Below are 47690 nucleotides of genomic sequence, written 5' to 3'. Positions count from 1 at the left end.
GACCAGGCCATCCGCACCATGCGCGACACCGGCGCCGACATGCACGACAAGTACAAGGAAACCTCCCGCGGCGGCCTGGCCGTCAGCATCATCGAGTGCTGACCCCGGTTCGCCCATCCGGGGAGCGGCGACGCCACCTTTTGGCGCACCGCGGCCCCATCCGGGAGCACGGCAGGCAAGCGTTACTTTCGGAAAATGATGGCACCCGGCGGCGACCGCCGCAGTGCTACCAAAGTCCCCAGGCCCCGCGCCCCATAGGCATTTGCGACATGCCGGAGGTCGCATCCGGGCTCCCAAAAGCGCCGTTCCCAGGCGCTTTTCTTTTTTTATTGAACGCCCAATCAACATAGGCACGGCATTTGCCTTGCTCTTGGCAAGCGTTGGTGACCTGTGGGTCACCCAGGCAGAAAAACAAGCATAAGAAAGCCCCTCAGGGCGACCGTGACTAGCGTGAGGAGATCGAGCATCATGAATGCTTTCAACACCGGAGTTCCCCCGCAAAACCGAGCTCCGCAGTCCATCGGCTTCCTGCTGCTGGACAACTTCACCCTGATCTCCCTGGCCTCCGCGGTGGAACCGCTGCGCATGGCCAACCAGCTTTCCGGCAGGGAGCTGTACCGCTGGCACACCCTCACCCTCGACGGCCGCCAGGTATGGGCCAGCGACGGCCTGCAGATCACCCCCGACGCCAGCACCGACGCCGCCCCGCCGATGGACAGCCTGATCGTGGTCGGCGGCGTGGGCATCCAGCGCAGCGTCACCCGCGAGCACGTCGTCTTCCTGCAGACCCAGGCGCGCCTGGGTCGTCGCCTCGGCGCGGTGTGCACCGGCAGCTGGGCCCTGGCCCGCGCCGGCCTGCTCGACGGCTACGACTGCAGCGTGCACTGGGAATGCCTGGCGGCGATGCAGGAGGCCTTCCCGCGGGTGGCCATGAGCACCCGCCTGTTCTCCATCGACCGCAACCGCTACACCTCCTCCGGCGGCACCGCGCCGATGGACATGATGCTGCACCTGATCGGCCGCGAGCACGGCCGCGAGCTGTCGGCGGCGATCTCGGAGATGTTCATCTACGAGCGCATCCGCAACGAGCAGGACCACCAGCGCGTGCCGCTCAAGCACATGCTCGGCACCAACCAGCCGAAGCTGCAGGAAATAGTCGCGCTGATGGAAGCCAACCTGGAAGAGCCCATCGACCTCGACGAGCTGGCGGTCTACGTCAACGTCTCGCGGCGCCAGCTGGAGCGGCTGTTCCAGAAGTACCTGCACTGCTCGCCGTCGCGCTACTACCTGAAGCTGCGCCTGATCCGCGCGCGCCAGCTGCTCAAGCAGACCTCCATGTCGATCATCGAGGTGGCCTCGGTGTGCGGCTTCGTCTCCACCCCGCACTTCTCCAAGTGCTACCGCGAATACTTCGGCATCCCGCCGCGCGACGAACGCCAGGGCCAGCCGATCGGCCAGCCGGTGATGGTCATGCCGATTCCCCAGGACCTGGCGCTGATGCCGCACTCCTCGGCGATCTCGGCGCTGAGCCAGGCGCAGGGGGAATCGACCTTCGCCAGCGTGAGGGTTTGAGGGGGCTTTTTGCGGTGGGGTGATTGCGATGGGGGTTCACCTGTCACTTCGGTGCCTGGGATTGGCTCCGCCCCTCTCCCTAACCCTCTCCCTGAAGGGAGAGGGGACCGTTCAGTGTGCTTGGGTGTTTCGGTGTTAGCCGGCTACTCCGCGGGTATCAGGACGAAACCATCCCTTCTCTCGGCACGGACTAGCCCCCTCTCCCTTCAGGGAGAGGGCTGGGGAGAGGGTACGGAGGTGACCTGAGACACCCAGGCAACCGGCAAGCACCGTTCGCGAGCAAGCTCGCTCCTACGAACAGCCGTCAGGCCACAGGACGTAGCTCAACCACTCGCGACAGCGCTGGACACGCACTTGTCCCGCCCGCTGCGCTTGGCCTCCAGCAGGGCGGCGTCGGCGCGGCTGAGGGTTTGCGAGTAGCTCTCGCCCAGGCGGTATTCGGCCACGCCGAAGCTGGCCGTCACCGACAGCGCCTCGGTGCCCACGCGCACGGCCAGCGAGCGGATGTCCTGGCGCACCCGGTCGATCACCTGGCCGGCGTCGGCCAGGGCGGTTTCCGGCAGCAGCAGGAGGAACTCCTCGCCGCCCCAGCGCCCGCACAGGTCGTACTGGCGCAGTGCGGCCTGCATGGTGCAGCCGATCTCCACCAGCACGCGGTCGCCCACCTCGTGGCCCCAGGTGTCGTTGACCTGCTTGAAGTGGTCGATGTCGAGGATCACCAGCACGTAGGGCTTGCCGTGGCGCTGGGCACGCTCGCTTTCCTCGCGCAGGCGCTCCATCAGCAGGCGGCGGTTGCCGATGCCGGTCAGCGGGTCGTGGGTGGAGGCCTCGCGCAGCGCCACGTTGAGGTCGCGCATCATGTCCTGGTAGCGGTCGGAGATCCGCGCCACCTTCTCCAACTGGCGCAACTGCTTGTGGTAGCGCTCCGACAGCGTCGAGTTCTGCGCCCGCGCCATCGACTGGAAGCCGTCGGAAATCCGCGCGATGCGCTCCAGGCGCGCGAGCTGGTCGAGGGACTGCTGGTGCTTGAGGAACAGCGCCTCGCGCAGCGGATGGTCGAGGTACTGCGGGTCGGCCAGCAGTGCTTCGATCAACAGGTCCAGCTCGCGTTCGCTGTTCATGGCATCACTCGTCGTAGGGCTGTATGACGAACGGGAAGCTACAGTCTTCGCGGAATTCCTCGGCCAGCTCGGCGACGCGCTCGTTGCGGCGGTCGTAGTGCCAGCTCACCTGGGTCTGGCGGCCGCCGGCATGGGCCTCCTCGAGCAGGTCGAAGATGTCCATCATCGCCTTGATCGAGCTGGTATTGAGGTATAGCAGACGCAGGTCCAGGGACAACGGGCGCTGCGCTTCGGCGAGGAAGCGTTGCACCCACTCGATCACCTGGCCGAAGAGTTCGTAGGAGTTCTCGGGATAGGAGTCGCCCTGCATGGCCAGGACGCCGGCGTCCCAGTCACCGTGGATCGACGGGGTGGACTGGGTGCCACTGATGTGAAGGTCACTCATACCTTTGTATTCCTGAAACGCGTGGTCAGATCACGGCGCGCAGACTGAAGAAGGCGCGCCCGTCGGGTTGTTCGGTAAGGGAAGTCTGCAGGGGCGCGCTGGACTTGCGGGCAATGTCCAGCAGGCCCAGGCCCGCGCCGCTGCTGGCCCCGGCATCGCGCGGGCGGCGCAGCTGCTCCTTGTAGGCCGCCTTGAGCTGGGCCTTGTCGAAGCCGGCGATGTCCTCGATGCTGCGCACCAGTTCGCGGCCGTCCGCCAGCTCCACCAGGTTGCCGGCGGAAACCACGTAGTGGCCGTCCTCGTTGCGGGCGATGGCCACGGTGGCCGAGGCGTCCAGGTCGCCATAGCCGCGCTGGGTGGCGTAGTGGCGGATGTTCTGGGTCATCTCGATGTAGACCGCGAAGACGTCCATGGCTTCACTCGGGTGTGCCTGCTCGGCCTGCATGTAGTTGCGCAGGGCGTGGCCGATCTCCTCGATCAGGCTGCGCGAGATCGGGCCGTTGAAGCACAGCAGGATGCGTTGTCGGGTGTAGCTTTCACGCATGGCCAACAGGTCAAGTGTCTCCATGGCGTACTCCTACTCGAATCGGAAGGACAGGATGGTGATGTCGTCGCGTTGCGGCCGCTCCCCCTGATAGTCCGCCAGGGTAGCGGCAAAAACCCGCGCCTGCTCGGCCAATGGCAGGCGTGAATGACGGCGCAACAGTTCGGCGAAGCGGCTGTTGCCGAAGCCGAAGCCGTGCTCGCCGCCGGCCTGGTCGAGGAAGCCGTCGGTGCACAGGTAGAAGGTCCAGCCCGGCTCCAGCGGCAGCTGGATATTCTCGTACTCTCCCTGGCGCTTGTCGCCGATGGCGCGGCGGCCGCCCTTGTATTCGCGAACCTCGTCACCATTGCTGGCGAACAGCGAGATCTTCGCCCCGGAGAAATGCAGCAGCCGGCGGCCGTGGTCGATGCGCACGAAGCCGGCGTCCATGTTGGTGGCCAGGGCCTGGGTCACCCGCTCCTGGCTGATCATGCCGCGCATCACCTGGTCGGTCTCGCGCAGGATTGCCGCAGGGTCGTGGCTTTGCACGCTGTCGATGGCATGGTCGATGGCGGCCAGCGCCAGCATGGTCATGAGCGCGCCGGGCACGCCGTGGCCGGCGCAGTCGACCACGCCGATCAGGCTGTCCTCGCTGCCTTCGCGGTAGATGTAGAAGTCGCCGCCGACCACGTCGCGCGGTTTCCACAGCACGAAATGGTGCCGGCCCAGGGACGCCTGCAACTGGCGGTCGGGCAGGATGGCGCGCTGGATCAGGCTGGCGTAGTCGATGGAGTCGCCGATCTTCTTCTGCGCCGCGGCCATCTCGCGGTTGGCCTGCTCCAGGGCCTGGGTGCGCTGGCGCACCTTGTCCTCCAGGTCCTCGGTGTGCCGGCGGACCTGCTCGGCCATGCTGGCGAAGGCCTCGGACAGCTCGCCGATCTCGTCGCCGCGGGACTTGGGCAACGGGTTGTCGTACTGCCCGGCGGCGATCGCCTTGGCCGACTGGCGCAGGCCGCGCAGCGGCTTGAGCAGCAGCAGCTCGACGGTATAGGCGAAGCCCAGCAGGAGCAGCGCCAGCAGCCCCGCCAGGGTGCCCGCCAGCGGCCAGATCCAGCGGCTGTCGAGCACCTGCGCGGCATGCAGGTCGACGGCGCTGAGCACGTGCCAGCGCAGCTCGGGAATGTAGGCGGTGGCCAGCAGCTGGCGCTTGCCGTCGAGGGTGGCCCAGAAGGTGCGCACCTCGCCCGGGTGTGCCTGGGCGTCGTCCAGCACCTGGCGCAGGCCCTTGCGTTCCTCGTCGCTGGCCAGCAGGTCGAAGACCCGGTGGCCGCCGTTGTCGGCGGTGCCGGCGCCGGAACTCAGGGCGATCAACTTGCGGTCGGGGTGCGCCTGGATGGCGCCGTCGGCGTCGACGATCATCGGCGTCACCCCGGCCTCGCGGCGCGAGATGAACTGGTCGAGGAAGGCGGTCAGGTCCAGCCCGCCGCCGGCCAGGCCGACCTTGTGGTTGCCGGCGATGACCTGGACGTTGAACCAGACCTTGGTGGCGCGCAGCTTGGCGTCGTAGTTGACGTTGATGTTGTAGGGGCTGTCGCTGGCCATGGTCGCGAAGTACCAGGCGTCCTGCGGGTCGTCGCGGCTCAGGGTATAGCGCGGGGCATTGGACAGCGGCGAGGTGGAGTCGTTGAAGTAATAGTGCAGCGAGGAGTCGACGATGACGAAGTAGGAGTATTCGCCCTGGTCGCCGCGGTAGCCGTCGGCCTCACGGAAGAAGCGCGTGCGCCGTTCGGAGTTGCCCTCTTCCAGCAGCCAGTCCTGGGTCACCACCGACTCGGCCAGGCGCCGCGACAGCGACAGCTCGCGGATCACCGGGGCGAGGATCTTCTGCTGGTTGAGCAGGGTGAAGTTCTTCGCATAGGCCAGGCCGAAGTGCGTACGGATGTCCTCCATCGCCTTCCAGCCGAGCAGCACCGCGGGAACCAACGCCAGAACGCAGGCCAGTAACAGCGCTACCACCGATTTGCCGCGCAATCCCCATCGTGCCGCCATGGCCGTCCCCAGAAATCCTGTTCGCCGAGTCAGTGTCGTTCTTTTGGCGAAAGCGCAATTGTGCAGGCGAGCCTTGCCCCAGGCAATGCAAATTAATGGCTAATTGCCATATTTTTGACGTCACCCGGTTGACTCATTCTAGACGCGATTTCCCCCACCGCCACGGCGCCACCGGCGGCCGGGGCCTCAACTGGCGGCGAAGGCCGCGCGCAGCTCGTCCAGGCTGGCGAAATAGTGCGCCGGGCCCTCGGCCAGCAGCTCCTCGCGGCTGCCGAAGCCATAGCCGACTCCAGCGGCGCTCAGACCGTTGCGGTGTGCGCCGATCAGGTCGTGCTTGCGGTCGCCGATCATCAGCGTCTGCGCCGGGTCCAGGCCTTCGAGGCGCAGCAGGTGCTCGATCAGCTCGACCTTGTTGGTGCGGGTGCCGTCCAGCTCGCTGCCGTAGATCACCCTGAAGTGCCGGGCGAAATCGAAATGCCGGGCGATCTCGGCGGCGAACACCGTCGGCTTGCTGGTAGCGATATAAAGAGTGCGCCCCTGGCCACCCAGCAGTTCGAGCAACTCACCGACACCCGCGAACACCCGGTTCTCGTACAGCCCGGTGTCCTTGAAGCGCACCCGGTAATGCTTCACCGCCTCCCAGGCGCGGCCCTCGTCGAAGCCATAGGTGCTCATGAAGCACTGCAGCAGCGGCGGCCCGATGAAATGCTCCAGCCGGCGCAGGTCCGGCTCGTCGATGCCGAGCTGGGCCAGGGCGTACTGGATCGAACGGGTAATGCCCTCGCGCGGGTCGGTGAGGGTGCCGTCGAGGTCGAAGAGGATGTTCTGGTAGTGCATGGGCGAGGCTGCGGCTGTACAGGTCGGGGCGACAAGGATACTGCGGAGTCCATGATCGACACAGTCGGCTGCCGTTTCCGCCTGTCGGTGAGCGGACCCGCTGTCTCTACAGAAAATCACACAAACCGACACTTTCCGTTGAGCTTTCCGTGTATTGCTCTACACTAAGTTTCACTTAATGACACTTTATGCAGAGTTACGCCATGCGTAGCAGCCCTCAACCCTCCCTACGGCCACTCAACCGGCTGTATGACGGCCTTTACTCGCTGGCCACGCCCGAACGCTACCTGTTCACCCCCGCCGACATGCGCGCCCTGGTCCCGGATATCTCCGACCAGGCCTACCGCTCGCTGCTCAGCCGTGCCGCCCGGGACAACAAGCTGGTACGCCTGTGTCGGGGACTTTACCTCTACAAGCTCGCCAAGGCCGACCTGGGCAACCTGCTCTATCACGCCGCCGCGCGCCTGCGGGCCAACGATTTCAACTACATCAGCCTGGAAACCGCGCTGAGCGATGCCGGGGTGATCTCGCAGGTTCCCATCCACTGGATCACGCTGATGTCTTCGGGACGCACCAGCCAGATTTCCTGCGGCCAGTACGGCACTATCGAGTTCATCCATACCGCCCAGAAACCGGCGGAACTGGTCGACCAACTCGACTACGACAGCCGTTGCCGCCTGTGGCGCGCCAAGCCTGCCCAGGCCCTCCGGGACATGAAGGCGGCGAAAAGGAACCTCGACCTGATCGATTGGAGCATTGCCGATGAGCTTGTTCGACAAACTGGTGGACCAGGCGCTCAGCAACACCCCTGAACTCTCGCCATTGCGCGTGGTGGTGGAAAAGGAGCTGCTGCACCACGACATCATGCGCATCCTGAGCGAAGGCGGCCTGCTCGAAAAACTGTGCTTCATCGGCGGCACCTGCCTGCGTGCCTGCCATGGTTCGAGGCGCTTGAGCGAAGACCTGGATTTCACCGGCGGCGCCGACTTCGAACGGGAAGATTTCGCCCACCTGAAAGCGGCATTGGTCGCCAGCCTGGAAAGCAAGTACGGCCTGGCAGTGGAGGTCAGCGAGCCCGTCCGGGAACAAGGCAATGTCGATACCTGGAAGCTGAAGGTGCAGACACGCCCGCAAGCTCCCCATTTGCCCGCCCAACGCATTCATATCGATATCTGCGCGATTCCGACCTACCAGAAGAAGCCCATGACGCTGCTCAACCCCTACGGGGTGGACATGGGCACCGAAGGCCTGATCCTGAACACAGAAAGCCTCGAGGAAATCTACGTCGACAAGATCCTGGCCTTCGCGCTGCGCAGGAACCGCATCAAGAACCGCGACCTGTGGGACCTGGCCTGGCTGAAACAGCGCGGCATCGAGCCCGCCTACGAGCTGATTCCGGCCAAGCTCGCGGACCACCACGTGGAAGTCGCTATGTTCCTGCGCCTGGCAGAGGAACGCGTGAACGCCCTGCTCGGCGAGCCGCAGGTCAAGGTCGATTTCCGCCAGGAGATGCGTCGGTTCCTGCCCGCCGAGATCGTCGCCCAGACCGTCGACAACGAGCGCTTCTGGGAGTACCTGGCCAGCGCGGTCGATGCCTTGATGAAGCAGGTGAAGAGCAGCCTGGACAAGACCGGCCAGGCCGGCGAGCCGGACCGGTTCATCATGTGAGCTTCACGCGCCCGCTTCACTTACTCGGCATAACCCTCGGTGAGGTGCTGGTCCTTCAGCTTCACATAGTTGCCCGCGGTATAGGCGAAGAATGCCCGCTCCTTGTCGGTCAGCGGGCGGGCCTTCTTCGCCGGGCTGCCGACGTAGAGGAAGCCACTTTCCAGGACCTTGCCCGGCGGCACCAGGCTGCCGGCGCCGAGGATCACTTCGTCCTCGATCACCGCGCCGTCCATGACGATGCAGCCCATGCCCACCAGCACGCGGTTGCCCACCGTGCAGCCGTGCAGCAGCACCTTGTGGCCGACGGTCACTTCGTCGCCGATGGTCAGCGGGAAGCCGTCGGGGTTGTAGGGGCCGGCGTGGGTGATGTGCAGCACGCTGCCGTCCTGGACGCTGGTACGGCTGCCGATGCGGATGCGGTGCATGTCGCCGCGCACGGTGACCAGCGGCCACACCGAGCTGTCGGCGCCGATTTCGATGTCGCCGATGAGCACGGCGCTGGGGTCGACGAAGACGCGCTCGCCGAGTTGCGGCGTTTTACCCTGATACGAACGTATGGCCACGATAGCTTTCCTTCAGGCTGCGGATGACGCCGATTGTATTTAAGATGGCCGGGTGTTTCCTCAGCCAAGGTTGCCACCGTGAGCGCGAATCCCCTTCTGCAGAACTACGACCTGCCGCCCTTCTCCGCCATCCGCCCCGAGCACGTGAAGCCGGCCATCGAGCAGATCCTCGCCGACAACCGCGCGGCCATCGCGCGCATTCTCGCCGAACAGGGCGCGAACCCAAGCTGGGACGGCCTGGTCCTGGCCATGGACGAACTGCACGCGCGCCTGGGCGCCGCCTGGAGCCCGGTCAGCCACCTCAACGCCGTCTGCAACAGCGCCGAGCTGCGCGAGGCCTACGAAGGCTGCCTGCCGATGCTCTCGGCCTACTGGACCGAGCTGGGCCAGAACCGCGAGCTGTTCAAGGCCTACGAGGCCCTGGCCGGCAGCCCCGCCGCGGCGAGCTTCGACCTGGCCCAGAAGACCATCCTCGAACACGCCCTGCGCGACTTCCGCCTGTCGGGCATCGACCTGCCGGCCGAACAGCAGAAGCGCTACGCCGAGATCCAGGCGCGCCTGTCCGAGCTGGGCAGCCGCTTCTCCAACCAGCTGCTCGACGCCACCCAGGCCTGGACCAAGCACGTCACCGACGAGGCAGCCCTGGCCGGGCTGACCGACTCGGCCAAGGCGCAGATGCAACAGGCCGCGCAGGCCAAGGGCCTGGACGGCTGGCTGATCAGCCTGGAATTCCCCAGCTACTTCGCGGTGATGACCTACGCCCAGGACCGCGCCCTGCGCGAAGAGGTCTACGCCGCCTACTGCACCCGCGCCTCCGACCAGGGGCCCAACGCTGGGCAGAACGACAACGGCCCGGTGATGCAGGAAATCCTCGACCTGCGCCAGGAACTGGCGCGCCTGCTGGGCTACGCCAACTTCTCGGCGCTGTCGCTGGCGACCAAGATGGCCGAGTCGCCCGAGCAGGTGCTGCACTTCCTGCGCGACCTGGCGGTGCGCAGCAAGCCCTACGCCCAGCAGGACCTCGACCAGCTCAAGGCCTACGCCGCCGAACAGGGCTGCGCGCAGCTGCAGAGCTGGGACTCCGGCTACTACGGCGAGAAGCTGCGCGAGGCGCGCTACAGCGTGTCGCAGGAAGCGCTGCGCGCGTACTTCCCAGTGGATAAGGTGCTGTCCGGCCTGTTCACCATCGTGCAGAAGCTGTACGGCATCCAGATCCGCGAGCTGCATGACTTCGAGCGCTGGCACCCGGACGTGCGCCTGTTCGAGATCGAGGAGAATGGCCAGCACGTCGGGCGCTTCTACTTCGACCTCTACGCCCGCGCCAACAAGCGCGGCGGCGCCTGGATGGACGGCGCCCGCGACCGCCGCCGCGACGCCGCCGGCCAGCTGATCGCCCCGGTGGCCTACCTGGTGTGCAACTTCACCCCGGCGGTGAACGGCAAGCCGGCGCTGCTGACCCACGACGAAGTCACCACCCTGTTCCACGAATTCGGCCACGGCCTGCACCACCTGCTGACCCGCGTCGAGCACGCCGGCGCCTCGGGCATCAACGGCGTGGCCTGGGACGCGGTGGAGCTGCCCAGCCAGTTCATGGAGAACTGGTGCTGGGAACCCGAGGGCCTGGCGCTGATCTCCGGCCACTACGAGACCGGCGCCCCGCTGCCCCAGGACATCCTGGAGAAGATGCTGGCGGCGAAGAACTTCCAGTCCGGCCTGATGATGGTGCGCCAGCTGGAGTTCTCGCTGTTCGACTTCGAGCTGCACACCAGCCACGGCGACGGCCGCAGCGTGCTCGACGTGCTCAACGGCGTGCGCGACGAGGTGGCGGTGATGCGCCCGCCGGCGTACAACCGCTTCGCCAACAGCTTCGCGCACATCTTCGCCGGCGGCTACGCGGCCGGTTACTACAGCTACAAGTGGGCCGAGGTGCTGTCGGCGGATGCCTTCTCGCGCTTCGAGGAGGAAGGCGTGTTCAACCCGCAGACCGGCGCCGCCTTCCGCGAAGCCATCCTGGCCAAGGGCGGCTCCCAGGAGCCGATGGCGCTGTTCGTCGCCTTCCGCGGCCGCGAGCCGTCGATCGACGCGCTGCTGCGCCACTCCGGCCTGACCGGGGAGGCTGCGTGATGGCCGAGGTGAAGAAGCGCTTCATCGCCGGCGCCGTGTGCCCGGCCTGCAGCGAGCAGGACAAGATCGTGATGTGGGACGAGGACGGCGTGCCGCACCGCGAGTGCGTGGCCTGCGGCTACGCCGATACCCTCAATGCCCAGGGCCAGTCGGTGCCGAAGGAGCTGGCCACGCGGGTCAACGTCACCGGCCTGAAGAAGCCGGCCGATCCGAAGGTGCAGGGGGTGCAGTTCTTTCCCAATCCGAAGTTGAAGAAGAAGGATTGAGGTAGGGGCGGGCTTGCTTGCGAAGGGGGCTCACCTGTGGTTTCGGTGTATTGGGCCGGCCCCGCTCCCTCTCCCTAACCCTCTCCCTGAAGGGAGAGGGGACCGTTCGGTATCAAGCGCATTTTCAGCTCTCGCCGGAGACTCCAGGGTTGCCGGCTTGCACGAAAGCGGGCGTCGGCACGGATCCCCTCTCCCTTCAGGGAGAGGGCTGGGGAGAGGGGACGGAGTCAATCCGCAAGCCAAGCCCCACCGGCTAGCCCCCTTCGCGAGCAAGCTCGCTCCTACAACCCCCTCCCCCTCCTCACCAACCACTCCTCCAGTGCCGCCGCCGGCAGCGGCCGCGAGAACAGGTAGCCCTGGGCCACCGGGTAGCCCTGCTGGCGCAGCAGTTCCAGTTGCGCCTCGTCCTCCACCCCTTCGGCGATCACCATCAGCTCCAGGCTGCGGCCGATGTTCATCACCGCGTCGGTCAGCGCCTGGGCCGCCGTGCCTTCGCGCAGGTCGGCGACGAAGCTGCGGTCGAGCTTCAGCTCGCGGATCGGCAGGCGGTGCAGGTAGCCGAGGCTGGAGTAGCCGGTGCCGAAGTCGTCCATCGACAGGCGCACGCCCAGGCCGTGCACCGCGCGGAGGATGTCGAGGGTCGCCGGGTGGTTGTCCAGCAGCATGCCTTCGGTGATTTCCACCACCAGGTCGCTGCCGGCCAAGCCGTTGCGGCGCAGCAGGTCCTGCAGGCGGGCCGGCAGGTCGGGGTCGCGGAAGTCGGCGGGGGACAGGTTGACCGCCACCGCCGGGATGTGGATGCCGCGCCGGCGCCAGTCGGCCAGTTGCCGGCAGGCCTCGCGCAGCACCCACTGGCTGAGTTCGCCGATGATGCCGCACTCCTCGGCCAGGGCGATGAAGCGGTTCGGCGCCACCGCGCCGAGTTGCGGGTGGCGCCAGCGGGCCAGGGCTTCCACGGCGTGCACGCCGCCGTCGTCCAGGCGCACCTGGGGCTGGTAGTGCAGGCTCAGGGTCTGGCGCTGCACGGCCTCGCGCAGCGCGCTCTCCAGGGCCAGGCGCTCCTGGGCGCGCTGGTTCATTTCGTCGCTGAAGAAGCGGTAGCTGCCACGGCCACCGTTCTTCGCCTGGTACATGGCGATGTCGGCGCGGTGCAGCAGCGTCTCCATGTCCCGGCCGTTGCTGGGGAACAGGCTGATGCCGATGCTCGCCAGGGTGATCAGGCTGACGCCGGCCACCCGGTGCGCCAGGGCCAGGCGGGCGAGGATGCGCTCGGCAACCTGCGAGGCGAGCAGGCCGCCGCAGTATGGCAGCACTACCACGAACTCGTCGCCCGACAGGCGCCCCACCAGGCCCTGCTCGCGCACCACCTCCTGCAGGCGCGCCGCCACCAGGCGCAGCAGCTCGTCACCAGCCGGGTGGCCGAGGGAGTCGTTGATCTGCTTGAAGCGGTCCAGGTCGATGAACAGCACCGCCATTTCCGCCTCGTCGTCCTCGATGCGCGTCATCGCCTGCTCGGCCTCGGCCAGCAGCAGGCTGCGGTTGGGCAGGCCGGTGAGGGTGTCGTAGAAGGCCAGTTGGCGGATGTGCGCGCGGGCCTCCTCGCGCTCCAGGGCCAGGGCGACGAGGGGCAGGCTGACGTCCACCAGGCGCAGGTGCAGCTCGTCCGGGCCGCGGCACTGCTCGTAGTAGAAGGCGAAGGTACCGATGACGCGGCCCTCGCTGTTCTTGATCGGGCTCGACCAGCAGGCCTTCAGCCCCGGGGGCACCAGGTGGCGGTAGTCGTCCCACAGTGGGTCGCTGGCGATGTCGCTGACCATCACCGCCTTGCCACGGTAGGCCGCGGTGCCGCAGCTGCCGGCGCGGGGGCCCATGCGGGCGCCCTCGATGGACTGCGAGAAGTCCTCCGGCAGGCTCGGCGCGGCCAGCGGGTGCATGCGCCCCTGGGCATCCACGCGCAGGATCGAGGCCTTGACCTCCGGGGCGATGCGCTCCACCTCGCGGCACACCAGGTCCATCACGTCCACCAGCGGGCGCTCGCGCACCAGGGCGTCGAGCACCTTGTTCTGCAGCACCTCGTGCAGCTTGGTGTGGGTGATGTCGGTGAGCAGCATCACCGAGTTCACCGGCTGGCCACGGGCATCGAGGATGGGGTTGGCCACCACCGAGCACCACAGCGGCCGGCCGATCAGGTCGCGCACCAGTTCCTCGCTGCGGAACAGCCCGGCGCCGGCCTGGCGCCAGCGCCGCACGCTGGCCTGGGGCACCTGCAGCAGCTCGGAGGGGTAACGCCCCAGGGCCTGCTCGGCGTTCCAGCCGAACATGCGGCTGAAGCCGGCGTTGACGTAGAGGATGCGCCCCTCGCGGCCGGTGACGATGACCGCGTTGTCGGTCTCGTTGGCGGCCAGCGAGAGCACGTCCATCTGCTCACGCTGGCGGCGCTGCAGGGTGCAATCCTTGACGAAGGCGGTGAGCAGGCGCTTGCCGTCGAACTCGATGTGCGAGATCGACATCGAGCCCCACAGCCGGCTGCCATCGCGGCAGCGCATCGGCACCTCGCTACGGCTGCCGGCTATGCCCTCGGTGTCCAGGCTGGCGTCCAGGCGCGAGCGCACCTCGTCGGGCAGCAGCAGGCCGACGTCCTGCCCCAGCACCGCCTCGCGGGAATAGCCCCAGAGGCGCTCGGCGGCGGCGTTGAACAGCAGCACGCGGTTGTTCTCGTCGAGCACCACCACACCGTCGATGGCCTGTTCGAGAATCTGCGCGAAGACGTCCGGGAGCTGGTCGTAGGGCATTGCTGGCATCCATCTCGGAAACGCACTTGGGCTCTCTTCCTGCATGACAGTGCCCTCGGGTGGCCCACCAGGAAAGCGTAGTGGCTGAAATACTGGCACGACTAATAGCCATTTGACATATCGCCTTGGTCGACTATCTCGGAAACATTGGAAGGCCACAGCGCCGCCCGGCGGACTAGGCTATTAGGCATTTCCCGGAAGGAGCCCGCAGTGCCCCCTCGACCCCTCTTCGACAGAAGTCCCCCGGGCCCCACCGCCGACAGGGAGCACAGCGGACGTGCTTGACCGCTACCAGTTGCTCCAGTCCCTGCGCGCCACGCGCATCTCGCGCATGCCGGTGAGCCCGGTGCTGCAGGAGGTGGCCTCGCCCACCGGGCAATTGCTGTTCTTCCTCCTGCTCGGCGGTGGCCTGGTCTACACCTTCGGCAACCTGGCCCTGGACATCCTCGCCCAGGGCGGCCAGCTGCGCCTGAACGGCACCCTGCTGGTGCTGGCCCTGGCGCTGCTGATCGCCCTGGGCTTCGAATTCATCAACGGCTTCCACGACACCGCCAACGCGGTGGCCACGGTGATCTACACCAACGCCCTGCCGCCGCAGGTGGCCGTGGGCTGGTCGGGGCTGTGGAACCTGCTCGGCGTGCTCTTTTCCAGCGGTGCGGTGGCCTTTGGCATCGTCACCCTGCTGCCGCTGGACCTGCTGTTGCGGGTGGACAGCGACGCCGGCCTGGCGATGATCTTCGCCCTGCTCGGCGCCTCCATCCTGTGGAACCTCGGCACCTGGTGGCTGGGCCTGCCGGTGTCGTCGTCGCACACCCTGATCGGTTCCATCGTCGGCGTGAGCCTGGCCCACGGCGCGCTGAGCGGCGAGCTGGGCATCGACGGCAGCGCCTGGGAGCAATTGCAGAAGGTCGGATACACCCTGCTGCTGTCGCCGCTGCTGGGCTTTATCGGCGCCGGCCTGCTGCTCCTGGGCATGCGCGCGGTGGCACGGAGCAAGGTGTTGTTCAGCGCCCCGCAGGGCCGCCGGCCGCCGCCGCTGGGTATCCGCGCGCTGCTGGTGCTGACCTGCACCGGGGTGTCCTTCGCCCATGGTTCCAACGACGGGCAGAAGGGCATCGGCCTGATCATGTTGATCCTGGCCGCGCTGATGCCGCTGAGTTTCGCCGTCGACCGCAGCCAGGCGCCGACCCAGGTGCAGCAGCTGCGCGAGCTGGCGCACCGGGCCGAACTGCAGCTGCGCCGGCTGGCCCCGCAGGACATCCCCATGGCGCCGCGCCAGGTGCTGCTGGACTACCAGAACGAGCAGCACCTGACCCCCGAGGTACTGCCGGCGCTGGCCGCGCAGCTGCACAACATAGGCGCCCGCCTGCGCGGCCACGACGACCTGACCGGGCTGCCCGACGACGAGGTGCTGGCGCTGCACAACGAGCTGTACCTGAGCGTGGAGACCATCCGCCAGCTCGACCGCACCGAGCAGCTCTTCGACGTGGACACCTGGAGCACCCTGCAGGCCCTGCGCGACCGCAGCCTGGACACCGTCCAGTTCATCCCGCCGTGGGTCAAGGTGGCGGTGGCCCTGGCCCTCGGCCTGGGCACCCTGGTGGGCTGGCGGCGCATCGTCACCACCGTCGGCGAGGGCATCGGCAAGCAGCCGCTGACCTACGCCCAGGGCGCCAGCGCGCAGCTCACCGCGATGCTCACCATCGGCGCGGCGGATATCTACGGCCTGCCGGTATCCACCACCCAGGTGCTCTCCTCCGGCGTCGCCGGGACCATGACCGCCAACGGCAGCGGCCTGCAATGGCAGACCATCCGCAACATGGCGCTGGCCTGGGTACTGACGCTGCCGGCGGCGATCTGCCTGGCGGCGTTGCTGTACTGGTCGTTGCGGGTGCTGCTCTGAACGGGCGCTGCCGGGGCTACGAACGGCCATTCACCCCAACGTAGGGCGCATAACGCCTACGGCGTTATCCGCCGTTTGACCTTGGCGCCAGGCACGCCTCGGGTTCGGCCTCGGAGCACCTGTTTCCGGGCGCTCCGGACTCGGCCGAGACGCCGGACATGAGGCCGGTGTAGCGGCGGATAACCGCGAACGGTTATTCGCCCTACGCCCAGCCCGCCATCCATCGGTGGGGGCTGTCATTCGAAAAATAATACTGTATTTATATACAGTATTTCTCCGGAGCCAGCTCATGTCCAGCATCCTGCCACCGCGTGGTCGCGGCACCGCCAGCAATCCGCACAACCGCTTCGCCCCGACCCGCAGCGAGGCCGAGGACGATGGCTGGTACCAGGACGAGGCGCCGCCCTGCCGCGCCACCGAGGTGCGCAGTGAACAGGCGAAGACGGTGATCAGCCGCAACCAGTCGCCGGACGTCGGCTTCGACCGCTCGGTCAACCCCTACCGCGGTTGCGAGCATGGCTGCATCTACTGCTTCGCGCGGCCCAGCCATGCCTACTGGGACCTGTCGCCGGGCATCGACTTCGAGACGCGGCTGATCGCCAAGACCAACCTCGCCGAGCGCCTGGAGGCCGAGCTGAGCAAGCCCGGCTACGTGCCGCGGCCCATCGCCCTGGGCATCAACACCGACGCCTACCAGCCGCTGGAGCGCGAGCAGCGCCTGACGCGCCAGGCGCTGGAGATACTGCTGCGCTTCCGCCACCCGCTGCACATCATCACCAAGGGCTCGCTGATCCTGCGCGACCTCGACCTGCTGGGCGAGCTGGCCAGCCTCAACCTGGTCAGCGTGGCCTTCAGCCTCACCACCCTGGACAACGAGCTCAAGCGCATCATGGAACCGCGCACCGCCAGCCCCGGCGCGCGCCTGCGCGCCATGCGCACCCTGCACGAGCACGGCGTGCCGGTCAGCGCGGTGCTGGCGCCGATGATCCCGATGGTCAACGACATGGAGCTGGAGCGCCTGCTGGAAGCCGCCTGCGACAACGGCGCGCGTTCGGCCGGCTACATCCTGCTGCGCCTGCCGCTGGAGATTTCCGAGCTGTTCCAGCAATGGCTGCAGGCGCACTTCCCCGACCGCGCCGAGCATGTGATGAGCCTGATCCGCCAGAGCCGCGGCGGCAAGGACTACGACAGCCGCTTCGGCACGCGCATGCGCGGCGAGGGCGTGTTCGCCGACCTGCTGGCCAGGCGCTTCCAGGTGGCCGCGCGACGCCTGGGGCTGGACCGCCGCGACTATGCCGGGCTGGACTGCTCGCTGTTCCAGGTCCCGCGGGCGCAGATGAGCCTGTTCTGAGGAAAATTCGCAACATGCCCCAGCCATGATGGCTCGTCGACATCAGCCACGATCATGCCGGCAAAATCCAGCCAAAATCCGATATAGGGCGGCTGTTGAATTTTCTATTAAGCTGGCCGGACCAGGCTCGTGCAACCGGTGACTGGATAGTCACGAAAGACTTTTCCGATGGCTTGTGCCTTTTCCCCCAGGGCGGAACGTCGGCAAGCATGGGAAAATTCATCGTCACTCTTCGAGGCTCATACATGAACGACAAAACGCACGGTGAGGAGCACATCGCGGAGAACGCCGACGAGGCCCTGCGGCACATCGTCGAAGGTTTCCGCCAGTTCCGCGAGGAAGTCTTTCCGCAGCAGGAGGCGCTGTTCAAGAAGCTCGCCCATGCGCAGAACCCGCGCGCCATGTTCATCACCTGCGCGGATTCGCGCATCGTCCCCGAGCTGATCACCCAGAGCTTGCCGGGCGACCTCTTCGTCACCCGCAACGTCGGCAACGTGGTACCGCCCTACGGGCAGATGAACGGCGGCGTGTCCACCGCCATCGAGTTCGCCGTGATGGCCCTGGGCGTGCACCACATCATCGTCTGCGGCCACTCCGACTGCGGCGCCATGAAGGCCGTGCTCGACCCGCAGACGCTGGAGCGCATGCCCACGGTCAAGGCCTGGCTGCGCCACGCCGAGGTGGCCAAGACGGTGGTCGAGCAGAACTGCGGCTGCGCCAGCCACGAGACCCTGGGCATCCTCACCGAGGAAAACGTGGTGGCACAGCTCGACCACCTGAAGACCCACCCCTCGGTGGCCGCGCGCCTGGCCAGCGGCCAGCTGTTCATCCACGGCTGGGTCTATGACATCGAGACCAGCCAGATCAAGGCCTACGACGCCGAGGCCGGCCGCTTCCGCCCGCTGGACGGCGAAGGCCCGATCCCCATGGCGACGCCGCGCCCGCGTTATAGGCAATAAGGGCGGCTGCAAGCTGCAAGCTGCAAGCTGCAAGCTGCAAGCTGCAAGCTAGGAGCGTAGTCCCCCTGCTCCCTGGGCCTATGCGTTTCGTAGGAGCGAGCTTGCTCGCGAATGGGCCCCGCTGCGGAGTGTGTTCGCGAGCAAGCTCGCTCCTACGAAGAGCATCCCGGCACGGCCTGCAAGACAGTTGCTCCTACCAGGCTCTTCGCTCTTGCCTGCAGCTTGCCGCCTGCCGCCTGCAGCCGCTCCTGATCAATTCAAATGCAATTCGACGCCGAAGCGCCGCGACAGGCACGGCCACTGCTTCCAGGCGGTGACCGTCTGCGGGTCGCTCAGGCGGGCGCGGTAGGCCTGCGCCGCGGGGCTGGAGAAGACACTGTCGTCGAGCATGGATTCCACCGCGTGGTGCACGGCCTCGTCCAGTTGGTTGGCGAAGGGCTCGCCGATCAGCTGGTGCGCCACCAGGTTGGCCACGGTGGTGTCCAGCGGGATCAACGGCTGGCCGAAGTGGGCGATGTAGCGGTCGTTCACTTCCTCCACCAGGCGGTGCGCCAGGTAGGCCTCGTCGAGCAGCGCGTCCAGGCCGTCATGGCCGGCCAGCAGGTCCGGCGGGGTCAGGAAGAAGTGCTCGGCGACCTTCAGTACCGGCTTGATCCGCTCCTCGATGCCGGCATTGCGCGCCACGCTGGTGGCGGCTTCGAGGAACTCGGGGACCTGCTCGATATAGGCATGGACGAAGCGGGTGAGTACCTGGGTGGCGTCGTCGCCGCTGAGGTTGATGCTCGGGTGCAGGCTTGCCATCTGGCTGTGGATGAGCCGCGCCAGGTGCCCGTTGCGCGTCTCGAGCTGGTGGGCCTGCTGAATCAGTTCGCGCAGTGCTGCGATATTCATGACAACTCCAAGACAACTCGATTTGGAAAGTGAAGAAAGACCTTAGCCGGGTGGGCCGGCGAGCTAAGACGCGATCGTCATAATCACGCAACCTTTATGAGGTTCGGGCATATCAAGCCGCCACCATGGTAGCGCAAAGCCGCAGGCGGCGTGGCTTTGAGAGCACCTTTCGCAATTGCGGAGGAGTTTTTTGCGCTGCGTTGTTATGTCGCAACCCCTGGCTATACTCCGATTCGACACACCTGAACCTGATGAACCCGGCCTGCCTTGAACGTGCCGAGGCTCGGCGGTCAAAGTTTGCTGTCTTGGCGGTCGCTCCCTTGGCCGCTGGCATTTGCCGGCGGGATAAGAACAACGATAAGGGGAACCCGAATGCTGCGACATCCGCGTACCTGGATGGGCTTGCTGTCGCTCCTCGTGTTTGCTCCGGCGCACGCCGCCTGGACGGTGAACATGACCCCGGGGGCGACCGAGGTCAGTCGTAACGTGTTCGACCTGCACATGACCATTTTCTGGATCTGTGTGGTCATCGGCATCATCGTCTTCGGTGCCATGTTCTGGTCGATGATCGTCCACCGCCGCTCCACCGGCCAGCAGCCGGCGCATTTCCACGAGAGTACCGTGGTGGAAATCCTCTGGACCGTGGTGCCGTTCCTGATTCTGGTGGTGATGGCGATTCCCGCCACGCGCACCCTCATCCACATGTACGACACCACCGAGCCGGAACTGGACGTGCAGGTCACCGGCTACCAGTGGAAGTGGCAGTACAAGTACCTGGGCCAGGACGTGGAGTTCTTCAGCAACCTGGCCACCAGCCAGGAGCAGATCCACAACAAGGACCCCAAGGACGAGCACTACCTGCTTGAGGTGGACAACCCGCTGGTGCTGCCGGCCGGGGTCAAGGTGCGCTTCCTGGTGACCTCCAGCGACGTCATCCACTCCTGGTGGGTGCCGGCCTTCGCGGTCAAGCGCGACGCCATCCCCGGCTTCGTCAACGAGGCCTGGACCAAGGTCGACGAGCCCGGCATCTACCGCGGCCAGTGCGCCGAGCTGTGCGGCAAGGACCACGGCTTCATGCCCATCGTCGTCGACGTGAAGTCCAAACCGGACTTCGACAAGTGGCTGGCCGAGCGCAAGGAAGAGGCGATCAAGCTCAAGGAGCTGACCAGCAAGGAATGGACCAAGGAAGAACTGGTCGCCCGTGGCGACAAGGTCTACCACACCATCTGCGCCGCCTGTCACCAGCCCGAGGGCCAGGGCATGCCGCCGATGTTCCCGGCGCTCAAGGGCTCGAAGATCGTCACCGGGCCCAAGGAGCACCACCTGGAAACCGTGTTCAACGGCGTCCCGGGCACGGCCATGGCGGCCTTCGGCAAGCAGCTCTCGGAAGTGGACATCGCCGCGGTGATCACCTTCGAGCGCAACAGCTGGGGCAACAACGACGGCGACATGGTCACTCCGCAAGACGTGGTGGCCTACAAGCAGAAGCAAAAATAACGAGGAGCCTGCGATGAGCGCTGTGATCGACCATCCCGAGCATTCGCACGCCGGCGAGCACCACCACGGCCCGGCCAAGGGCCTGATGCGCTGGGTCCTGACCACCAACCACAAGGACATCGGCACCCTGTACCTGTGGTTCAGCTTCTGCGCCTTCCTCCTCGGCGGCTCCTTCGCCATGGTGATCCGCGCCGAGCTGTTCCAGCCGGGGCTGCAGATCGTCGAGCCGGCCTTCTTCAACCAGATGACCACCATGCACGGCCTGGTGATGGTCTTCGGCGCGGTGATGCCGGCCTTCGTCGGCCTGGCCAACTGGATGGTGCCGCTGATGATCGGCGCGCCGGACATGGCCCTGCCGCGCATGAACAACTTCAGCTTCTGGCTGCTGCCGGCGGCCTTCGGCCTGCTGGTCAGCACCCTGTTCATGCCCGGCGGCGGCCCCAACTTCGGCTGGACCTTCTACGCCCCGCTGTCCACCACCTTCGCCCCGCACAGCGTGACCTTCTTCATCTTCGCCCTGCACATGATGGGCATGAGTTCGATCATGGGCGCGATCAACGTGATCGCCACCATCCTCAACCTGCGCGCCCCGGGCATGACGCTGATGAAGATGCCGCTGTTCGTCTGGACCTGGCTGATCACCGCCTTCCTGCTGATCGCGGTGATGCCGGTGCTGGCCGGTTGCGTGACCATGATGCTGATGGACATCCACTTCGGCACCAGCTTCTTCAGCGCGGCCGGCGGCGGCGACCCGGTGCTGTTCCAGCACGTGTTCTGGTTCTTCGGCCACCCCGAGGTGTACATCATGATCCTGCCGGCCTTCGGCGCGGTCAGCGCGATCATCCCGGCGTTCAGCCGCAAGCCGCTGTTCGGCTACACCTCGATGGTCTACGCCACCGCCTCGATCGCCTTCCTCTCGTTCATCGTCTGGGCGCACCACATGTTCGTGGTCGGCATCCCGCTGGTGGGCGAACTGTTCTTCATGTACGCCACCATGCTGATCGCCGTGCCCACCGGGGTGAAGGTGTTCAACTGGGCCTCGACCATGTGGCAGGGCTCGCTGACCTTCGAGGCGCCGATGCTGTTCGCCGTGGCCTTCGTCATCCTCTTCACCATCGGCGGCTTCTCCGGGCTGATGCTGGCCATCGCCCCGGCGGACTTCCAGTACCAGGACACCTACTTCGTGGTGGCGCACTTCCACTACGTGCTGGTGCCCGGGGCGATCTTCGGCATCTTCGCCTCGGTGTACTACTGGATACCCAAGTGGACCGGGCACATGTACGACGAGACCCTGGCCAAGCTGCACTTCTGGCTCTCGTTCATCGGCATGAACATGGCCTTCTTCCCCATGCACTTCCTGGGGCTGGCCGGCATGCCGCGGCGGATTCCGGACTACAACCTTCAGTTCGCCAACTTCAACATGGTCTCGTCGATCGGTGCCTTCCTGTTCGGCACCACCCAGCTGCTGTTCCTGTTCATCGTCATCAAGACCATCCGCGGCGGCAAGCCGGCCCCGGCCAAGCCCTGGGACGGCGCCGAAGGCCTGGAGTGGACGGTGCCTTCGCCGGCGCCCTACCACACCTTCAGCACCCCGCCGGAAGTGAAGTGAACCGCCCTTCGTAGGAGCGAGCTTGCTCGCGAACGACTCCGCAGCGGGGCTGGTTCGCGAGCAAGCTCGCTCCTACGGGAGAGATAACCATGAGCGACGGCAACATCGAGACGCGCAAGCTGGTCACCCGCCTGCTGGTGGTGGTGGTGGCCATGTTCGCCTTCGGCTTCGCCCTGGTGCCGATCTACAACGTCATGTGCAAGGCCCTGGGCATCAACGGCAAGACTTCCGGCAGCGCCTACCAGGGCAGCCTCCAGCAGGTGGACATGGCGCGCCAGGTGAAGGTGGACTTCGTGGCGAACAACAACATCGACATGGTCTGGGAGTTCCGCCCCGAGAGCGAAATGATCGTGGTGCACCCCGGGGCGGTGAACCAGATGCTGTTCGTCGCGCAGAACCCCACCAATAAGCCGATGACCGCCCAGGCCATCCCCAGCATCGCGCCCTCCACGGCCGCGCGCTATTTCCACAAGACCGAGTGCTTCTGCTTCACCCAGCAGGTCCTGCAGCCCGGCGAGCGCATCGAGATGCCGGTGCGCTTCATCGTCGACCGCGACCTGCCGGCGGACGTCCACCGCATCACCCTCGCCTACACGCTGTTCGACATCACCGCACGCAAGCCACCGGTGGCCAGCAACGACCGCTGACCGGCCCAGGAGAACAAGAATGGCAACCCACGATCCCTACTATGTCCCCGCGCAGAGCAAATGGCCGATCATCGCCACCATCGGCCTGCTCACCACGCTGTTCGGCGTCGGCACCTGGATGAACGACTACAGCGCCGGCAACCAGGCCTCCCACGGGCCCTGGATCCTCTTCGCCGGCGGGCTGATCGTCGCCTACATGCTGTTCGGCTGGTTCGGCAACGTCATCAAGGAAAGCCGCTCCGGCCTCTACAGCCCGCAGATGGACCGCTCGTTCCGCTGGGGCATGAGCTGGTTCATCTTCTCCGAGGTGATGTTCTTCGCCGCCTTCTTCGGCGCGCTCTTCTACATCCGCCACTTCGCCGGGCCCTGGCTCGGCGGCGAGGGCCACAAGGGCATCGCCCACATGCTCTGGCCGGAGTTCCAGTACACCTGGCCGCTGCTGAGCAACCCGGACAACAAACTGTTCCCGCCGCCCAAGGAAGTCATCGAGCCGTGGAAGCTGCCGCTGATCAACACCATCCTGCTGGTCACCTCCAGCTTCACCGTGACCTTCGCCCACCACGCACTGAAGAAGAACCACCGCGGCCCGCTGAAGCTGTGGCTGGCGATCACCGTGGCGCTGGGCGTGGCCTTCCTGTTCCTGCAGGCCCACGAATACCACGAGGCCTACAGCGAACTGGGCCTGACCCTCGGCTCGGGCATCTACGGCACCACCTTCTTCATGCTCACCGGCTTCCACGGCGCCCACGTGACCATAGGCGCGCTGATGCTGAGCATCATGCTGATCCGCATCCTGCGCGGGCACTTCGACGCCGAGCACCACTTCGGCTTCGAGGCGGCCAGCTGGTACTGGCACTTCGTGGATGTGGTTTGGATCGGGCTGTTCATCTTCGTGTACGTGCTTTGAGGCGGCACGGCCTGTAGGAGCGAGCTTGCTCGCGAACCAGCCCCGCTGCGGAGTCGTTCGCGAGCAAGCTCGCTCCTACGAAAAGCTCAGAAGGTGGCGGAAGTGACCAGTTGCCCGGAGTAGAAGCCCCAGGCGACCAGGGCCAGGGTGAGCGCGGCGAGGATGACGCGCACGGTGAGGGCGTTGACCACGCGGGAACCGTGGCCCTCGTCCTTGACCAGGAAGAACAGTCCGCTGAACAGGCTGGCCACGGTGGCCAGCAGCAGAACGACGATCGCGGCCTTGAGCATGACGTGGCTCCGATTGCTGAGGGGGTAACTTGCAGTATAGCCAGCACGCCATCGACTCCCGCCCGCGCCATGGCGTGGCGGCGGTCTTCCGGCCGGGCCTGGCGCCGACCCTGGTGGTCCTGGCGCTACTCCCGCTGCTGGTGGCCCTGGGCTGCTGGCAGCTTTCCCGCGCCGCCGAGAAGCGCGTGCTGCTGGCCGCCGCCGAAGCGCGCCGCGAGGCCGCGCCGATTCCCGTCACGCAGCTCGAGGCCCTGGCCGAGCCGGCCTACGTGCGGGTGCGCCTGCAAGGCCGCCTGGACGCCGAGCACACCCTGCTGCTGGACAACCGCACCCGCGACGGCGCCGCCGGCGTCGAGGTGCTGCAGCCCTTCCACGACAAGGCCAGCGGCCTGTGGGTGCTGGTCAACCGCGGCTGGCTGCCCTGGCCCAACCGCCGCGTGGCGCCGGCCGTCGATACGCCCGGCGGCGAGCTGCTGCTCGATGCCTGGGCCTACGTCCCGCCACCCGGCGGCCTGCAGCTGGCCGATGCCCGGCAGCAGGCCTGGCCGCAGCTGGTCACCCGCGTCGACCCGGACGCCACCTGGCAGGCCCTGGACCGCAACGGCCTGCCCCTGGAACTACGCCTGGAACCGGGCGACGCCGCCTTCGAGACCAACTGGCCGGTGGTCGCCATGGCCCCCGAACGCCACACCGGATACGCCGTGCAGTGGTTCGCCATGGCCACCGCCCTGTCCGCCCTCTACCTCTACCTCGGCATCCGCCGCGCACGGGAGAAGCCCGCCCATGACCAGCCTGACCCTCGATGAAACCCAGCTGCGCCGCCGCAACCGCGGGCGCATGCAGTTGCTGCTGATCCTCGCCGTGGTATTCGGCCCCATGCTGCTGGCCACCGGCATGTACAAGTTCCGCTTCTGGGTGCCGGAAAGCCGCAGCTACCACGGCGAGCTGATCGCCAACGGCAGCACGCCCGCCGACCTGGGCGTGCAGGCCGACGCCGCCAGCGACCGCTGGCAACTGCTGGTCACCGCCCCCGCCGCCTGCGCCGCCGACTGCCAGCAGCTGGTGTACCTGGCGCGGCAGATCAACATCGGCCTGAACCGCGACGCCAACCGCGCCGAGCACGCCCTGGCCGCCGCCCAGGCGCTGCCGGCGGAGTTCCAGGCGCAGCTGGACAAGGACTACCCGCGCCTGAAGCGCTACGCCATGCAGCCCGCCGCCGGCGAGCAGGCGCCGCAGCTGTGGATAGTCGACCCCCACGGCAACCTGGTGCTGCGCTACGCCGCCGGCGCCAACGGCAAGCAGATCCTCGGCGACCTGCAACTGCTGCTGAAGCTCTCCCACATCGGCTGAGCGCAGGCCACGACAACGACAAGAACGGGGGCTGTGCATGACGAACACACCGCGTAAACCCGGCTTCCACGTCGCCGCCTTCGCCACCGCCCTGGCGCTGGTGGTGGTGCTGCTCGGCGCCTACACCCGGCTCACCCACGCGGGCCTGGGCTGTCCGGACTGGCCCGGCTGCTACGGCTTCATCCACGTGCCCAGCAGCGAGGCGCAGCTGGCCCATGCCGAGCAGCACTTCCCCGAGGCCCCGGTGGAGGCGCAGAAGGGCTGGAACGAGATGATCCACCGCTACTTCGCCGGCACCCTCGGCCTGCTCATCGCCGGCCTGGCCGTGCACGCGCTGCTGCGCCGCGGCCGCGACGGCCAGCCGCTGCGCCTGCCGTTGCTGCTGCTGGGCGTGGTGATCGCCCAGGCCGCCTTCGGCATGTGGACGGTGACCCTCAAGCTGTGGCCGCAGGTGGTCACCGCGCACCTGCTCGGCGGCTTCACCACCCTGTCGCTGCTGTTCCTCCTCGCCCTGCGCCTGTCCGGCGCCGTGCAACCGCTGCAGCGCGCCGGCGCACCACGCCGCCTGGCGGCCTTCGCCCTGGCCCTGGTGGCGCTGCAGATCGCCCTGGGCGGCTGGGTGAGCAGCAACTACGCGGCGGTGGCCTGCATCGACCTGCCCATGTGCCACGGCCAGTGGTGGCCGCAGATGGACTTCGCCAACGGCTTCCACCTGACCCAGCACATCGGCCCCAACTACCTGGGCGGGCAGCTCGACAGCGACGCCCGCACGGCCATCCACATGACCCACCGCATGGGCGCCTTCTGCGTGGTGGCGGTGCTGCTGGTGCTGGCCTGGCGCATGCAGCGCGTCGGCCTGATCTACCCCACCGCGCTGATGCTGCTGGCGTTGTCGCTGCAGGTCGGCCTGGGCATCAGCAACGTGCTGCTGCACCTGCCGCTGCCGGTGGCGGTGGCGCACAACGGCGGCGGCGCCTGCCTGCTGCTGAGCCTGGTGCTGGTCAACTACCGGCTGCGCTCGCCGGTCACCGCGGCCAGCGTCGCCAAAGCCGGCCGGGCCCGCGCCCTGCCGGCGCTGGAACGGCCGGTGGCCTATCCCTCGCAGGGCTGAACCCACTTCGACCAACGGAGAACCGAACATGGCCAGCGTACTGAGCGGCACCCGCAGCCAACCCGGCTGGCGCGATTACCTGGAGCTGACCAAACCCAAGGTGGTCCTGCTGATGCTGATCACCTCGCTGATCGGCATGCTGCTCGCCACCCGCAGCGGCGTACCCTGGACGGTGCTGCTGTTCGGCAACCTGGGCATCGGCCTGTGCGCCGGCGCGGCGGCGGCGGTGAACCACGTGGTGGACCGGCGCATCGACTCGATCATGGCCCGCACCCATCGCCGCCCGCTGGTGGAAGGGCGGTTGTCGCCCAGCGTGGCCCTGGGCTTCGCCCTGCTCCTGGCGCTGGCCGGGATGAGCCTGCTGCTGACCTTCACCAACGCCCTCACCGCCTGGCTGACCCTCGCCTCGCTGCTGGGCTACGCGGCGCTGTACACCGGCTTCCTCAAGCGCGCCACGCCGCAAAACATCGTGATCGGCGGCCTGGCCGGCGCCGCCCCGCCGATGCTCGGCTGGGTGGCGGTGACCGGGCACCTGTCGGCCGAGCCGCTGCTGCTGGTGCTGATCATCTTCGCCTGGACGCCGCCGCACTTCTGGGCCCTGTGCCTGCACCGCAAGGACGAGTACGCCAAGGCCGAGATCCCGATGCTGCCGGTGACCCACGGCGAGCGCTACACCAAGCTGCACATCCTGCTCTACAGCCTGGTGCTGTTCGCCGTCAGCCTGATGCCCTTCGCCATCCACATGAGCGGGCTGGTCTACCTGCTGGCCGCGCTGGCCCTGGGCGCGCGCTTCCTCGACTGGGCCTGGGCGCTGTACAGCGACAGCAGGCCCCATGCGGCCATCGGCACCTTCAAGTACTCTATCGCCTACCTGTTCCTGCTGTTCATCGCCCTGCTGGTGGACCATTACCTGCCCATCCACATCGCGCTGTAACAGGAGTCGTAGGGCGAATAACGCTCCGCGTTATCCGCCGTTTGGCCTTGGCCCCAGACGGCTCCGAGGTTGACCTGGGAGTTGGCTGCAGGCTTGGGTGTAGCGGCGTATAACCGCGAACGGTTATACGCCCTACGTCCATGAACGCCCCTCGACCGCTCCCGACCACGAGAACCCCATGTCCCGAGTCAACAAGACCGTCCTCATCCTGGTAGCCATAGTCGCCGTCATCCTCGGCCTCACCGTGCAGAAGGTGCTCACCGAGAAACACCGCCTCGACCCCGCCGCCCTGCTCGAAGCCGGCATCGTGCTGCTGCCGCAGAGCCGCGAGGTGCCGGCCCTGACCTTCCAGGACCAGGACGGCAAGCCGTTCGACACCGCCAGCCTCAAGGGCCGCTGGAGCCTGCTGTTCTTCGGCTACACCTTCTGCCCGGACGTCTGCCCCACCACCCTGGCGCAACTGCGCGAGCTGCAGGGCAAGCTGGCCCCCGAGGTGCGCGAGAAGCTGCAGGTGGTGTTCGTCAGCGTCGACCCGCACCGCGACACCCCGGCGCGCCTGAAGGAATACCTGGGCTTCTTCAACGCCGGCTTCCAGGGCCTGGTGGGCAGCGACGAGGCCATCCAGAAGCTGGCCAACGCCATGAGCATCCCCTACATCCCGGCCGACACCAGCAAGCCCAACTACACCGTCGACCACAGCGGCAACCTGGTGGTCATCGGCCCGGACGGCACCCAGCACGGCTTCATCCGCGCCCCGCTGAACAACGCCAAGCTCGCCGAACAGCTGCCCAAGGTGCTCGCCGACCAGGGCTGAGCCATTCGCCGGCACGCAGCCGGCCCATTCACCGCGCTGCTTTGTCGCAGCCAGGCAACGGCCACCCTCGGGTGGCCGTTCTTTTTTTTCATCACCCGCCTGCATAGCCTTGGACCAGGCCGTTTTTCCAGGCCGGCCCCGTCGCCTGCCCGAAAGCCAGGAAACATGCGCCGTGAGGCGCTTGTTGAGAATTTCCTGACTCTGTAGTCAATGTAAAAAATCTGCTACGGAATTCCAGGCATCAGGGATCACTCATATTTCAGATTAAAAACATTAATTAACACCTATAGATGCGCCTGAGGCAGGATTGACGGGCCTCTCACCGGGTTGCCGGGGGTTCTGATGAGCGGACATTCACGCCAGGGATAGCATTCTCCCCCGGTCACAATAGGCAATTAGGCTAAAAGCCAGGGCGGTAGCGCCCCTTGCCGGAACGGGGGAACTGCGGGTCCGAACGTGACTTGTAGTTCTTTTTTAGTACTACTTCAGAACTTCTTGCCGACCCAGTGGCTCGATTGCACAATGCCGCCGCCCAGCGGGTTCTGGACCCGCCCTTATCGCGGCATGCGTTGCCAGTTCGACAACCCGGCCGCCTTCCGGCGCCGGACTACTCAAGGATCACGCAGGAGATTTGTGAGTGCAGATCGGTGTCCCTCTCGAGACCCATGCCGGTGAAACACGGGTCGCCGCCACCGCTGAAACCGTCAAGAAACTGGTTGGCCAAGGCCACCAGGTGATCGTTCAGAGTGGCGCCGGCGTCAACGCCAGCCAGCCGGACAGCGCCTACGAGGCCGCCGGGGCGAAGATCGGCTCCGCCGCCGAAGCCCTGGGCGCCGAGCTGGTGCTCAAGGTGGTCGCGCCCAGCGCCGAGGAACTGGCGCAGATGAAGCCGGGCGCCGTGCTGATCGGCATGCTCAACCCCTTCGACAACGACAACATCGCGCGCATGGCCGAACGCGGCATCACCGCCTTCGCCCTGGAAGCGGCGCCGCGCACCTCGCGGGCGCAGAGCCTCGACGTGCTGTCGTCCCAGGCCAACATCGCCGGCTACAAGGCGGTGATGCTGGCGGCCAACCACTACCCGCGCTTCATGCCCATGCTGATGACCGCCGCCGGCACCGTGAAGGCCGCCCGCGTGCTGATCCTCGGCGCCGGCGTCGCCGGCCTGCAGGCCATCGCCACGGCCAAGCGCCTGGGCGCGGTGATCGAGGCCTCGGACGTGCGCCCGGCGGTGAAGGAGCAGATCGAGTCGCTCGGCGCCAAGTTCGTCGACGTGCCCTACGAGACCGACGAGGAGCGCGAGTGCGCCGAAGGCGTCGGCGGCTACGCCCGCCCGATGCCGGCCTCGTGGATGGAGCGCCAGGCCAAGGCGGTGCACGAGCGCGCCAAGCAGGCCGACATCGTCATCACCACCGCGCTGATCCCGGGCCGCAAGGCGCCGACCCTGCTCCACGAAGCCACGGTGCAGGAAATGAAGCCCGGCTCGGTGGTCATCGACCTGGCCGCGGCCCAGGGCGGCAACTGCCCGCTGACCGAAGCCGGGCAGGTAGTGGTCAAGCACGGCGTGACCCTGGTCGGCCACACCAACCTGGCCGCCATGGTCCCGGCGGACGCCTCGGCCCTGTACGCGCGCAACCTGCTCGACTTCCTCAAGCTGACCCTGTCCGCCGAAGGCTTCAAGGTCAACCTGGAAGACGACATCGTCGCCGCCTGCCTGATGTGCCGCGACGGCCAGGCCGTGCGCAAGAACGGCTGAGCCCTCCTTAATAAAGAAGAACCCGCCGGGCTTCAGCCCGGCCTAGAGACCGGTGAAAGACGATGGAAGAAATGCTGATCTCCCACGGGATCTACAACCTGATCATCTTCGTGCTGGCCGTGTACGTCGGCTACCACGTGGTATGGAACGTCACCCCCGCCCTGCACACCCCGCTGATGGCGGTGACCAACGCCATCTCGGCGATCGTCATCGTCGGCGCCATGCTGGCCGCCGCCCTGACAGTCACCCCGCTGGGCAAGATCATGGGCACCCTGGCCGTGGCCCTGGCCGCGGTCAACGTGTTCGGTGGCTTCCTGGTCACCCGCCGCATGCTGGAAATGTTCAAGAAGAAAGCGCCGAAAGCGCCGGCGGAGAAGCACTGACCATGAGCATGAACCTCGTCACTCTCCTTTACCTGATCGCCTCGGTCTGCTTCATCCAAGCCCTGAAGGGCCTGTCGCACCCGACCAGCTCGCGGCGCGGCAACCTGTTCGGCATGGTCGGCATGGCCATCGCCGTGCTCACCACCGTGGGCCTGGTGTTCAAGCTCGGCGCGCAACTGGCCGAGGGCGACAACGCCGCCGCCGGCATCGGCTACATCCTGGTCGGCCTGCTGATCGGCGGCAGCGCCGGTTCGATCATGGCCAAGCGCGTCGAGATGACCAAGATGCCCGAGCTGGTCGCCTTCATGCACAGCATGATCGGCCTGGCCGCGGTGTTCATCGCCATCGCCGCCGTGGTCGAGCCGCAGTCGCTGGGCATCGTCCAGCACCTGGGCGACACCATCCCCACCGGCAACCGCCTGGAACTGTTCCTCGGCGCGGCCATCGGCGCCATCACCTTCTCCGGTTCGGTGATCGCCTTCGGCAAGCTGTCCGGCAAGTACAAGTTCCGCCTGTTCCAGGGCGCACCGGTACAGTTCGCCGGCCAGCACCTGCTGAACCTGGTGCTGGGCCTGGCCACCCTCGGCCTGGGCCTGGTGTTCATGTTCACCGGCAACCTCGCCGCCTTCGCCCTGATGCTGGCCCTGGCCTTCATCCTCGGCGTGCTGATCATCATCCCCATCGGCGGCGCCGACATGCCGGTGGTGGTGTCGATGCTCAACTCCTACTCCGGCTGGGCCGCGGCGGGCATCGGCTTCTCGCTGAACAACTCGATGCTGATCATCGCCGGCTCCCTGGTGGGCTCCTCGGGCGCGATCCTCTCGTACATCATGTGCAAGGCGATGAACCGCTCGTTCTTCAACGTCATCCTCGGCGGCTTCGGCGCCAGCACCGACGACGCCGGCCCCGCCGGTGCGAAGGAAGCCCGCCCGGTGAAATCCGGCTCGGCCGACGACGCCTCCTTCCTGCTGACCAACGCCGACAGCGTGATCATCGTCCCCGGCTACGGCCTGGCGGTGGCCCGCGCCCAGCATGCGCTGATGGAACTGGCAGAGAAGCTGACCCACCGCGGCGTCACCGTGAAGTTCGCCATCCACCCGGTCGCCGGCCGTATGCCGGGCCACATGAACGTGCTGCTGGCCGAGGCCGAAGTGCCCTACGAGCAGGTGTTCGAGATGGAGGACATCAACTCCGAGTTCGGCCAGACCGACGTGGTGCTGGTGCTGGGCGCCAACGACGTGGTCAACCCGGCGGCGAAGAACGATCCGAAGTCGCCGATCGCCGGCATGCCGATCCTCGAGGCCTACAAGGCCAAGACCGTGATCGTCAACAAGCGCTCGATGGCCAGCGGCTACGCCGGCCTGGACAACGAACTGTTCTACCTGGACAAGACCATGATGGTCTTCGGCGACGCCAAGAAGGTCATCGAAGACATGGTCAAGGCCGTCGAATAACGACAGCCGTCGATCCGCAAGACACCGGCCGCGCGCCGGTGTCTTGCTTTGCCGCAAAGGAAAACCCTCTGGACTTTGGTAGTAAGGAAGGCAGTGGCGGGGCGATTTTTCGACCTTGGTATAAGGGCGAAAAATCGCCGAATCCCTAGACTGGCCGCCTTGCACTCCCCATAAAGCCTGAGGTTTTTCCATGTACCGTGATCGCGTGCGCCTGCCTTCCCTGCTCGAGAAGGTGATGACTGCTGACCAGGCCGCAGCCCTGATCCAGGACGGCATGACCGTCGGCATGAGCGGCTTCACCCGCGCCGGCGAAGCCAAGGCCGTGCCGGAAGCCCTGGCGCAGCGCGCCAAGCAGCAGCCGCTGAAGATCAGCCTGATGACCGGCGCGAGCCTGGGCAACGACCTCGACAAGCACCTGACCGAGGCCGGCGTGCTGGCCCGGCGCATGCCCTTCCAGGTCGACAGCACCCTGCGCAAGGCGATCAACGACGGCTCGGTGATGTTCATCGACCAGCACCTGTCGGAAACCGTCGAACAGCTGCGCAACCACCAGCTCAAGCTGCCGGACATCGCGGTCATCGAAGCCGTGGCCATCACCGAGGAAGGCCACATCGTACCGACCACCTCCGTGGGCAACTCGGCCAGCTTCGCGATCTTCGCCAAGCAGGTGATAGTCGAGATCAACCTGGCGCACAACACCAACCTGGAAGGCCTGCACGACATCTACATCCCGACCTACCGGCCGACCCGCACGCCGATCCCGCTGACCAAGGTCGACGATCGCATCGGCAGCACCGCCATCCCGATCCCGCCGGAAAAGATCGTCGCCATCGTCATCAACAACCAGCCGGACTCGCCCTCCACCGTGCTGCCGCCGGACAGCGAGACCCAGGCCATCGCCAACCACCTGATCGACTTCTTCAAGCGCGAAGTGGATGCCGGCCGCCTGGCGAAGAACCTCGCGCCGCTGCAGGCGGGCATCGGCAGCATCGCCAACGCGGTGATGTGCGGCCTGATGGAATCGCCCTTCGAAGACCTGACCATGTACTCCGAAGTGCTGCAGGACTCCACCTTCGACCTGATGGACTCGGGCAAGCTGCGCTTCGCCTCGGGCAGTTCCATCACCCTGTCGAGCCGCCGCAACGCCGACGTCTTCGGCAACCTGGAGCGCTACAAGGACAAGCTGGTGCTGCGCCCGCAGGAAATCTCCAACCACCCCGAGGTGGTGCGTCGCCTGGGGATCATCGGCATCAACACCGCGCTGGAGTTCGACATCTACGGCAACGTCAACTCCACCCACGTCGGCGGCACCAGGATGATGAACGGCATCGGCGGCTCGGGCGACTTCGCCCGCAACGCCCACCTGGCGATCTTCGTCACCAAGTCCATCGCCAAGGGCGGCAACATCTCCAGCGTGGTGCCCATGGTCAGCCACGTCGACCATACCGAGCACGACGTCGACATCCTGGTCACCGAGCAGGGCCTGGCCGACCTGCGCGGCCTGGCGCCGCGCGAGCGCGCCCGGGTGGTCATCGAGAACTGCGTGCACCCCTCCTACCGCGACGCCCTGGCCGCCTACTTCGAGGCCGCCTGCCAGCGCGGCGGGCACACCCCGCACATCCTGCGCGAAGCCATGAACTGGCATATCAACCTGGAAGAACGCGGCCACATGCTCGCCGCCAGCTGATCCGGCACGCCAGCGGGCCATTCCACAAAGAATGGCCCGCCAGGCTGGACAGTCGGAAAAAAACCACGTAAAAACACTCTCGAACAGTTTTTTATCCCACAGCGACTGTTCCACTTCTCCTACTGCCAACCCCGGCAGACCCTCTGAAAACCCCGCATTCCCCACCACCTGTGCACCACAACGGAGCGCAGCGGTACAGTTCGCACCAAAAACGCCATTACAGTTCGCTGAAACAATTCGCTGACGCTATTTAATTCAAAGCAACTGTACCTATCGCGGCTGACCAAAAAGTCAGAAGATACTCCTCAACAACTTCCGCAACCCCACTACCCGCCAAAAGCGGGAAGGACGAAAATCATGGAACGTACCCTCGGTTCCGCCAACGTCAGCAGCATCCGTTCTTCCTCCACCGCCCACCGCAGCCTGGTCGGCACCGTCCGCCTGTGGCAGCGCCGCATCGAGAGCCGCCGCCAACTGGCCCGCCTCGACTCGCGCCTGCTGGCCGACGCCGGCATCAGCGAAGCCCAGCGCTACGCCGAGCTGAACAAGCCGTTCTGGAAGTAAGCGATACAGCTTCAAACTGTTACGGCCCACAATAGCTTTCACGGACTGTATCGGTCACACCGTAACGGGCCGCTCCCCTCCAGGAAGCGGCCCGTACTGTTTTCGGCCTCCACGAAAGGCGCCCCGACAGGGTGCGGCCAAGCCGTACAGCCAGGCCCGACCACAGCCGTACAGTTGCCTCCTGCCGCAGCACTGTTCTCCCGGAATTTCTCCTGCCTGCCTCTGCCTCCCCCGGGCGCCCGGTGCGAAGCTGAATCGCCCAGCACAACCGCGGAGGCCGCCAGCATGGAACGGGTTCTCGAAGGCAACAGCACGGACAGCAGTACAGTTCAAAACATCAGGGCAATGGTTCCGCGCCTGTTCGCCCTCCTTTGCCAGTGGCGCCGCAACACCCACACCCGCCAGCAACTGGCCCTGCTCGGCGAACGCGAGCTGGCCGACGCCGGCATCGACCGCTGCCAGCGCGAGCGGGAACTTTCGAAACCTTTCTGGCGCTGACCGGCTGGTCGCCGCGGGCTGGCTCCGCTAGTCTGCATCGGTAACGCGCGGCAGCGTTGGCCGCGCGGTTTCATCTCGACTGGGAGTGTCCATCCATGAATCGTCTGCGCCTGCTCACCGCCGCCGCCCTGCTCACCTGCGCCAGCGGCGCCTTCGCCTCCAGCTTCATCGTCACCACCGATGCGCTGGTCGGCGCCACCAAGGCCACCTCCGACGGTACCACCGACATCACCAACTCCTTCCGCGACGACAAGATCGTCCTGGACGCCCGCGACGACGCCGCCACCTTCGTCGCCACCCAGGGGCAGGTGCGGGGCGCGCACCTGGAAGCGGCGCTGCGGCACATCCGCGGCAAGCTGCCGAGCCTGGCCGCCAACGACCTGCAACTGGCCCAGGCGATCCTGGTCATCTGATTCCCCGCCCCACCTGGCCCGGAGGCGCCTTTTCAGAGGGCCCGCCGGGCCTGCGAGGCTGGCTCTTGCCGGCGCATTCCGTTAGCCTTGTCGGCTGTGCTTTTCCGATCGCCTCAGCCCATGCGCAGCCTGCCATTCCTGCTCACCGGCCTCTGCCTGGCCACCCCCGTGCTGGCCTTCGAACAGACCACCATGTTCGTCGCCGGCAGCAGCTACGTGACCAGCAAAGTCACCAGTACGCCTTTCGAGAACAAACTGCTCGGTGCCGCCCGCGATGATGCCGCCAGCTACATCGCCACCGACGGCCAGGTGCGCGGAGCGCGCCTGGAACAGGCGTTGCGCTGGCTGCGCAAACAGCATCCGGAGCTCGCGGCGAACGATCGGGAACTGGCCGAAGCCATTCTTGCCCAATAAACCGTGAGCAGCCCTCGCTGCCGTTTCGGAGACACCCATGCGCCTCAGCTCGATCCCCAAGAGCCCCCTGATCCTCGGCCTGCTGCTGGCCGCCTGCGCCTCCAGCGTCCAGGCCCACTCGGTCGTCCGCCTGTTCAACATCAGCACCAACGCCACCGGCCGCAGCCTGGACTTCACCTCCGACACCACCACCTCGATCCGCGACATGAAGATCGTCCGCGAAGCCCGTGACGACGCCGCCAGCTTCGTCGCAAGCCAGGGCGCCATCCGCGGTGCGCAGCTGGAAGCGGCACTGAAGGTGGTGCGCGAGCAGCTCCCGGAAGCGCGCGATGCCTCCGACCAGCAGCTGGCCGAAGCCATTCTCGCTCTGTGATCCCCCGCGGCCGCCGCTGGCTGGCGGCACTGAGCCTGCTCGCCGCCGCCAGCGCCCAGGCCGACCTGCGCCTGGCGCTGCAGCCCGACGGCCTCGCCCCGGCACAGCGCCAGGCCAGCCAGCAGCTGCTGGATGACGTCCGCCAGGCGCTGCCGCCGGCCTTCGTCCAGGCCCTGGACCGCCGCGTCGACGTGGAGTGGCGCGACGACCTGCCGGGCAACGGCATGGGCCAGGCCCTGCGCCCCGGAGCCATCGCGCTGAACCGCAAGTACCTCGCCGCCCTCGCCGACGGCAGCGCCGCCACCCTCAGGACCGGCCGCAGCCATGGCACCCTGCGCCGCGAGCTGCAGGCCACGGTGGTCCACGAGCTGACCCACCTGTACGACCGCGGGCGCCTCTGGCTGCCCGCCGAGGCCCGGCTGATCCAGCGTTGCACGCGCCAGCAGGACAGCATCGGGCGCATCGGCGAGGGCGCCGAGTGCCGCGGCCAGGCCAACCGCCGCTTCACCCTCTCCGACGACCCGCGCCTGCTCGACCTCGCCGGCTGGCCACAACTGGCCGGCAAGCGCGGCCAGCGCGAGCACGACAACCGCTTCGTCCTGCGCAGCCCGGACCGCTACGAGCTGAGCAATCCGCGCGAGTTCGTCGCGGTGAACATGGAGTACTTCGTCCTCGACCCCAGCTACGCCTGCCGCCGCCCGGCCCTGTACCGCTACTACGCCGAGCGCTTCGGCGAGCGCCCGCAACGCCAGGCCTGCGAGCCATCCTTCGCCTACCTCAACGCCGGCCGCGACTTCGGCCGCCAGCCGCTGGGCAGGCTGGACCCGGAGCGGGTCTACGAGGTCGACTACCTGCTGGCCGAGGCCAACGACCAGTGGGTCAGCCGCTGGGGCCACGCCATGCTGCGCCTGGTGGTCTGCGCCCCGGGCCGGCCGCGCGGGCCGGACTGCCGTCTGGACCTGGACCAGCACCTGGTGCTGTCCTACCGCGCCTTCGTCGGCGACCTGCAGCTGTCCAGCTGGGACGGCCTGACCGGCTCCTACCCGTCGCGGCTGTTCGTGCTGCCGCTGTCCCAGGTGATCGAGGAATACACCAAGATCGAGCTGCGTAGCCTGGCCTCGATCCCGCTCAGGCTCAGCCGCCAGCAGATCGACGAGCTGGTGGAGCGCGCCATGCAGGTGCACTGGGGCTACGACGGCAACTACTACTTCATCTCCAACAACTGCGCGGTGGAGACCCTCAAGCTGCTGCGCAGCGGCATCCCCGACGCACGCCTGCAGGACCTCGACAGCATCACCCCCTACGGCGTGGTGGAGATCATGGAGAACCGCGGCCTGGCCGACGCCAGCGTGCTCGACGAGCCCAAGCGCGCGCTGCGCCTGGGCTACCGCTTCGACTCCTTCCGCGACCGCTACCAGGCGATGTTCGAGGTGCTGCGCCAGCGCCTGGACATTCCCCAGGCCAAGGTCGAGGACTGGCTGGCCCTGCCCGCCAGCGAACGCCGCGCCTGGTTCGACAAGGCCGACCTGCGCGCCAGCGCCGCCATGCTGCTATTGGAGCAGGCCTCGCTGCGGCGCCAGCTGCAGCTGGCCCAGGACGAGTTGAAGCGCCTGTACCTGGGCCACCGCGACGACGCCCGCGCCGACCCCAAGCTGGTGGCGGCGGGCAAGACGCTGCAGCAGATCCTCGACGACAGCGGCTTCCTCAGCCAGCCGGCGGAGCTGCTGGACAGCGGCTACGGCCTGCCGCAGCCGGGCGAGTCGACGCGCCTGGAGCAGCAGACCCAGGCCCGCCAGGCGCGCCTGCGCCAGCTCAGCGACAACCTCGACCAGGAGGTCCGCGCGCTGCTGGAGCCGGAGCGCCGCGAGGAACTGCAGGCCCTGGAGGCCAACCTCAAGCAGCTCGGCGCGCACCTGCGGGCGCTGCACAAGGCGGCGGGCGGGTTCGAGTTGCCCTGAGGTCCCGTGCTGGCGAATGGTGCTCACCTGCAGCTTCGGTGCGTTGGTTTGACTTCGGCCCCTCTCCCTAACCCTCTCCCTGAAGGGAGAGGGGACCGTTCGGTGTGCCTGGATGCTCTGGAGTCAGCCGGCAACACCGAAGGCATTCATTTGAAACCTTGCCTTATCTCGGCACGGACAAGCCCCCTCTCCCTTCAGGGAGAGGGTTGGGGAGAGGGAAAGAAGCCGGACCGATACACCGAAGCTGCAGGTGAGCACCATTCGCCAGCAAGCCCGCTCCCACAACAGCCACCCCAAACGAAAAACGCGCCTTCAAGCGCGTTTTTCATCAACCGGGAAGCGCCTCAGCGGCGCCCCTCCAGCTTGAAGTAGAAGACCTTGGTCGCCTGCCGCGCGACGATGCGGCCGCCGCTGACGCGGGGCTCGAAGCGCCAGGTGTCCATGGCCTGGCGCACGGCGCTGTCGAACATCCGCGGCGGCGAGGAATCCAGCACCTGGATGTCGTCGATGCGGCCGTCGGCGGTGATGGTGAACAGCACCTTCACGTGGCCTTCGATACCGCGGCGCTGGGCCATCAGCGGGTACTTCGGCGAGTCCATGCGCAGCGGCTTGATGTCGCTGTCGTTGAGGCTGCCGGTGGGCAGGCCGGCCGGGCCCTGGGTGCCGGTCGGGGCGGCCTGGGCGCCCGGGGTGCTCTGGCCCACGGTCGGTGCGGCCGGGGGCGGCGGTGGGGCGGGCGGCGTCGGCTGGGCCTGGGCCTGCTCCACCGGCTCGGGTTCGGGCTTGGGTTTCGGCTTGGGCTTGGGCGCCTTCTTCGGCACCGCCTTCTCCACCGGCTTGGGCGTAGGTTTCGGCGGCTCCGGCTTGGGCGGCTCGACCACCGGCTCCGGCGGCGTGGGTTGCGGCGGCTGCGGCTCGGGCGCGGCGGCCGGCGGCTCCTTCACCGGCTCGGGCTTGGGCGGCAACTGCACCACGGTGACCTGCATGGTCGGCACTTCGCCACGGCCGAGGTTGAGCTCGTCGGGGCTGGGCATGGCCCAGACCAGGCCGGCGACCACCCCCAGGTGCAGCACCAGGGACAGCCCGGAAGACTTCCACCAGCCCACCGGCTGGGGCGGCTGCTCCGCCTCTTCCACGCCTTCCACGGGCGCGGCGTAGGGAATCAGCAGTTCCTCGGCGACGGCCACTTCCTCGTCGCGGCGGGCGCCGGAGCAGTCCACCAGTCGCAGGTTGGCTTCACTGCCACGCTGGGCGCTGACGCAAGGCAGCGAGAGTCCTTCGTCGCTGTCGGAGGACGAAGGAAGTTCCGCGGCGGACGCGACGAGAGCAGAGCCCGCCGGCGAGCGCGATTGCGATGGCGCCATGGGAGAAGCCTGTGGGGAAATGACCAGAATCTGATAATTATTATCATTCGCCCCGCCGATGGCAACCTTATTGGCCATCGGCCAACCTGGCACAGGTCAACATTTGCTGCTGCAGGGCCTGCAGATCCTGCTCGGCGTCGAAGATCAGCTCCAGCCGATTGTCCCGCCGCCAGGCGCTGGGCTGCCAGGGCTCCTCGCCCGTCAGCCGGTTGCAGGCCTGCCAGCCGTCCTCGCAGTGCAGCACCGCCTTGGCCCGCAGCAGGCCGCCCAGGCCGGCCAGCCAGGCCTCCACCGCCGCACGGCGGAAGCGCCAGTCGGCGTGCAGGCGCCAGCCGACGGCCTGGCGCCCGCCCTCGCTGTGCACCTGCCGCAGGGGTGCGGCGCGGGTGAGCAGTACGGGCAGTTCGGCCGTGGGCAGCGGCAGCTCCGCCGCCGCGTCCGATCCGATATTGGCGACGAACGGCAGCCTCGCGAAGGGCAGGCGCCCCTGTTCGGTCCAGACCTGCGGCAGCGCCGGCAGGTTGGCTTGCAGCCGTTCGCGGGCCACGTCGTCCAACCCTTCGCTCTTGTTCAGCACCAGCAGCGCGGCATCGGCCAGGGCGTCCCGTTGCGCCTCCGGCAGCGAAGCGCCTGTGGCCAGCGCCGCGGCATCCAGCACCAGCAACAAGGGCTGTGGCGCCAGCACGCCGCGCCAGGGCGCCTCGCCCAGTTGGCGCAGCAGGGTGCGCGGGTGGCCGAGGCCGGAGGGTTCGATGAACAGCCGCTGCGGCCGCGCCTTGCGCAGCAGGCGGGCAAGGCCGACCTGGAAGGGCGCGCCGTTGACGCAGCACAGGCAGCCGCCGGCCACCTCGCCGATGGCCACGCCGTCGGTATCGGTGGCCAGCAGCGCGGCGTCCAGGCCGACCTGGCCGAATTCGTTGACCAGCACCGCCCAGCGCTCGCCTGCCGGGCGCTGGGCCAGCAGGTCGCGGATCAGGCTGGTCTTGCCGGCGCCCAGTGGGCCGCCGATCACATGGGTGGGAATCTGTTCGAGCATGGCGCCATGTTGCCGCCTGACGAGGGCGGGGAAAAGCGCTAGAGTCGCCCCTTCGCTCAAAGGACCCCGCCTTCATGCGTCTGCCGGCCCTGCTCCTGTCGTCCTGCTTCGCCCTGCCCGCCCTTGCCCACGCCGAAGCCTGCGTGGTGCACAGCCGCGGCAGGAACCTCGACGTGAAGGTCTGCCAGCAGAACCGCAGCATCCCGGCGAAGCTGTTCCACGAGGGTTTCTGCCAGCCGCAACTGAAGGACCAGCAGGTCGAGGTGGCCTACGCCGACACCTGCCCGACCGGCGCCTTCGGCGTCTGCGCCAACGCCCAGGTGCCCAACAGCCCCTACCGCCAGGACATCCACTACTACGGCGTGGCCAGCGACGCGCGCTTCCTCCAGCCGTTCTGCGAAAGCCAGAGCAAGGGCCAGTGGCAGGCCGGGCAATGACCGTCATGCGCCTGTCATGGGCGGCTGCTCTACTGCTGGTCGGGTACCTCACACCCACTGGCACCCCACGCCAGCAAAGATCTTGGTGATAGGGCCGCTCCGCGCGGCCCTCTTTTTCGCCCCCTGCCATCCGGACCGGCGGTAGCGCCGTTCGTCCGCGCAAAGGTGTCTTGCGCAGCCGCCCCTTCTGTCAAAAGGTCACATCCGCTAAGTTTTCAGAGCGTGAGGTACCTTGGGGGTTACGCATGAGCACGTCTATGAACCTGGACGGCCCCTTCTATCCACCGGCGCTGGGGGCGCCGGAACGACTCAGCGCGGAGCAGTTGCGCGCCTCGCTGGAAATCACCATGGCCGAGCACGGCGGCGGCGCCGTGTGGCTGTTCGCCTACGGCTCGCTGATCTGGCGCCCGGAGTTCCCGGTGGCCGAGGCCAGCCGCGCGCGGGTGCACGGCTACCACCGCGGGCTCTACCTGTGGTCGCTGACCCACCGCGGCACCCCGGAGATGCCCGGCCTGGTGCTGGGCCTGGACCGCGGCGGCTCCTGCGGCGGCTTCGCCTACCGCCTGCCGGACGACGGCCTGGACGCCAACCTGTTCGCCCTCTGGCAGCGCGAGATGCCCTACGCCTCCTACCGCCCGGAGTGGCTCAGCTGCCGCCTGGAGGATGGCCGCCGGGTGCGCGCCCTGGGCTTCGTCCTCGAACGCCACCTGCCCAGCTACGCCGGCTCGCTGCCGGACAGCATCGTGCAGCGCGTGTTCGACAGCGCCCAGGGGCATTTCGGCACTACCCGCGAATACGTCGAGCAGACGGCCAGCGCGCTGCGCGCCTGCGCCATGCCCGACCTGAACCTGGAAGCCCTGCTGGCGCGCTGCTGCGCCAAGGCCCCCGGCTGAGTCAGGGCGCCGGCTGGCGCACCTCGACCGGCTGCGCGGGCGTCTCGTCCAGACCCCAGGCGGGCTCGTCCGCCCAATCCTCGCCGAAGATCTCGATGGGGTGCTGGGTACGGCTGGAGCCATTGCCGCAGCCCATGGCCGAGGCCGGGCAGTAACGGTCGCAGCCCCAGCAGATGCGTTCGGGGTGGGCGGGATGCAGGGGGAATTTCTTGGCCATGGGGGTTCGCCTGGAGAGAGTGGGCCCAGCTTCGATTCAACGCCTGCCGGGCCCCTGCGTACTTGTCGCGAATCAAGAAGTGCTGGAATAAGAAAATGCAGCATAAGCAAAGCATTTTTTATTCCTTAATTTATTGACGAACCCCACCTACACTGCCTCCCCATGACGACTTTCAGGGGGATGAACCCATGCGCAGCGACCGCGTCCGCTATGTCCTGGTGCCCGGCTGGCACGGCTCGGAGGACGAGCACTGGCAGAGCCACTGGCAGCGCGCGCTGCCCAACGCCTCGCGGGTGGAGCAGCGCGACTGGGTGGCGCCGCGGCATGTCGACTGGGTCGCCGAACTGGACCGCGAAATCCGCCGCCAGCCCGGCCGCGTGGTGCTGATCGCCCACAGCCTGGGCTGCGTCACCATCGCCTCCTGGGCCCGCCGCGCCGGGCCGAAGGCCCTGGCCCAGGTCTCCGGCGCCCTGCTGGTGGCGCCCGCCGACGTCGAGCGCGAGACCTGCCACGCGGCGCTGCGCAACTTCGCCCCCATCGCCCTGGACGCCCTGCCCTTCCCCAGCGTGCTGGTGGGCTCGGACAACGACGCCGCCTGCAGCCCGCAGCGCGCCCTGCAGCTGGGCCGCGCCTGGGGCGCCGAGACGCTGATCCTGCCGAACGCCGGGCACATCAACGTGAAGTCCGGCCACGGCGCCTGGGAGGCCGGCTACCGCCACCTGTTCCGCCTGCAGTACCTGATCGACCAGCGGGGGCGGCGCCGGGCCTGAGCGGCCGCGCCGGCTGTTGCGGGGAGCGCGCCCTGCGTTCGAGCGTAGGGCGAATAACCGTTCGCGGTTATCCGCCGCCGGCCGGAACAGAGGTGCCCGGGTCGATTGGCGGATAACGCCGTAGGCGTTATGCGCCCTACGGGTTGGGTGGAGCGGCGTAGGAGCATCGCGGATAAATCCGCTCCTACAAAAACCGGTCTTTTCAGTCTTCTTCCTGCACCGCCTTGTACTCACTGGCCAGGCGCTGCTGCACGTCCTGCGGCACGGGGCTGTAGTGGCTGGCTTCGAGGGTGAAGAAACCCTGCCCGGCGGTGATCGCCTTCAGCCGGTTGGCGTAGCCTTCCAGTTCGGCCAGCGGCACCTGGCCGCGCACCAGGGTGGCGCGGGCCGACAGCGGCTCGGTGCCCAGCACCTGGCCGCGGCGCCCGGTGAGGTCGGCGGTGATGTCGCCCAGGCGGGCTTCCGGCGCCGTCACCGCGATGTTCACCACCGGCTCCAGCAGCATGCCCCCGGCGTTGCGCAGGGCGTCGAACATGGCCTTGCGCCCGGCGGCCTGGAAGGCGATGTCCTTGGAGTCCACCGAGTGGCTCTTGCCGTCGAACACCGTGACCTTCACGTCTTCCACCGGGAAGCCGGCCAGGGGGCCCGCGGCCAGCGCCGTGCGCACGCCCTTCTCCACCGAGGGGATGAACTGCCCCGGGATCACCCCGCCCTTGATCGCGTCGACGAACTCGAAGCCGGTCCCCCGCGGCAGCGGCTCCACTCGCAGGAACACCTCGCCGAACTGGCCGGCGCCGCCGGTCTGCTTCTTGTGCCGGCAGTGCCCCTCGGCCGGGCGCGTGGCGGTCTCGCGGTAGGGCACGCTGGGCGGGCGGGTGTTCACTTCCAGCTTGTAGCTGCCGGTCAGGCGTTCCAGCAGGTAGCGCAGGTGCAGCTCGCCCATGCCACGCAGCACGGTTTCCTGGGTCGAGGCGTTGTAGTCCAGGCGCACGCACGGGTCCTCGGCCAGCAGGCGCTGCAGCACCTCGGCCAGGCGCTGCTCGTCGCCGCGGCGGCCGGCCTCGATGGCCAGGCCCTGCATGGGCGTGGGGAAGTCCAGCGGCGCCAGGCGGATGTGGTCCTCGTCGTGGGAGTCGTGCAGGACCACGTCGAACTCCAGCTCCTCGACCTTGCTCAGCGCGCCGAAGTCACCGGGGACCAGCTGCGGCACTTCCTCGTGGCGCTTGCCCTGCAGGCGCAGCAGGTGGCCGACCTTGAACGGCTTGCGGCCATCCCCGGCGAACAGCTGCATATCGCGGCGCACGGTGCCCTGGTGCACGCGGAACACCGCCAGGCGGCCGACGAAGGGGTCGATCACCACCTTGAACACATGGGCCAGCACGTGGGCCTCGGGGTCCGGCTGCGAGCGAAAGGGCCGGGCGCCGCCCTGCTCGTCCAGGCGCTCGAACAGCGGCGGGTTGCCCTCGGCGGGGTTGGGCGCCAGCCGCGCCAGCACCTGCAGCAGTTCGTCGACGCCGGCGCCGGTGCGCGCCGAGACGAAGCACAGGGGGATCAGGTGGCCTTCGCGCAGGGCCCGCTCGAAGGGTTCGTGGAGTTCCTCCGGCTGGATCGAGCCCTGCTCCAGGTAGCGCGCCATCAGCTCCTCGTCGACCTCCACGACCTGGTCGACCAGCGCCTGGTGCGCCTCCTCCACCGAGGAGAAGTCCGCCTCGCCGGCGGGCGCGAAGAAGCAGTCGGCCACCCGAGTCGCACCGCCGGCCGGCAGGTTCAGCGGCAGCACCTCCTTGCCGAAGGCTTCGCGCAGGTCGGCCAGCAGCGTCGGCAGGTCGACGCGTTCGGCGTCGATCTTGTTCACCACCAGCATCCGGCACAGCCCGCGCTCGGCGGCCCAGTCCATCATGCGGTGGGTATTCAGCTCGATGCCGTTCTGCGCGTTGACCACCACCAGCGCGGTCTCCACCGCCGCCAGGGCCGGCAGCGCGTGGCCGATGAAGTCGGGCAGGCCGGGGGTATCGATGAGCTGGACGTGCGTACCCTCGTATTCGAAGTGCGCCAGCGCGGCGGACAGCGAGTGGTGGTAGTCGCGCTCCAGCGGGTCGGCGTCGCACAGGGTGTCGCCGCGCTCCAGCGAGCCCATCGCGGGGATGGCGCCGCTGCGCTGCAGCAGGGCTTCGGCGAGCAGCGTCTTGCCGCTGTCGCCATGGCCGACCAGGGCAACCGTGCGGATCTGTTCGACCGGGTAGTTCGACATGGGGCACCTCCCAGGCAGGGTAACGGGAAGTATAGGCAGCGCCCCGGAGCGCCCTGGGCAAAAAACAGCCAAGCGCCGCGAGCCCAGCGGGCATGCCTGCCACAGCCGTTTCACCACAGCTTTTCCACAGCTTGCTGAAGGCCGCTTCCACAGCCAGTGTGGACAGTTCCACAGCCGCGTCGAAGACGCTGGAAAGCCCTGAGCCATAGGGCTTCCAGCGCAACGCTGGCGATTTTTCGGGCAGTGCTGCGCAAGCCCCGGAAAGCCTGTCCAGCGGCAGTTTATCCACAGCTTTGCCACAGGCCGTTCAACAGAAGCCGTGGACAGCCCGCGACCATTAGCCGCCGGTTTTTTCCGCAGCGCCCACGGACAGGGCCGTTGGCGAAAAAACCAGCAATGCCCGGCAGGCCCCGCCGTTTCGTTCGCGCAGCCATTCACCGACAGCTTTTCCACAGCTTTCCCGCGCCTCGCTCCACAGCCTTTGTGGGCAACTCGCCGGCGGCCGGAAGCCGATGGCAAGTGCTTGAAAATCAAGGCACACGGGCAAATTCAGGTCGAAAAACGTACAGCCGCGCGCAAGCCTCGCCGGGCCTGGCGCCAAGGCATTCATGCACACTTTATCCACAACGCGGCCAACAGATTCCGGGGGCAGAATCCGGCCCGCCGGGCAAACCCCGAGCGCCCTGGCCCGGCCCAGGCGCCACGCGGCCGCAAGCCACCTGCGCACAGCCCGGCCACAGGCTGCGCACAGGGTTTTCGACAGATTCGGTGGACAACTCAGGCGGCGGCGCCCATCACCTCGCGGATGTCCCGCGCCAGGGCCTCGACGCGCTCGATCTCGGTGTCCCAGGAACACATGAAGCGCGCGCCGCCGGCGCCGATGAAGGTGTAGAAGCGCCAGCCGCGCTGGCGCAGGGCTTCCAGGGCCGGCTCGGACATCTGCAGGAATACCCCGTTGGCCTCCACCGGGAACATCAGCTGCACGCCCGGCACGTCGGCCACCCGCTGCGCCAGCAGGCGCGCGCACTGGTTGGCGTGGTTGGCGTAGTGCAGCCAGGCCTCGTCCTGCAGCACCCCGACCCAGGGCGCGGCGAGGAAGCGCATCTTCGAGGCCAGTTGGCCGGCCTGCTTGCAGCGGTAGTCGAAGCCCTCGGCCAGGTCGCGGTCGAAGAACAGGATGGCCTCGCCCACCGCCATGCCGTTCTTGGTGCCGCCGAAGCACAGCACCTCGACGCCGGCCTTCCAGGTCAGCTCCGCCGGCGAGGCGCCGAGGAAGGCGCAGGCGTTGGAGAAGCGCGCGCCGTCCATGTGCAGGTGCAGGCCCAGCTCGCGGCAGGTGGCGCTGAGCGCGCCCAGCTCGTCCGGGCGGTAGACGGTGCCGACCTCGGTGGCCTGGGTAATGCTCACCACGCGCGGCTTGGGGTAGTGGATGTCCTGGCGCTTCAGCGCGATCTCGCGGATCGCCGCGGGGGTCAGCTTGCCCTGCGCGTCGGTGCGCGCCAGCAGCAGCTTGGAGCCGTTGGAGAAGAACTCCGGGGCGCCGCACTCGTCGGTCTCGACGTGGGCGGTCTCGGCGCAGATCACGCTGTGGTAGCTCTGGCACAGGGCGGCCAGGGCCAGGGAGTTGGCGGCGGTGCCGTTGAAGGCGAAGAATACCTCGCAATCGGTCTCGAACAGCTCGCGGAAATGGTCGGAGGCGCGCGCCGTCCACTGGTCGTCGCCGTAGGCCCGCTCATGGCCGCGGTTGGCCTCGGCCATGGCGGCCCAGGCTTCGGGGCAGATGCCGGAATAGTTGTCGCTGGCGAATTGCTGGGAATTGTCGAACATCGAAAGCTGCCTCGGGGAAAGTCATCCACAGGCAGCGTAGCGAAATCGTGGCTTTTGTAGGAGCGGGGGCCGTTCGTGCCACCGGGGCGTCCGGCGTGGCCGGGGAATCCAATCGCGGACAAAGTCCGCTCCTACGTCCGTGCTCGACCGTAGGGCGAATAACCGTTCGCGGTTATCCGCCGCCGGCCGGAACGCCGGTGCCCGACGGGTTGGAAAGAGGCGGCGCAGCCTGCAAGACAGTTGCTCCTACGCACGTGCTTCCCTGTAACCGTAGGAGCGGACTCTGTCCGCGATTCGGCGGATAACGCCGCAGGCGGCCGATCAGGGCAGCGCCGTCAGCTTCATCTGCTCGACGATGGGCACGAACAGCTGGCGCATGGACTGGGTGCTGCCGCCGTTGGGCTTGTCCGGGGTGCTCAGGGTCAGCACGTAGCGGCCCTTGATCAGCCCGGTGAGGCTGGACTCGCCGGCCTCGCCCTTGGCCGGGGCGACTATGCCCAGGGGGTCGCCCATGCGGGTGGTGTCGATCACCGGCAGGTAGTCCTCGCCGCCGAACTTGTCGGCGGTGCCATTCTTGATCGCGGTCTCGCGGGTCTTGTTCAGCAGCGTCAGGCTGGAATGGGTCATGTCGCGCAGCTTGTCCTGCACGCCGCGGTAGGCGATGGCCTGCTCGCTGTTGGCGTCCTGGGCCGGGGCCGGCATGCCGGTGTCGATCAGGCTGATCTCCAGGTGGCGGCTGCCGTCGGCGGTGCCGTAGACCAGCTTGGCGTCGTTGTAGCCGCATTCGCGGGAGATGAACGGGTAGCCGTACATTTCCTTGCTCGGCGGCAGGGCCTTCTCCAGCGGGTGGCCGCTGCAGCTGTCGGCCGGCACCGCGGCGGCCGCGGCCTTCTCGGCCTTGGCCTTGTCGTCGCCACCGCCGCAGCCGTGGAGGGTCGCGCCGAGCATCAGGGCGCTGAGCAGGATCAGGGAGCGTTTCATGGCGTCCTCGGGTTTGACAGTGGCGGCATTCTAGCCGCTGGGCGGCGCGGCGTGCAGCAGTGGCCCTGTGGCAGCCAGGTGCATTTTCGGGTCGGGAACGGACATCTTTTGCCCGGGCAGGCAGTCGAGAATCGGCAGCAGCGGCATCGCCATTCGAGGAGCCCCGGCATGGCCATCAGTGTGTTCGACCTGTTCAAGATCGGTATCGGCCCCTCCAGCTCGCATACCGTCGGCCCCATGCGCGCCGCCGC

48 protein-coding genes are annotated in these 47690 nt (G+C 67.4%); 32 read left to right on the top strand and 16 right to left on the bottom strand.

Going from position 1 to position 47690, the window contains the following annotated elements; genetic code table 11:
• Positions 1-102: hypothetical protein (locus tag VV867_RS25890; protein ID WP_328567934.1), on the top strand; the 102-nt coding region annotated here is incomplete at its 5' end.
• Between the two features lie 366 nt (positions 103-468).
• Positions 469-1572 carry a GlxA family transcriptional regulator gene (locus tag VV867_RS25885; protein ID WP_109936774.1) on the top strand — a complete coding sequence of 368 codons (1104 nt, stop codon included), beginning with the start codon at positions 469-471 and terminating at the stop codon, positions 1570-1572.
• Between the two features lie 323 nt (positions 1573-1895).
• Here the strand turns inward: VV867_RS25885 and siaD are convergent, their stop codons facing one another.
• The 5 genes from siaD to VV867_RS25860 form a co-directional block, all read right to left on the bottom strand.
• Positions 1896-2693, bottom strand: coding sequence for a biofilm regulation diguanylate cyclase SiaD (gene siaD, locus VV867_RS25880; RefSeq protein ID WP_218281466.1), 798 nt, complete (start codon positions 2691-2693; stop codon positions 1896-1898).
• A 4-nt stretch (positions 2694-2697) separates the two neighbouring features.
• Positions 2698-3078, bottom strand: coding sequence for a biofilm regulation phosphoprotein SiaC (gene siaC, locus VV867_RS25875; protein ID WP_089392861.1), 381 nt, complete (start codon positions 3076-3078; stop codon positions 2698-2700).
• A 25-nt stretch (positions 3079-3103) separates the two neighbouring features.
• Complete coding sequence (gene siaB / locus VV867_RS25870; RefSeq protein ID WP_109936775.1) at positions 3104-3646, bottom strand: biofilm regulation protein kinase SiaB; 543 nt, start codon at positions 3644-3646, stop codon at positions 3104-3106.
• Positions 3647-3655: 9 nt separating this feature from the next.
• Positions 3656-5650 carry a biofilm regulation protein phosphatase SiaA gene (gene siaA / locus VV867_RS25865; RefSeq protein ID WP_328567931.1) on the bottom strand — a complete coding sequence of 665 codons (1995 nt, stop codon included), beginning with the start codon at positions 5648-5650 and terminating at the stop codon, positions 3656-3658.
• 186 nt (positions 5651-5836) lie between these two features.
• Positions 5837-6487: an HAD family hydrolase gene (locus VV867_RS25860; protein ID WP_275628049.1), complete on the bottom strand. Its 651-nt coding sequence runs from the start codon at positions 6485-6487 to the stop codon at positions 5837-5839.
• A 203-nt stretch (positions 6488-6690) separates the two neighbouring features.
• On the opposite strand from VV867_RS25860, the gene abiEi reads away from it, so the two are divergent.
• Both abiEi and VV867_RS25850 read left to right on the top strand, forming a co-directional pair.
• Positions 6691-7299 carry a type IV toxin-antitoxin system AbiEi family antitoxin gene (gene abiEi / locus VV867_RS25855; RefSeq protein ID WP_328567930.1) on the top strand — a complete coding sequence of 203 codons (609 nt, stop codon included), beginning with the start codon at positions 6691-6693 and terminating at the stop codon, positions 7297-7299.
• Positions 7250-8155 carry a nucleotidyl transferase AbiEii/AbiGii toxin family protein gene (locus VV867_RS25850; protein ID WP_328567929.1) on the top strand — a complete coding sequence of 302 codons (906 nt, stop codon included), beginning with the start codon at positions 7250-7252 and terminating at the stop codon, positions 8153-8155. The genes abiEi and VV867_RS25850 overlap by 50 nt, the downstream gene beginning before the upstream one ends.
• A 20-nt stretch (positions 8156-8175) precedes the next feature.
• Here the strand turns inward: VV867_RS25850 and VV867_RS25845 are convergent, their stop codons facing one another.
• A complete protein-coding gene (locus VV867_RS25845) occupies positions 8176-8718 on the bottom strand; it encodes a gamma carbonic anhydrase family protein (protein ID WP_328567928.1) in 543 nt (180 codons plus the stop codon).
• 78 nt (positions 8719-8796) lie between these two features.
• On the opposite strand from VV867_RS25845, the gene prlC reads away from it, so the two are divergent.
• Together prlC and VV867_RS25835 are read left to right on the top strand one after the other, a co-directional pair.
• Positions 8797-10842, top strand: coding sequence for an oligopeptidase A (gene prlC, locus VV867_RS25840; protein WP_328567927.1), 2046 nt, complete (start codon positions 8797-8799; stop codon positions 10840-10842).
• A complete protein-coding gene (locus VV867_RS25835) occupies positions 10842-11108 on the top strand; it encodes a YheV family putative zinc ribbon protein (RefSeq protein ID WP_089392855.1) in 267 nt (88 codons plus the stop codon). Before prlC ends, VV867_RS25835 begins: the two co-directional genes overlap by 1 nt.
• Positions 11109-11389: 281 nt before the next feature.
• Here VV867_RS25835 and VV867_RS25830 read toward each other — a convergent pair whose 3' ends face one another.
• Positions 11390-13900, bottom strand: coding sequence for an EAL domain-containing protein (locus tag VV867_RS25830; RefSeq protein WP_328567926.1), 2511 nt, complete (start codon positions 13898-13900; stop codon positions 11390-11392).
• 331 nt (positions 13901-14231) lie between these two features.
• Here VV867_RS25830 and VV867_RS25825 point away from each other — a divergent pair, with 331 nt between their 5' ends.
• The 3 genes from VV867_RS25825 (at position 14232) to VV867_RS25815 (ending at position 18113) form a co-directional block, all read left to right on the top strand.
• Complete coding sequence (locus VV867_RS25825) at positions 14232-15803, top strand: inorganic phosphate transporter (RefSeq protein ID WP_442965054.1); 1572 nt, start codon at positions 14232-14234, stop codon at positions 15801-15803.
• A 289-nt stretch (positions 15804-16092) separates the two neighbouring features.
• Positions 16093-17154, top strand: coding sequence for a PA0069 family radical SAM protein (locus VV867_RS25820; protein ID WP_275628056.1), 1062 nt, complete (start codon positions 16093-16095; stop codon positions 17152-17154).
• A gap of 245 nt (positions 17155-17399) precedes the next feature.
• Positions 17400-18113, top strand: a complete 714-nt coding sequence (locus tag VV867_RS25815; RefSeq protein WP_275628057.1) for a carbonic anhydrase — start codon at positions 17400-17402, stop codon at positions 18111-18113.
• 252 nt (positions 18114-18365) lie between these two features.
• Here VV867_RS25815 and VV867_RS25810 read toward each other — a convergent pair whose 3' ends face one another.
• Positions 18366-19004 carry a hypothetical protein gene (locus VV867_RS25810; protein WP_328567925.1) on the bottom strand — a complete coding sequence of 213 codons (639 nt, stop codon included), beginning with the start codon at positions 19002-19004 and terminating at the stop codon, positions 18366-18368.
• A gap of 372 nt (positions 19005-19376) precedes the next feature.
• Here VV867_RS25810 and coxB point away from each other — a divergent pair, with 372 nt between their 5' ends.
• From coxB to VV867_RS25790, 4 genes are all read left to right on the top strand, one after another.
• Positions 19377-20501, top strand: a complete 1125-nt coding sequence (coxB, locus tag VV867_RS25805) for a cytochrome c oxidase subunit II (protein ID WP_074980527.1) — start codon at positions 19377-19379, stop codon at positions 20499-20501.
• A gap of 13 nt (positions 20502-20514) precedes the next feature.
• A complete protein-coding gene (gene ctaD, locus VV867_RS25800) occupies positions 20515-22110 on the top strand; it encodes a cytochrome c oxidase subunit I (protein WP_009614691.1) in 1596 nt (531 codons plus the stop codon).
• An 89-nt stretch (positions 22111-22199) separates the two neighbouring features.
• Positions 22200-22757 (top strand): cytochrome c oxidase assembly protein, encoded by a 558-nt coding sequence (locus VV867_RS25795; protein WP_074980529.1) that lies wholly within the window; start codon positions 22200-22202, stop codon positions 22755-22757.
• Positions 22758-22776: 19 nt separating this feature from the next.
• Positions 22777-23664, top strand: coding sequence for a cytochrome c oxidase subunit 3 (locus tag VV867_RS25790; RefSeq protein WP_253391040.1), 888 nt, complete (start codon positions 22777-22779; stop codon positions 23662-23664).
• Between the two features lie 86 nt (positions 23665-23750).
• Here the strand turns inward: VV867_RS25790 and VV867_RS25785 are convergent, their stop codons facing one another.
• Complete coding sequence (locus VV867_RS25785; protein WP_009614697.1) at positions 23751-23954, bottom strand: twin transmembrane helix small protein; 204 nt, start codon at positions 23952-23954, stop codon at positions 23751-23753.
• 29 nt (positions 23955-23983) lie between these two features.
• Between VV867_RS25785 and VV867_RS25780 the strand changes: the two genes are divergently transcribed.
• The 15 genes from VV867_RS25780 (at position 23984) to VV867_RS25710 (ending at position 37663) form a co-directional block, all read left to right on the top strand.
• The gene (locus VV867_RS25780; RefSeq protein WP_442965053.1) at positions 23984-24760 is read left to right on the top strand and encodes an SURF1 family protein; all 777 of its coding nucleotides are present in this window, start codon (positions 23984-23986) and stop codon (positions 24758-24760) included.
• Positions 24738-25304 (top strand): hypothetical protein, encoded by a 567-nt coding sequence (locus tag VV867_RS25775; protein WP_109934437.1) that lies wholly within the window; start codon positions 24738-24740, stop codon positions 25302-25304. The genes VV867_RS25780 and VV867_RS25775 overlap by 23 nt, the downstream gene beginning before the upstream one ends.
• 37 nt (positions 25305-25341) lie before the next feature.
• A complete protein-coding gene (locus VV867_RS25770; RefSeq protein WP_109934436.1) occupies positions 25342-26415 on the top strand; it encodes a COX15/CtaA family protein in 1074 nt (357 codons plus the stop codon).
• A 28-nt stretch (positions 26416-26443) separates the two neighbouring features.
• The gene (gene cyoE, locus VV867_RS25765) at positions 26444-27349 is read left to right on the top strand and encodes a heme o synthase (RefSeq protein WP_089392843.1); all 906 of its coding nucleotides are present in this window, start codon (positions 26444-26446) and stop codon (positions 27347-27349) included.
• A 178-nt stretch (positions 27350-27527) separates the two neighbouring features.
• On the top strand, positions 27528-28163 hold the full coding sequence (locus VV867_RS25760) for an SCO family protein (protein WP_328567924.1): 636 nt from the start codon (positions 27528-27530) through the stop codon (positions 28161-28163).
• A 637-nt stretch (positions 28164-28800) separates the two neighbouring features.
• Positions 28801-29919, top strand: coding sequence for a Re/Si-specific NAD(P)(+) transhydrogenase subunit alpha (locus tag VV867_RS25755; RefSeq protein ID WP_089392841.1), 1119 nt, complete (start codon positions 28801-28803; stop codon positions 29917-29919).
• Between the two features lie 62 nt (positions 29920-29981).
• Entirely contained in the window at positions 29982-30302 is a 321-nt protein-coding gene (locus VV867_RS25750; protein WP_009614711.1) for an NAD(P) transhydrogenase subunit alpha, read from the top strand.
• Between the two features lie 2 nt (positions 30303-30304).
• Positions 30305-31756 (top strand): NAD(P)(+) transhydrogenase (Re/Si-specific) subunit beta, encoded by a 1452-nt coding sequence (locus VV867_RS25745; protein WP_275628060.1) that lies wholly within the window; start codon positions 30305-30307, stop codon positions 31754-31756.
• 190 nt (positions 31757-31946) lie between these two features.
• Entirely contained in the window at positions 31947-33443 is a 1497-nt protein-coding gene (locus VV867_RS25740) for an acetyl-CoA hydrolase/transferase family protein (RefSeq protein ID WP_328567923.1), read from the top strand.
• 357 nt (positions 33444-33800) lie between these two features.
• Positions 33801-34007 carry a DUF1127 domain-containing protein gene (locus tag VV867_RS25735; RefSeq protein WP_089392838.1) on the top strand — a complete coding sequence of 69 codons (207 nt, stop codon included), beginning with the start codon at positions 33801-33803 and terminating at the stop codon, positions 34005-34007.
• 345 nt (positions 34008-34352) lie between these two features.
• Positions 34353-34505: a DUF1127 domain-containing protein gene (locus VV867_RS25730; RefSeq protein ID WP_328567922.1), complete on the top strand. Its 153-nt coding sequence runs from the start codon at positions 34353-34355 to the stop codon at positions 34503-34505.
• Positions 34506-34600: 95 nt separating this feature from the next.
• Positions 34601-34918, top strand: coding sequence for a DUF2388 domain-containing protein (locus VV867_RS25725; RefSeq protein ID WP_089392819.1), 318 nt, complete (start codon positions 34601-34603; stop codon positions 34916-34918).
• 120 nt (positions 34919-35038) lie between these two features.
• Positions 35039-35332: a DUF2388 domain-containing protein gene (locus VV867_RS25720; protein ID WP_109934432.1), complete on the top strand. Its 294-nt coding sequence runs from the start codon at positions 35039-35041 to the stop codon at positions 35330-35332.
• Positions 35333-35369: 37 nt separating this feature from the next.
• On the top strand, positions 35370-35705 hold the full coding sequence (locus VV867_RS25715; RefSeq protein WP_109934431.1) for a DUF2388 domain-containing protein: 336 nt from the start codon (positions 35370-35372) through the stop codon (positions 35703-35705).
• The gene (locus VV867_RS25710; RefSeq protein WP_328567932.1) at positions 35705-37663 is read left to right on the top strand and encodes a DUF7844 domain-containing protein; all 1959 of its coding nucleotides are present in this window, start codon (positions 35705-35707) and stop codon (positions 37661-37663) included. Before VV867_RS25715 ends, VV867_RS25710 begins: the two co-directional genes overlap by 1 nt.
• Before the next feature lie 344 nt (positions 37664-38007).
• Here the strand turns inward: VV867_RS25710 and VV867_RS25705 are convergent, their stop codons facing one another.
• Positions 38008-39027 carry an energy transducer TonB gene (locus tag VV867_RS25705; protein ID WP_328567921.1) on the bottom strand — a complete coding sequence of 340 codons (1020 nt, stop codon included), beginning with the start codon at positions 39025-39027 and terminating at the stop codon, positions 38008-38010.
• A 67-nt stretch (positions 39028-39094) separates the two neighbouring features.
• The gene (locus VV867_RS25700; RefSeq protein WP_328567920.1) at positions 39095-40063 is read right to left on the bottom strand and encodes a CobW family GTP-binding protein; all 969 of its coding nucleotides are present in this window, start codon (positions 40061-40063) and stop codon (positions 39095-39097) included.
• Positions 40064-40137: 74 nt separating this feature from the next.
• On the opposite strand from VV867_RS25700, the gene VV867_RS25695 reads away from it, so the two are divergent.
• Positions 40138-40500: an NADH:ubiquinone oxidoreductase gene (locus VV867_RS25695; RefSeq protein WP_328567919.1), complete on the top strand. Its 363-nt coding sequence runs from the start codon at positions 40138-40140 to the stop codon at positions 40498-40500.
• A gap of 245 nt (positions 40501-40745) precedes the next feature.
• Entirely contained in the window at positions 40746-41393 is a 648-nt protein-coding gene (locus tag VV867_RS25690; protein ID WP_109931668.1) for a gamma-glutamylcyclotransferase, read from the top strand.
• A 1-nt stretch (position 41394) separates the two neighbouring features.
• Here the strand turns inward: VV867_RS25690 and VV867_RS25685 are convergent, their stop codons facing one another.
• Positions 41395-41610: a DUF3079 domain-containing protein gene (locus tag VV867_RS25685; RefSeq protein WP_089392812.1), complete on the bottom strand. Its 216-nt coding sequence runs from the start codon at positions 41608-41610 to the stop codon at positions 41395-41397.
• Positions 41611-41798: 188 nt separating this feature from the next.
• Here VV867_RS25685 and VV867_RS25680 point away from each other — a divergent pair, with 188 nt between their 5' ends.
• Positions 41799-42380 carry an alpha/beta hydrolase gene (locus VV867_RS25680; protein ID WP_328567918.1) on the top strand — a complete coding sequence of 194 codons (582 nt, stop codon included), beginning with the start codon at positions 41799-41801 and terminating at the stop codon, positions 42378-42380.
• A gap of 202 nt (positions 42381-42582) precedes the next feature.
• Here the strand turns inward: VV867_RS25680 and fusA are convergent, their stop codons facing one another.
• The 4 genes from fusA to VV867_RS25660 form a co-directional block, all read right to left on the bottom strand.
• Positions 42583-44631, bottom strand: a complete 2049-nt coding sequence (gene fusA / locus VV867_RS25675) for an elongation factor G (RefSeq protein ID WP_328567917.1) — start codon at positions 44629-44631, stop codon at positions 42583-42585.
• A 337-nt stretch (positions 44632-44968) separates the two neighbouring features.
• Complete coding sequence (locus VV867_RS25670; protein WP_328567916.1) at positions 44969-45241, bottom strand: hypothetical protein; 273 nt, start codon at positions 45239-45241, stop codon at positions 44969-44971.
• 167 nt (positions 45242-45408) lie between these two features.
• Positions 45409-46458 (bottom strand): threonine aldolase family protein, encoded by a 1050-nt coding sequence (locus VV867_RS25665; RefSeq protein WP_328567915.1) that lies wholly within the window; start codon positions 46456-46458, stop codon positions 45409-45411.
• Positions 46459-46779: 321 nt separating this feature from the next.
• The gene (locus VV867_RS25660) at positions 46780-47439 is read right to left on the bottom strand and encodes a hypothetical protein (protein ID WP_328567914.1); all 660 of its coding nucleotides are present in this window, start codon (positions 47437-47439) and stop codon (positions 46780-46782) included.
• Between the two features lie 168 nt (positions 47440-47607).
• Here VV867_RS25660 and VV867_RS25655 point away from each other — a divergent pair.
• The coding region (locus VV867_RS25655; protein WP_328567088.1) for a serine dehydratase beta chain at positions 47608-47690 on the top strand (83 nt) is incomplete at its 3' end.

This window comes from Pseudomonas sp. JH-2 (assembly GCF_036231725.1).
In the GTDB taxonomy this organism is placed as follows: Bacteria; Pseudomonadota; Gammaproteobacteria; order Pseudomonadales; family Pseudomonadaceae; genus Pseudomonas; species Pseudomonas delhiensis.
Note: the sequence above shows the minus strand (reverse complement) of the source record. Positions and strands in the feature narration are given on the sequence as shown.

Excerpts from the sequence above, each read along its gene's own strand:
- coxB (WP_074980527.1), top strand. The coding sequence starts at position 19,377 with ATGCTGCGACATCCGCGTACCTGGATGGGCTTGCTGTCGCTCCTCGTG.
- VV867_RS25660 (WP_328567914.1), bottom strand. The coding sequence starts at position 47,439 with ATGAAACGCTCCCTGATCCTGCTCAGCGCCCTGATGCTCGGCGCGACC.
- VV867_RS25725 (WP_089392819.1), top strand. The coding sequence starts at position 34,601 with ATGAATCGTCTGCGCCTGCTCACCGCCGCCGCCCTGCTCACCTGCGCC.
- VV867_RS25815 (WP_275628057.1), top strand. The coding sequence starts at position 17,400 with ATGAACGACAAAACGCACGGTGAGGAGCACATCGCGGAGAACGCCGAC.
- VV867_RS25700 (WP_328567920.1), bottom strand. The coding sequence starts at position 40,063 with ATGCTCGAACAGATTCCCACCCATGTGATCGGCGGCCCACTGGGCGCC.
- siaB (WP_109936775.1), bottom strand. The coding sequence starts at position 3,646 with ATGGAGACACTTGACCTGTTGGCCATGCGTGAAAGCTACACCCGACAA.
- VV867_RS25850 (WP_328567929.1), top strand. The coding sequence starts at position 7,250 with ATGAGCTTGTTCGACAAACTGGTGGACCAGGCGCTCAGCAACACCCCT.
- VV867_RS25820 (WP_275628056.1), top strand. The coding sequence starts at position 16,093 with ATGTCCAGCATCCTGCCACCGCGTGGTCGCGGCACCGCCAGCAATCCG.
- VV867_RS25830 (WP_328567926.1), bottom strand. The coding sequence starts at position 13,900 with ATGCCCTACGACCAGCTCCCGGACGTCTTCGCGCAGATTCTCGAACAG.
- VV867_RS25775 (WP_109934437.1), top strand. The coding sequence starts at position 24,738 with ATGACCAGCCTGACCCTCGATGAAACCCAGCTGCGCCGCCGCAACCGC.
- fusA (WP_328567917.1), bottom strand. The coding sequence starts at position 44,631 with ATGTCGAACTACCCGGTCGAACAGATCCGCACGGTTGCCCTGGTCGGC.
- abiEi (WP_328567930.1), top strand. The coding sequence starts at position 6,691 with ATGCGTAGCAGCCCTCAACCCTCCCTACGGCCACTCAACCGGCTGTAT.
- VV867_RS25825 (WP_442965054.1), top strand. The coding sequence starts at position 14,232 with ATGCCGGTGAGCCCGGTGCTGCAGGAGGTGGCCTCGCCCACCGGGCAA.
- siaD (WP_218281466.1), bottom strand. The coding sequence starts at position 2,693 with ATGAACAGCGAACGCGAGCTGGACCTGTTGATCGAAGCACTGCTGGCC.
- VV867_RS25705 (WP_328567921.1), bottom strand. The coding sequence starts at position 39,027 with ATGGCGCCATCGCAATCGCGCTCGCCGGCGGGCTCTGCTCTCGTCGCG.
- VV867_RS25790 (WP_253391040.1), top strand. The coding sequence starts at position 22,777 with ATGGCAACCCACGATCCCTACTATGTCCCCGCGCAGAGCAAATGGCCG.
- VV867_RS25750 (WP_009614711.1), top strand. The coding sequence starts at position 29,982 with ATGGAAGAAATGCTGATCTCCCACGGGATCTACAACCTGATCATCTTC.
- VV867_RS25670 (WP_328567916.1), bottom strand. The coding sequence starts at position 45,241 with ATGAATGCCTTGGCGCCAGGCCCGGCGAGGCTTGCGCGCGGCTGTACG.
- VV867_RS25740 (WP_328567923.1), top strand. The coding sequence starts at position 31,947 with ATGTACCGTGATCGCGTGCGCCTGCCTTCCCTGCTCGAGAAGGTGATG.
- ctaD (WP_009614691.1), top strand. The coding sequence starts at position 20,515 with ATGAGCGCTGTGATCGACCATCCCGAGCATTCGCACGCCGGCGAGCAC.
- VV867_RS25885 (WP_109936774.1), top strand. The coding sequence starts at position 469 with ATGAATGCTTTCAACACCGGAGTTCCCCCGCAAAACCGAGCTCCGCAG.
- VV867_RS25785 (WP_009614697.1), bottom strand. The coding sequence starts at position 23,954 with ATGCTCAAGGCCGCGATCGTCGTTCTGCTGCTGGCCACCGTGGCCAGC.
- VV867_RS25730 (WP_328567922.1), top strand. The coding sequence starts at position 34,353 with ATGGTTCCGCGCCTGTTCGCCCTCCTTTGCCAGTGGCGCCGCAACACC.
- VV867_RS25795 (WP_074980529.1), top strand. The coding sequence starts at position 22,200 with ATGAGCGACGGCAACATCGAGACGCGCAAGCTGGTCACCCGCCTGCTG.
- VV867_RS25665 (WP_328567915.1), bottom strand. The coding sequence starts at position 46,458 with ATGTTCGACAATTCCCAGCAATTCGCCAGCGACAACTATTCCGGCATC.
- siaC (WP_089392861.1), bottom strand. The coding sequence starts at position 3,078 with ATGAGTGACCTTCACATCAGTGGCACCCAGTCCACCCCGTCGATCCAC.
- VV867_RS25835 (WP_089392855.1), top strand. The coding sequence starts at position 10,842 with ATGGCCGAGGTGAAGAAGCGCTTCATCGCCGGCGCCGTGTGCCCGGCC.
- siaA (WP_328567931.1), bottom strand. The coding sequence starts at position 5,650 with ATGGCGGCACGATGGGGATTGCGCGGCAAATCGGTGGTAGCGCTGTTA.
- VV867_RS25860 (WP_275628049.1), bottom strand. The coding sequence starts at position 6,487 with ATGCACTACCAGAACATCCTCTTCGACCTCGACGGCACCCTCACCGAC.
- VV867_RS25760 (WP_328567924.1), top strand. The coding sequence starts at position 27,528 with ATGTCCCGAGTCAACAAGACCGTCCTCATCCTGGTAGCCATAGTCGCC.
- VV867_RS25715 (WP_109934431.1), top strand. The coding sequence starts at position 35,370 with ATGCGCCTCAGCTCGATCCCCAAGAGCCCCCTGATCCTCGGCCTGCTG.
- VV867_RS25695 (WP_328567919.1), top strand. The coding sequence starts at position 40,138 with ATGCGTCTGCCGGCCCTGCTCCTGTCGTCCTGCTTCGCCCTGCCCGCC.
- VV867_RS25720 (WP_109934432.1), top strand. The coding sequence starts at position 35,039 with ATGCGCAGCCTGCCATTCCTGCTCACCGGCCTCTGCCTGGCCACCCCC.
- cyoE (WP_089392843.1), top strand. The coding sequence starts at position 26,444 with ATGGCCAGCGTACTGAGCGGCACCCGCAGCCAACCCGGCTGGCGCGAT.
- VV867_RS25810 (WP_328567925.1), bottom strand. The coding sequence starts at position 19,004 with ATGAATATCGCAGCACTGCGCGAACTGATTCAGCAGGCCCACCAGCTC.
- VV867_RS25680 (WP_328567918.1), top strand. The coding sequence starts at position 41,799 with ATGCGCAGCGACCGCGTCCGCTATGTCCTGGTGCCCGGCTGGCACGGC.
- VV867_RS25745 (WP_275628060.1), top strand. The coding sequence starts at position 30,305 with ATGAGCATGAACCTCGTCACTCTCCTTTACCTGATCGCCTCGGTCTGC.
- VV867_RS25685 (WP_089392812.1), bottom strand. The coding sequence starts at position 41,610 with ATGGCCAAGAAATTCCCCCTGCATCCCGCCCACCCCGAACGCATCTGC.
- VV867_RS25690 (WP_109931668.1), top strand. The coding sequence starts at position 40,746 with ATGAGCACGTCTATGAACCTGGACGGCCCCTTCTATCCACCGGCGCTG.
- VV867_RS25770 (WP_109934436.1), top strand. The coding sequence starts at position 25,342 with ATGACGAACACACCGCGTAAACCCGGCTTCCACGTCGCCGCCTTCGCC.
- VV867_RS25735 (WP_089392838.1), top strand. The coding sequence starts at position 33,801 with ATGGAACGTACCCTCGGTTCCGCCAACGTCAGCAGCATCCGTTCTTCC.